49 protein-coding genes, 3 tRNA genes and 1 pseudogene (1 of these 53 running past the window's edge) are annotated in these 57,671 nt (G+C 59.8%); 16 read left to right on the forward strand and 37 right to left on the reverse strand.

What is annotated here, in order from left to right:
- Position 1: 1 nt before the first annotated feature.
- From VC352_RS23645 to VC352_RS23660, 4 genes are all read right to left on the reverse strand, one after another.
- Positions 2–77 (reverse strand) — tRNA-Glu (locus VC352_RS23645).
- 60 nt (positions 78–137) lie between these two features.
- Positions 138–213, reverse strand: a tRNA-Ala gene (locus VC352_RS23650).
- Positions 214–356: 143 nt separating this feature from the next.
- On the reverse strand, positions 357–1,838 hold the full coding sequence (gene gltX, locus VC352_RS23655) for a glutamate--tRNA ligase (protein ID WP_322981948.1): 1,482 nt from the start codon (positions 1,836–1,838) through the stop codon (positions 357–359).
- Between the two features lie 34 nt (positions 1,839–1,872).
- A complete protein-coding gene (locus VC352_RS23660) occupies positions 1,873–2,793 on the reverse strand; it encodes a LysR family transcriptional regulator (RefSeq protein WP_322981949.1) in 921 nt (306 codons plus the stop codon).
- A gap of 106 nt (positions 2,794–2,899) precedes the next feature.
- Between VC352_RS23660 and VC352_RS23665 the strand changes: the two genes are divergently transcribed.
- A complete protein-coding gene (locus VC352_RS23665) occupies positions 2,900–3,949 on the forward strand; it encodes an HlyD family secretion protein (protein ID WP_322981950.1) in 1,050 nt (349 codons plus the stop codon).
- A 49-nt stretch (positions 3,950–3,998) separates the two neighbouring features.
- Positions 3,999–5,492, forward strand: coding sequence for an MDR family MFS transporter (locus tag VC352_RS23670; RefSeq protein ID WP_322982003.1), 1,494 nt, complete (start codon positions 3,999–4,001; stop codon positions 5,490–5,492).
- 288 nt (positions 5,493–5,780) lie between these two features.
- On the opposite strand, the gene uvrB is transcribed toward VC352_RS23670, so the two are convergent.
- Entirely contained in the window at positions 5,781–7,796 is a 2,016-nt protein-coding gene (gene uvrB, locus VC352_RS23675) for an excinuclease ABC subunit UvrB (RefSeq protein WP_322981951.1), read from the reverse strand.
- 246 nt (positions 7,797–8,042) lie between these two features.
- On the opposite strand from uvrB, the gene VC352_RS23680 reads away from it, so the two are divergent.
- Both VC352_RS23680 and VC352_RS23685 read left to right on the forward strand, forming a co-directional pair.
- Positions 8,043–9,239, forward strand: coding sequence for an amino acid aminotransferase (locus tag VC352_RS23680; protein WP_322981952.1), 1,197 nt, complete (start codon positions 8,043–8,045; stop codon positions 9,237–9,239).
- Positions 9,240–9,549: 310 nt separating this feature from the next.
- A tRNA-Asn gene (locus VC352_RS23685) sits at positions 9,550–9,625 on the forward strand.
- A 414-nt stretch (positions 9,626–10,039) separates the two neighbouring features.
- Here the strand turns inward: VC352_RS23685 and VC352_RS23690 are convergent.
- From VC352_RS23690 to ihfB, 14 genes are all read right to left on the reverse strand, one after another.
- Positions 10,040–10,363 carry a helix-hairpin-helix domain-containing protein gene (locus VC352_RS23690; RefSeq protein ID WP_322981953.1) on the reverse strand — a complete coding sequence of 108 codons (324 nt, stop codon included), beginning with the start codon at positions 10,361–10,363 and terminating at the stop codon, positions 10,040–10,042.
- Between the two features lie 89 nt (positions 10,364–10,452).
- Positions 10,453–12,450 carry a nucleoside-diphosphate sugar epimerase/dehydratase gene (locus tag VC352_RS23695; protein WP_322981954.1) on the reverse strand — a complete coding sequence of 666 codons (1,998 nt, stop codon included), beginning with the start codon at positions 12,448–12,450 and terminating at the stop codon, positions 10,453–10,455.
- A gap of 186 nt (positions 12,451–12,636) precedes the next feature.
- Positions 12,637–13,818 (reverse strand): DegT/DnrJ/EryC1/StrS aminotransferase family protein, encoded by a 1,182-nt coding sequence (locus VC352_RS23700; RefSeq protein WP_322981955.1) that lies wholly within the window; start codon positions 13,816–13,818, stop codon positions 12,637–12,639.
- 111 nt (positions 13,819–13,929) lie between these two features.
- Positions 13,930–14,565, reverse strand: coding sequence for a NeuD/PglB/VioB family sugar acetyltransferase (locus VC352_RS23705; protein WP_322981956.1), 636 nt, complete (start codon positions 14,563–14,565; stop codon positions 13,930–13,932).
- Entirely contained in the window at positions 14,562–15,158 is a 597-nt protein-coding gene (locus VC352_RS23710) for a sugar transferase (RefSeq protein ID WP_322981957.1), read from the reverse strand. The genes VC352_RS23705 and VC352_RS23710 overlap by 4 nt, the downstream gene beginning before the upstream one ends.
- On the reverse strand, positions 15,155–16,375 hold the full coding sequence (locus VC352_RS23715) for a glycosyltransferase family 4 protein (RefSeq protein ID WP_322981958.1): 1,221 nt from the start codon (positions 16,373–16,375) through the stop codon (positions 15,155–15,157). The genes VC352_RS23710 and VC352_RS23715 overlap by 4 nt, the downstream gene beginning before the upstream one ends.
- Entirely contained in the window at positions 16,372–18,207 is a 1,836-nt protein-coding gene (locus VC352_RS23720; protein ID WP_322981959.1) for a heparinase II/III-family protein, read from the reverse strand. The genes VC352_RS23715 and VC352_RS23720 overlap by 4 nt, the downstream gene beginning before the upstream one ends.
- Positions 18,204–20,339: a bi-domain-containing oxidoreductase gene (locus VC352_RS23725; RefSeq protein WP_322981960.1), complete on the reverse strand. Its 2,136-nt coding sequence runs from the start codon at positions 20,337–20,339 to the stop codon at positions 18,204–18,206. Before VC352_RS23725 ends, VC352_RS23720 begins: the two co-directional genes overlap by 4 nt.
- A 2-nt stretch (positions 20,340–20,341) precedes the next feature.
- Positions 20,342–20,854, reverse strand: coding sequence for an acyltransferase (locus tag VC352_RS23730; RefSeq protein ID WP_322981961.1), 513 nt, complete (start codon positions 20,852–20,854; stop codon positions 20,342–20,344).
- Positions 20,855–20,863: 9 nt separating this feature from the next.
- The gene (locus tag VC352_RS23735; protein WP_322981962.1) at positions 20,864–22,099 is read right to left on the reverse strand and encodes a hypothetical protein; all 1,236 of its coding nucleotides are present in this window, start codon (positions 22,097–22,099) and stop codon (positions 20,864–20,866) included.
- A 231-nt stretch (positions 22,100–22,330) separates the two neighbouring features.
- Positions 22,331–23,593, reverse strand: coding sequence for a UDP-N-acetyl-D-mannosamine dehydrogenase (gene wecC, locus VC352_RS23740; RefSeq protein WP_322981963.1), 1,263 nt, complete (start codon positions 23,591–23,593; stop codon positions 22,331–22,333).
- Between the two features lie 46 nt (positions 23,594–23,639).
- Positions 23,640–24,764 carry a non-hydrolyzing UDP-N-acetylglucosamine 2-epimerase gene (wecB, locus tag VC352_RS23745; protein WP_322981964.1) on the reverse strand — a complete coding sequence of 375 codons (1,125 nt, stop codon included), beginning with the start codon at positions 24,762–24,764 and terminating at the stop codon, positions 23,640–23,642.
- Between the two features lie 43 nt (positions 24,765–24,807).
- Positions 24,808–26,259 (reverse strand): MBL fold metallo-hydrolase, encoded by a 1,452-nt coding sequence (locus tag VC352_RS23750; RefSeq protein WP_322981965.1) that lies wholly within the window; start codon positions 26,257–26,259, stop codon positions 24,808–24,810.
- A gap of 182 nt (positions 26,260–26,441) precedes the next feature.
- Positions 26,442–26,726 carry an integration host factor subunit beta gene (gene ihfB / locus VC352_RS23755; protein ID WP_003243558.1) on the reverse strand — a complete coding sequence of 95 codons (285 nt, stop codon included), beginning with the start codon at positions 26,724–26,726 and terminating at the stop codon, positions 26,442–26,444.
- Between the two features lie 448 nt (positions 26,727–27,174).
- On the opposite strand from ihfB, the pseudogene VC352_RS23760 reads away from it, so the two are divergent.
- Positions 27,175–27,618, forward strand: a pseudogene (locus VC352_RS23760) (REP-associated tyrosine transposase).
- 268 nt (positions 27,619–27,886) lie between these two features.
- Here the strand turns inward: VC352_RS23760 and rpsA are convergent.
- From rpsA to mtnA, 9 genes are all read right to left on the reverse strand, one after another.
- The gene (gene rpsA / locus VC352_RS23765; RefSeq protein ID WP_322981966.1) at positions 27,887–29,569 is read right to left on the reverse strand and encodes a 30S ribosomal protein S1; all 1,683 of its coding nucleotides are present in this window, start codon (positions 29,567–29,569) and stop codon (positions 27,887–27,889) included.
- Between the two features lie 149 nt (positions 29,570–29,718).
- Positions 29,719–30,384: a (d)CMP kinase gene (gene cmk, locus VC352_RS23770; protein ID WP_322981967.1), complete on the reverse strand. Its 666-nt coding sequence runs from the start codon at positions 30,382–30,384 to the stop codon at positions 29,719–29,721.
- Entirely contained in the window at positions 30,381–32,627 is a 2,247-nt protein-coding gene (locus VC352_RS23775; protein WP_322981968.1) for a bifunctional prephenate dehydrogenase/3-phosphoshikimate 1-carboxyvinyltransferase, read from the reverse strand. The genes cmk and VC352_RS23775 overlap by 4 nt, the downstream gene beginning before the upstream one ends.
- The gene (gene hisC, locus VC352_RS23780; protein ID WP_322981969.1) at positions 32,624–33,733 is read right to left on the reverse strand and encodes a histidinol-phosphate transaminase; all 1,110 of its coding nucleotides are present in this window, start codon (positions 33,731–33,733) and stop codon (positions 32,624–32,626) included. The genes VC352_RS23775 and hisC overlap by 4 nt, the downstream gene beginning before the upstream one ends.
- 72 nt (positions 33,734–33,805) lie before the next feature.
- Positions 33,806–34,384 carry an adenylyl-sulfate kinase gene (gene cysC / locus VC352_RS23785; RefSeq protein WP_322981970.1) on the reverse strand — a complete coding sequence of 193 codons (579 nt, stop codon included), beginning with the start codon at positions 34,382–34,384 and terminating at the stop codon, positions 33,806–33,808.
- A gap of 18 nt (positions 34,385–34,402) precedes the next feature.
- Positions 34,403–35,497 (reverse strand): prephenate dehydratase, encoded by a 1,095-nt coding sequence (pheA, locus tag VC352_RS23790; RefSeq protein WP_322981971.1) that lies wholly within the window; start codon positions 35,495–35,497, stop codon positions 34,403–34,405.
- Between the two features lies 1 nt (position 35,498).
- Complete coding sequence (gene serC, locus VC352_RS23795; RefSeq protein ID WP_322981972.1) at positions 35,499–36,584, reverse strand: 3-phosphoserine/phosphohydroxythreonine transaminase; 1,086 nt, start codon at positions 36,582–36,584, stop codon at positions 35,499–35,501.
- Positions 36,585–36,709: 125 nt separating this feature from the next.
- On the reverse strand, positions 36,710–39,478 hold the full coding sequence (gene gyrA / locus VC352_RS23800) for a DNA gyrase subunit A (RefSeq protein WP_322981973.1): 2,769 nt from the start codon (positions 39,476–39,478) through the stop codon (positions 36,710–36,712).
- 271 nt (positions 39,479–39,749) lie between these two features.
- A complete protein-coding gene (gene mtnA / locus VC352_RS23805) occupies positions 39,750–40,826 on the reverse strand; it encodes an S-methyl-5-thioribose-1-phosphate isomerase (RefSeq protein ID WP_322981974.1) in 1,077 nt (358 codons plus the stop codon).
- Between the two features lie 159 nt (positions 40,827–40,985).
- On the opposite strand from mtnA, the gene VC352_RS23810 reads away from it, so the two are divergent.
- The 5 genes from VC352_RS23810 (at position 40,986) to VC352_RS23830 (ending at position 45,800) form a co-directional block, all read left to right on the forward strand.
- Positions 40,986–42,329, forward strand: coding sequence for a TRZ/ATZ family hydrolase (locus VC352_RS23810; RefSeq protein ID WP_322981975.1), 1,344 nt, complete (start codon positions 40,986–40,988; stop codon positions 42,327–42,329).
- 131 nt (positions 42,330–42,460) lie between these two features.
- Positions 42,461–43,159 carry a bifunctional 2-polyprenyl-6-hydroxyphenol methylase/3-demethylubiquinol 3-O-methyltransferase UbiG gene (gene ubiG / locus VC352_RS23815; RefSeq protein ID WP_322981976.1) on the forward strand — a complete coding sequence of 233 codons (699 nt, stop codon included), beginning with the start codon at positions 42,461–42,463 and terminating at the stop codon, positions 43,157–43,159.
- Positions 43,159–43,830: an N-acetylmuramic acid 6-phosphate phosphatase MupP gene (mupP, locus tag VC352_RS23820; RefSeq protein ID WP_322981977.1), complete on the forward strand. Its 672-nt coding sequence runs from the start codon at positions 43,159–43,161 to the stop codon at positions 43,828–43,830. Before ubiG ends, mupP begins: the two co-directional genes overlap by 1 nt.
- An 86-nt stretch (positions 43,831–43,916) precedes the next feature.
- A complete protein-coding gene (locus VC352_RS23825; RefSeq protein ID WP_322981978.1) occupies positions 43,917–44,657 on the forward strand; it encodes a YciK family oxidoreductase in 741 nt (246 codons plus the stop codon).
- A 216-nt stretch (positions 44,658–44,873) separates the two neighbouring features.
- Positions 44,874–45,800 (forward strand): GGDEF domain-containing protein, encoded by a 927-nt coding sequence (locus VC352_RS23830; protein ID WP_322981979.1) that lies wholly within the window; start codon positions 44,874–44,876, stop codon positions 45,798–45,800.
- Between the two features lie 78 nt (positions 45,801–45,878).
- Here the strand turns inward: VC352_RS23830 and rluB are convergent, their stop codons facing one another.
- From rluB to VC352_RS23865, 7 genes are all read right to left on the reverse strand, one after another.
- Positions 45,879–47,033 (reverse strand): 23S rRNA pseudouridine(2605) synthase RluB, encoded by a 1,155-nt coding sequence (rluB, locus tag VC352_RS23835; RefSeq protein ID WP_322981980.1) that lies wholly within the window; start codon positions 47,031–47,033, stop codon positions 45,879–45,881.
- 119 nt (positions 47,034–47,152) lie between these two features.
- On the reverse strand, positions 47,153–47,341 hold the full coding sequence (locus VC352_RS23840) for a DUF1289 domain-containing protein (RefSeq protein ID WP_322981981.1): 189 nt from the start codon (positions 47,339–47,341) through the stop codon (positions 47,153–47,155).
- A gap of 92 nt (positions 47,342–47,433) precedes the next feature.
- A complete protein-coding gene (gene scpB / locus VC352_RS23845; RefSeq protein WP_322981982.1) occupies positions 47,434–48,222 on the reverse strand; it encodes an SMC-Scp complex subunit ScpB in 789 nt (262 codons plus the stop codon).
- The gene (locus VC352_RS23850) at positions 48,219–48,917 is read right to left on the reverse strand and encodes a ScpA family protein (protein ID WP_322982004.1); all 699 of its coding nucleotides are present in this window, start codon (positions 48,915–48,917) and stop codon (positions 48,219–48,221) included. Before VC352_RS23850 ends, scpB begins: the two co-directional genes overlap by 4 nt.
- Positions 48,918–49,050: 133 nt before the next feature.
- Positions 49,051–50,265, reverse strand: coding sequence for a tryptophan--tRNA ligase (locus VC352_RS23855; RefSeq protein WP_322981983.1), 1,215 nt, complete (start codon positions 50,263–50,265; stop codon positions 49,051–49,053).
- 44 nt (positions 50,266–50,309) lie between these two features.
- A complete protein-coding gene (locus VC352_RS23860; protein WP_322981984.1) occupies positions 50,310–50,939 on the reverse strand; it encodes an L-threonylcarbamoyladenylate synthase in 630 nt (209 codons plus the stop codon).
- A gap of 13 nt (positions 50,940–50,952) precedes the next feature.
- A complete protein-coding gene (locus VC352_RS23865; RefSeq protein ID WP_322981985.1) occupies positions 50,953–51,819 on the reverse strand; it encodes a PHP domain-containing protein in 867 nt (288 codons plus the stop codon).
- Between the two features lie 119 nt (positions 51,820–51,938).
- On the opposite strand from VC352_RS23865, the gene VC352_RS23870 reads away from it, so the two are divergent.
- The 5 genes from VC352_RS23870 to VC352_RS23890 all read left to right on the forward strand — a co-directional run bounded on the left by VC352_RS23870 (position 51,939) and on the right by VC352_RS23890 (position 55,278).
- Positions 51,939–52,238: a YciI family protein gene (locus VC352_RS23870; protein WP_322981986.1), complete on the forward strand. Its 300-nt coding sequence runs from the start codon at positions 51,939–51,941 to the stop codon at positions 52,236–52,238.
- A gap of 29 nt (positions 52,239–52,267) precedes the next feature.
- On the forward strand, positions 52,268–52,651 hold the full coding sequence (locus tag VC352_RS23875; protein WP_322981987.1) for a translation initiation factor 2 (IF-2, GTPase): 384 nt from the start codon (positions 52,268–52,270) through the stop codon (positions 52,649–52,651).
- Positions 52,652–52,656: 5 nt separating this feature from the next.
- Complete coding sequence (locus VC352_RS23880) at positions 52,657–53,334, forward strand: response regulator transcription factor (RefSeq protein WP_322981988.1); 678 nt, start codon at positions 52,657–52,659, stop codon at positions 53,332–53,334.
- A gap of 135 nt (positions 53,335–53,469) precedes the next feature.
- On the forward strand, positions 53,470–53,877 hold the full coding sequence (locus VC352_RS23885; RefSeq protein ID WP_322981989.1) for a Spy/CpxP family protein refolding chaperone: 408 nt from the start codon (positions 53,470–53,472) through the stop codon (positions 53,875–53,877).
- Between the two features lie 72 nt (positions 53,878–53,949).
- Complete coding sequence (locus VC352_RS23890; RefSeq protein ID WP_322981990.1) at positions 53,950–55,278, forward strand: HAMP domain-containing sensor histidine kinase; 1,329 nt, start codon at positions 53,950–53,952, stop codon at positions 55,276–55,278.
- 9 nt (positions 55,279–55,287) lie between these two features.
- Here VC352_RS23890 and VC352_RS23895 read toward each other — a convergent pair whose 3' ends face one another.
- Positions 55,288–55,848: a nitroreductase family protein gene (locus VC352_RS23895; RefSeq protein WP_322981991.1), complete on the reverse strand. Its 561-nt coding sequence runs from the start codon at positions 55,846–55,848 to the stop codon at positions 55,288–55,290.
- A 107-nt stretch (positions 55,849–55,955) separates the two neighbouring features.
- Positions 55,956–56,327, reverse strand: coding sequence for a YkgJ family cysteine cluster protein (locus tag VC352_RS23900; RefSeq protein ID WP_322981992.1), 372 nt, complete (start codon positions 56,325–56,327; stop codon positions 55,956–55,958).
- Positions 56,328–56,515: 188 nt separating this feature from the next.
- Between VC352_RS23900 and VC352_RS23905 the strand changes: the two genes are divergently transcribed.
- Positions 56,516–57,671, forward strand: partial view of a TrkH family potassium uptake protein gene (locus VC352_RS23905; RefSeq protein ID WP_322981993.1) — the 5' portion only. The gene runs 299 nt beyond the window's last position; 1,156 of the gene's 1,455 nt are visible here — the first part of the coding sequence; its start codon is at positions 56,516–56,518; its stop codon lies beyond the right edge, outside the window.

A 57,671-nucleotide genomic window follows, 5' to 3' on the forward strand; every position in this document is an offset into this window, starting at 1 on the left:
GTGGCGTCCCCTAGGGGACTCGAACCCCTGTTACCGCCGTGAAAGGGCGGTGTCCTAGGCCACTAGACGAAGGGGACGCAAGACCCTTATCGCGAACCGACTCACATCGATTCTGGCACTCCCTAAGGAGTCGAGATTGGTGGAGCTAAACGGGATCGAACCGTTGACCTCTTGCATGCCATGCAAGCGCTCTCCCAGCTGAGCTATAGCCCCATCTCGAGGACGGGGCGCATGTTAAGAGCGCCCCGATTGCCTGTCAACAATATTTTTCCTGCAGGCCTAAATTTTTTGCCACTAGAACAATTACTTAGAGTCCACAGGGGGTAAAAGCCCCTCCCACAGCGGCACGCCTCAACTCAGTTGATGGCCGCCAGCAGCTTCTCCCACTCCTTGGTCTCTTTCTTCGAGGTACCACCAAGCAGCTCCAGCGCCTGGCGCAAGCGGAAGCGGGTCAGATCCGGGCCGAGGATTTCCATGGCATCGAGCACCGACACCGAGCTGGCCTGACCAGTGATCGCAGCGAACATCAATGGCATGGCGTCACGCAGCTTCAGCTCCAGATGCTCGACCACGGCCTGGATGCAGCCAGTGATACGGTCTTTCTCCCACTGGCGCAGCGCTTCGAGCTTCCACAGGATCAGTTGCATCAACTGGCGTACCTGATCGGCCGAGAGCTTCTTGTGCTCGAACAGCTTGGCATCCAGGTTCAGCCCGCCGGAGAAGAAGAAGCCGGCCAGCGGCGCGATCTGGCTGAAGGTTTCCACCCTGCCCTGCACGTGCGGCGCGATCTTCATCAGGTACTCGGGGTTGAGCGCCCATTTCTGTACTTCGGCGGCGAAGGTCTCCACCGGCAGCTCACGCAGCCATTGGCCATTGAGCCAGGACAGCTTCTCCAGATCGAAGATCGGCCCGCCCAGCGACACACGATTAATGTCGAAGTGTTCGATCATCTCGGCCAGGGAGAACTTCTCGCGCTCGTCCGGCATCGACCAACCCATGCGCCCCAGGTAGTTGAGCATGGCTTGCGGCAGATAGCCCATGCGCTCGTAGAAGGTGATGCTGGTGGGGTTCTTGCGCTTGGACAGCTTGCTCTTGTCCGGGTTACGCAGCAGCGGCATGTAGCACAGCGCCGGCTGTTCCCAACCGAAGTATTCGTAGAGCTTGATCAGCTTGGGCGCCGACGGCAGCCATTCCTCGCCGCGCAGCACATGGGTGATGCCCATCAGGTGGTCATCGACCACGTTGGCCAGGAAATAGGTGGGCAGGCCATCGGCCTTCATCAGCACCTGCATGTCCATGCGATCCCACGGGATCTCGACATCGCCACGCAGCATGTCCGGCACCACGCAGACGCCTTCGCTCGGCACCTTCATCCGTACCACGTGCGATTCACCCGCGGCAATGCGGCGCTGCGCCTCGGCCGGATCAAGGTGCATGCAGTGGCCGTCGTAACGCGGGGTTTCCTTGTTGGCCATCTGCTGCGCACGCACTTCATCGAGGCGCTCGGCAGAGCAGAAGCACGGGAAGGCGTGGCCCTTGGCGACCAGCTCGTCCGAGTATTTCTTGTAGATCTCGCCGCGCTCGCTCTGACGGTACGGGCCATGCGGGCCGCCGACGTCCGGGCCCTCGTCCCATTCGATCCCCAGCCAGCGCAGCGCGTCGAAGATCTGCTGCTCGGACTCGCGAGTCGAACGCAACTGATCGGTGTCTTCGATACGCAGGATGAACTGGCCACCATGCTGGCGAGCGAAGCACAGGTTGAACAGTGCGATGTAGGCGGTGCCGACATGGGGGTCGCCGGTCGGCGATGGCGCGATACGAGTACGAACGGTGGTCATGAATGCTCTCGGATGGAAGACACGAGGTGTTGAATCAAGCGAGCGATGTTAGCAGGCTGACGGCCCCAGGCTCCAGCAACCCGCCGCGGTTGATCGGCAAGCTGGCGATGAGGAAGTCGAGAAAGGCCTTGACCTTCATCGCCTGGAAACGCCGCGACGGGTAAATGGCATACACCTCGCCCACCGGCAGACGCGCCTCGGGCAGCAACTCGACCAGACGCCCACTACGCACGGCATCTTCGCTGATCATCACCGGCAAACCGGCAATACCGGCTCCAGCGACCGCTGCCTCACGGGCAAAGGTAATGTTGTTGCAGGTCAGCACCCGTTGGCAGGGCACACTCTCGTCCAGCAGCGGCCAATAGCGCGGCGCATCGTGCTGCAACAGGATTGCCCGATGCCCTTCCAGCTCTGCCACGTTGCGCGGCGCTCCATGGGCGGCCAGGTAAGCCGGGCTGGCACAAAGGCGACGGCCACTCTCGAACAGCTTGCGCGCGATCAGGGTGGAATCCTGCGGCTGGCAGACCAGAATGGCGATGTCCACGCCCTCCTCCAGCGGATCCACCTGACGCGAGGTGATTTCCACTTCCGCATTGATCTGCGGGTACTGGCGCATGAACTCGCCCAGCACGCGCCCGAGAAACAACTGACCAAACTCGATCGGCGCAGTAATCCGCAGCAACCCTGATGGTTCGCGCTGCAGCTGCATGACCGCCTGCTCGGCCTCAGCGAAGTCGAGCATGATCTGCCGACAACGCTCGTAGTAGGCCTGGCCCACCTCGGTCAGGCGCAGCTTGCGCGTGGTGCGATTGAGCAGGCGCACACCCAGGCGCTCCTCGAGCAGGGCAATGCGCCGGCTGACAGTGGATTTCTGCATCCCCAGATTGGTCGCCGCCTGAGTAAAGCTGTGGCACTCCACCACCCGGGTAAAGATCAACGCGTCATCCAGCCCCATGATTGTTCCTCATAAGCAACAAAGCATGCGAAGTCTAGCCTCTACTAGCAGGAAGGGAACACTGTTAGATTCGCTTACATTTTTCCGACGCGTATTGAGCCCCAGCATGCCCGCAAAACTGCAACGCCGACTCCTTGTTTTCATCGTCATCCTGGCCCTGGTCGCTGGCACCCTGCTTGCCCAGTGGCTGCTGGTCGGCCGGTATCACGAGAGCACCGACAATGCTTATGTCCAAGGGGAAATAACGCGCATCTCCAGCCAGTTGAACGCACGCATCGCCAAGGTGCTGGTGCGCGACAACCAGCATGTCGAGGCTGGCGAGGTGCTGGTTGTGCTGGAAGACGCGGATTTCCGCCTGGCTCGCCAACGCGCCCTCGCCGCCCTGGATACCCACCAGGCAGAACGCACCCAGGCACAGAGCAAACTCGACCAACAGGCCAGCCTGATTGCCGCCAGCCAGGCCGATGTCAACGCCAGCCAGGCCACCTTGGAGCGCGCTCAGATAGACCTGGGCCGCGCCCAGACCCTACGCAAGCCAGGGTATGTCTCCGAGGAGCGCGTCACGACACTGGCTGCCGATAACCGCGTCGCCCGCTCTCAACTGGCCAAGGCCCATGCCGATCTGCAGGCACAGCGGCAACAGGTCGCCAGCCTCGAAGCCGAAATCAAGCGCCTCGACGCCCAGATCCTCTCGGCCCAGGCCGATCTGGATCAGGCCGACCTCAACCTTTCGCGCACGCAGATCCATGCCCCGATCAGCGGCATGGTCGGCCAGCGCTCGGCCCGCGAAGGCCAGGTGGTGCAGAGCGGCGCATACCTTTTGTCAGTGGTGCCCGATCAGGACATCTGGATTCAGGCCAACTTTAAGGAAACCCAGATCGGCCGCATGCGTCCTGGGCAGAAGGCCGAACTGCTGTTCGACAGCTACCCCGATACACCCATCGAAGGCCGCATCGACAGCCTGTTCGCTGCTTCCGGCGCGCAGTTCAGCCTGCTGCCGCCGGACAACGCCACCGGCAACTTCACCAAGGTGGTGCAGCGCATCCCGGTCAAACTGACCTTCGCCGCCGACAACCCGCTACGCGGCCTGATCCGCCCCGGCATGTCAGTGGAAGTGACCGTCGATCTGCGCGGCGACGGCAGCCATGGCGGGTGATGCGCTGATCCGCGCGACGGCGGAACCCAGCCGCCGCGACTGGATCGCCGTGATGAGCGCCATGCTCGGCGCCTTCATGGCGGTGCTGGACATCCAGATCACCAACTCCTCGCTGAAGGACATCCAGGGCGCGCTGTCCGCCACCCTGGAGGAAGGCTCATGGATCTCCACCTCCTACCTGGTGGCCGAGATCATCATGATCCCGCTGACGGCCTGGCTGGTGCAGCTGCTGTCGGCACGACGCCTGGCCGTCTGGGTCTCGGTGGGATTCCTGATCGCCTCGCTGCTGTGCTCCATGGCCTGGAGCCTGGAGAGCATGATCGTGTTCCGCGCCCTGCAGGGCTTCACCGGCGGCGCGCTGATCCCGCTGGCGTTCACCATGACGCTGATCAAGCTACCCGAGCATCACCGCGCCAAGGGCATGGCCCTGTTCGCCATCACCGCCACCTTCGCCCCTTCCATCGGGCCGACGCTGGGCGGCTGGCTGACCGAGAACTGGGGCTGGGAGTACATCTTCTACATCAACGTGCCGCCCGGCCTATTGATGATCGCCGGCCTGCTCTACGGCCTGGAGAAAAAGGCGCCGCACTGGGAACTGCTGAAGACCACCGACTACGCCGGCATCGTCACCCTGGGCCTCGGCCTGGGCTGCCTGCAGGTGTTCCTCGAGGAAGGCCACCGCAAGGACTGGCTGGAGTCGCAACTGATCGTCAGCCTGGGCAGCGTTGCGCTGGTGAGCCTGATCCTGTTCGTCATCCTGCAAATCTCCCGCCCCAATCCACTGATCAACCTGGGCGTGCTGCGCGAGCGCAACTTTGGCCTCGCCAGCATTTCCAGCCTGGGGCTTGGCGTCGGCCTGTACGGTTCGATCTACGTGCTGCCGCTGTACCTGGCGCAGATCCAGGGCTACAACGCCATGCAGATCGGCGAAGTGATCATGTGGATGGGCGTACCACAGCTGTTCCTGATTCCACTGGTGCCCAAGCTGATGAAGATCATCTCGCCGAAATGGCTGTGTGCTCTGGGCTTCGCCCTGTTCGGCGCGGCGAGCTTCTTCTCCGGCGTGCTCAACCCGGACTTCGCCGGCCCGCAGTTCAACCATATCCAGATCGTCCGCGCGCTCGGCCAGCCACTGGTGATGGTCACCTTGTCGCTGATCGCCACGGCCTACATCCTGCCGCAGGATGCCGGCTCGGCCTCGAGCCTGTTCAACATCCTGCGCAACCTGGGTGGCGCCATCGGCATCGCCCTGCTCGCCACCCTGCTGGATGCCCGCGCCAAGGTCTATTTCGACTACCTGCGTGAATCCATCGTGCCGACCAATGCGCAGGTCGATGAACGCCTGCAGTTGCTTACCCAGACTCTGGGTAGCGAACAGGCGGCGCTGGCCAAGCTCAGCGAAATCGTCCACCAGCAGGCGATCATCATGGCCTACAACGATGCCTTCCATTTCATTGGCATCGCCCTGGGCGTGAGCATGCTGGCGATTCTGCTGACGCGGACATTGCCGCAGAACATGGCGGGCGGTGGCGCGGCGCATTGAGGCCCGCCGACACCGCCCACCCTGTAGGAGCGGTGCCCCGCCGCGAAGCTTTCGCCAGAACACCACAAAGCCAAAAGCTTCGCCCCGAGGCGGGGCTCCTACACAAACCCCGCAGGCTCCACCACCCTGTAGGAGCGGCGCCCCGCCGCGAAGCATTCACCAGAACACCGCAAAGCCAAAGGCCTCGCCCCGAGGCGGGGCTCCTACACAGATGCAGCAGGCGCCACCAGAGCTGTGGGAGGGGCTTCAGCCGCGACTGTCGCCGCTACGACCACATTCCTTGACGCATCACACCTGCAACAACCTATCCCGCAGCTTCTGGATCTCGTCACGCAACTGCGCCGCGGCCTCGAACTCCAGATCGCGCGCCAGGGCATACATCTTCTCTTCCAGCTGACGAATACGCTTGGTGATCTCGCTCGGCGAGCGCAGCTCGTTCTCGTAACGCGCGCTCTCCTCCGCCGCCTTGGCCATGCCCTTGCGCTTGTTGCTGCGCGCCCCCGGCACCACGGCGCCTTCGAGGATGTCCTTGACGTCCTTCTGCACGCCCTTGGGCACGATGCCGTTGGCCTCGTTGAAAGCGATCTGCTTGTCACGGCGTCGCTCGGTCTCACCAATGGCACGTTGCATCGAGCCGGTCATGTTGTCGGCGTAAAGGATCGCCTTGCCATTGAGGTTACGCGCCGCCCGGCCGATGGTCTGGATCAGCGAGCGCTCGCTGCGCAGGAAGCCCTCCTTGTCTGCATCGAGAATCGCCACCAGCGACACCTCGGGCATGTCCAGCCCCTCACGCAGCAGGTTGATGCCCACCAGCACGTCGAAGGCGCCGAGACGCAGATCACGGATGATCTCCACCCGCTCCACGGTATCGATATCCGAGTGCAGGTAGCGCACCTTGACGTCATGGTCGCCCAGATAATCGGTCAAATCCTCGGCCATGCGCTTGGTCAGCGTGGTGACCAGCACACGATCGCCCGTGGCCACGCGCAAACGGATCTCCGAGAGCAGATCGTCGACCTGCGTGCGCGCCGGGCGCACCTCGATTTCCGGATCGACCAAACCAGTGGGCCGCACCACCTGCTCCACCACGCGCCCGGCGTGCTCACCCTCGTAAGGCCCCGGCGTAGCAGAAACGAAAATGGTCTGCGGGCAGGCTGACTCCCACTCCTCGAAACGCATCGGTCGGTTGTCCAGCGCCGACGGCAGGCGGAAACCATATTCCACCAGGGTTTCCTTGCGCGAACGGTCGCCCTTGTACATGGCGCCGACCTGCGGCACCGAGACGTGGGACTCGTCGATCACCAGCAGCGCTTCGTCCGGCAGATAGTCGTACAGGGTAGGCGGCGGCGCGCCGGCCGGGCGACCCGACAGGTAGCGCGAGTAGTTCTCGATGCCGTTGCAGTAGCCCAGCTCCAGAATCATCTCCAGATCGAAGCGTGTACGCTGCTCCAGGCGCTGTGCTTCCACCAGCTTGTTGGCGCCGCGCAGGTATTCCAGGCGCTGCTGCAGCTCGACCTTGATGTGCTCCACCGCCTCCAGCAGCGTTTCACGCGGGGTGACGTAGTGGCTCTTGGGATAGAAGGTGAAGCGCGGCAGCTTCTGGATCACCTCGCCGGTCAGCGGGTCGAAGGCGCTTATGCTCTCTACCTCGTCGTCGAACAACTCGACACGAATGGCTTCGAGATCCGATTCCGCCGGAAAAACGTCGATCACATCACCACGCACGCGGAAGGTGGCACGGGCGAAATCCATGTCATTGCGCGTGTACTGCAACTCGGCCAGACGGCGCAGCAGCGCGCGCTGATCCATCTTGTCGCCACGGTCGAGGTGCAGCACCATTTTCAGGTACTCCTCGGGGCTGCCCAGGCCGTAGATCGACGAAACGGTGCAGACCACGATCACGTCCTTGCGCTCAATCAGCGCCTTGGTCGCCGACAGACGCATCTGCTCGATATGGTCGTTGATCGACGCATCCTTCTCGATGAAGGTGTCGGACGACGGCACATAGGCTTCCGGCTGGTAGTAGTCGTAGTAGGAGACGAAATACTCCACCGCATTGTTCGGGAAGAAAGACTTGAACTCGCCGTACAGCTGCGCCGCCAGGGTCTTGTTCGGTGCCAGCACCAACGTCGGACGCTGCACCTGGGCGATCACGTTGGCGATGGAAAAGGTCTTGCCCGAGCCCGTCACGCCGAGCAGGGTCTGGTGCGAAAGCCCCGCCTCCAACCCCTCGACCATCTGCCGGATCGCCTCGGGCTGATCGCCGGCAGGTTTGAAGCGGGTCACCAACTGAAACTCGGACATGCAGCACCTCGACAAATGGCTGTGACGCATCCCTTCGGACTGCGTCAAAAGCCATGAATTGCGGGGCGATCTGGCGATCACGCCAAGTAGAGTCGAATTACCTGGCAAAAGGCCTTAATTCAGGGCTTTGCGCTGTCGCCCCCTGGATTCAGGGTCGTTATACTAACGCCCCGTTTACGCGCCCCCTAGCGCTTTTGTCGGGGACGCCTGGCCTCCCACCCCTCACCTCGAGCTGCCGCACCCATCATGAGTCTCTTCTCTGCCGTCGAAATGGCTCCGCGCGATCCCATCCTGGGCCTCAACGAAGCATTCAACGCCGACACCCGCACAACCAAGGTCAACCTTGGCGTGGGCGTCTACTACAACGAGGAAGGGCGAATTCCGCTGCTGCGCGCCGTCGCAGCCGCCGAAAAGGCACGCATCGAGGCGCACGCGCCACGTGGCTACCTGCCAATCGAGGGCATCGCCGCCTATGACAAAGCCGTGCAGGAACTGCTGTTCGGCAAGGGCGCAGCCCTGATCGAAGAAGGCCGCGTGATCACCACCCAGGCCCTGGGCGGTACGGGCGCCCTGAAGATCGGTGCCGACTTCATCAAACGCCTGCTGCCGGACGCCACCGTCGCCATCAGCGACCCAAGCTGGGAAAACCACCGCGCCCTGTTCGAGGCCGCCGGTTTCCCGGTGCAGAACTACCGCTACTACGACCCGTTCAGCAACGGCGTGAACCGTGGCGGCATGCTCGAAGACCTGCGCAACCTGCCAGCCCGCTCCGTCGTTGTGTTGCACGCCTGCTGCCACAACCCGACTGGCGTCGACCTGCAACTGGAAGACTGGAAAACCGTGCTGGACGTACTGCGCGAGCGCGAGCACGTGCCCTTCCTCGACATCGCCTACCAGGGCTTCGGTGACGGCATCGAACAGGACGCCGAAGCCGTGCGCCTGTTCGCCGAGTCGGGCCTGGAGTTCTTCGTCTCCAGCTCCTTCTCCAAGTCGTTCTCGCTGTACGGCGAGCGCGTCGGCGCCCTGTCGCTGGTCACCAGCAGCCGCGAAGAGTCGACTCGCGTCCTGTCGCAGCTCAAGCGCGTGATCCGTACCAACTACTCCAACCCGCCGACCCATGGTGCCACCGTGGTCGCCAGCGTACTCAACAGCCCTGAGCTGCGCGCCATGTGGGAAGCCGAACTGGGCGAAATGCGCGACCGCATCCGCAGCATGCGCCTGGCCATGGTTGAGCAACTGGCAGCACTGGGCGCCAAGCGCGACTTCGGCTTCGTCGCCGAGCAGCGCGGCATGTTCTCCTACTCCGGCCTGACCGTGGAGCAGGTCGAGCGCCTCAAGGAAGAGTTTGGCATCTACGCCGTCGGCACCGGCCGCATCTGCGTGGCTGCGCTGAACAACGGCAACCTGGACAGTGTTACTCGCGCGATTCACGCCGTACTGTAAGCCTTGGTGATAAACAAAAACGCCGGCTTATGAGCCGGCGTTTTTGTATGCATCAAATAGCTGTAGGAGCGGCGCCGCGCCGCGAAGCATCCTCCAGAACACCGCAAAACCAACAGCTTCGCCCCGAGGCGGGGCTCCTACCGAATACTGCGCCCCCAGCATTGTAGGAGCGGCCCCGCCGCGAACTGCCGCTGTCACGACTAAAGCCCCTATCACAACTTAGACGCTGGGCATGCTGAATCACTGCCATTGCAAAATCACCACAAAGTGTTGACTTCTCTTTTTTAATCAGTAACATACGCGCCGTTGTTCCGCGATAGCTCAGTCGGTAGAGCAAATGACTGTTAATCATTGGGTCCCTGGTTCGAGTCCAGGTCGCGGAGCCAAATTCAAGAACCCAGCCCAGTGCTGGGTTTTTTATTGCCTGTGGACTCTCACCAGGGACTACGTCCCAGGTTATTCGCTTCGCTCACCCCTCCGGGGCCGCGCTGAAGCGCGTTCAGCTACGCTGTCGAGTCCAGGTCGCGGAGCCAAATTCAAAAGCCCAGCCTAACCGCTGGGTTTTTTATTGCCTGCGGACTCTCACCAGGGACTGCGTCCCAGGTTATCAACTTCCTGAAGGAGCCCGCTGCACCTGTAGGAGCCGCGCCCCGCGGCGAACAGCGGCAAGGTCAATCCCCCCAAAGCTTCGCCCCGAGACGGGGCCTCCTAGACCAAGCGCAAATCGAGCGACTCAACACACGCCAGCAAAAACGAAAAAGGCCGGTCAACAACCGGCTAGACAGAAACGCCAACAAGCGTCAGTTAACACTCAGCTTGTGGCGGTTCTTCTCCAACGTGGCTTCGCCAATTCCCTTTACTTCCAGCAACTCATCGATCGAAGCGAAATTACCGTGCTCTTCACGGTATGCCACGATAGCCTGAGCCTTGGTCGCACCAATCCCCGCCAACTCCCGTTGCAGGGTTGCCGCGTCGGCAGTATTCAGATTGATCACAGCAGCCTGTGCCATCTCGACAGCAGCAGGCTTAGCACTTTCAGTTTTCGGAGTTTCGGCCGCGAAAGCAGCCAGCGAGAGGGAAGCGAGAACAACTAACAGCAGAGAGGAAAGACGAGCTTTCAGCATGGGAAACACTCCTTTGTTAATGAGAAGCAAGGCAGTCATGGCCTCGCTTTTCAAGCTAGACGCTATCCCCAGGCTGTCAAATCGGCTTATCAACGCTCCCGGTTTCTAAGGTGAATCCAGTCGACGATCTCACCCTCCGGCACATACCCATGAACGATTTCGCGCAACAGCACACGCACTCGCGCATAGTCATCACCATTAACCGCATCCAATAGCGCCTGTAAACGCCCCTTGAGTTCCTCCCAGGGCAACATGTCCTCTTCGGCACGCATGATCATCGGATGCTCGGTGGTTTTGACATCCTCGCCAATCAACAGCTCTTCATAAAGCTTCTCACCTGGGCGCAAGCCGGTGAACTCGATGGCGATATCACCGTGAGGATTACGCTCATCTCGCACACTCAGGCCAGACAGACGAATCATCTTCTCCGCAAGATCAGCGATCTTCACCGGCTCACCCATATCGAGCACGAAGACATCGCCACCCAGCCCTAGCGAGCCAGCCTGAATGACGAGCTGCGCGGCCTCAGGGATCGTCATGAAATAGCGCGTGATATTCGGATGCGTCACCGTCACCGGCCCGCCCCGCTTGATCTGCTCCCGGAACAACGGAATCACCGATCCGGAAGATCCGAGCACATTGCCGAAGCGCACCATGGTGAAACGAGTCTTGTTGACCTGAAGAACGCCCGAACCATCCCCAAAAAGCAAAGGCGCAGATTCACGACTCAACGCCTGCAGCACCATCTCCGCCAGGCGCTTGGTACTGCCCATGACATTAGTGGGCCTTACCGCCTTGTCGGTAGAGATCAGAACAAAATTGGCAACACCCGCCTTTATCGAGGCTTGTGCCGTGTTGAGGGTGCCAACCAGATTATTGAGCACGCCCTCGGCGACGTTATGTTCGACCATCGGCACGTGTTTGTAGGCAGCCGCGTGATAAACGGTGTTGACCCGCCAGGTCTGCAGAATGTCGAGCAAGCGCTCGGCATTACGGATGGTTCCCAGAATTGGCACCAGCTTGATCGGCAGCGACTCCCGCTCAAGACGCTGCTGCAATTCGCCATGGATACTGTAGAGGTTGAATTCGCTGTGCTCGAACAACAGCAGAGTACGCGCACCGCTCGCCAAGATCTGCCGACACAACTCCGAACCGATGGAACCACCAGCGCCAGTCACCAGAACCACCTGATTCTTGATGCAGCGCTCGAACAAATCTTGACGAGGTGGCACCGCATCCCGCCCAAGAAGGTCAGCAATATCGACCTCCTGAATGTCCTCGACCTTCACCCGCCCGCTAGCCAGATCGGTGAAGCCCGGCACACTGCGAACATGCAGAGCATAAGACTCCAACGCCTCAAGAATTTCCCGTCTGCGCGCACGCGAGATGGAGGGCATTGCCAGAAGAATCTCATCCGCTCCTGTCTCGTCGATCATCTGCTGGATATGCTTGGGGGTATAAACCCGCAGCCCGGCGATGACACGATTGGCAACCCCCGCATCGTCGTCCACGAAGGCCACCGGGCGCATCGTCTTGCTCAGGCGCAAAGCTGCCAATAACTGATTACCTGCAGTGCCGGCGCCATAAATAGCCACCCGCGCCACACCGTTTTCAGCATCGCCATGCAAGCTGAGCGGATCCAGCCAGTTGCCGATGAAAAACTGACGCATCGCCAGGCGCAGCCCCCCCAGCAACAAGAGACTGAGCCACCAATAATTGAAAACCATTGAACGCGGCACAACCGCTGTGGGGCCTATGTACCAATAGACGGCAAGCGCCAAAACCAGCGCCGAGAGAGAGACCGCTTTGGCAATGGTCAGCAGTGCATCACTGCCCACATAACGCATCACCGCACGATACATACCCATCCGAATGAAGATCGGCAGGGCAATCAACGGCGCCGCGATGAACAACCAGCCATGCCCGTCGAAAGGCTTGGCAGCGAAAAAGTCGCCAAGGCGCACCATAAAAGACAACCACAGAGCCAACCAGATCAGGACGATATCAGCGCCGACTTGTAAAACACGCTTCGAATGCCGTGACAGCCCAATCAGGCGTACACGCAAACCATCAGCTGTCTTTAGCATCCAACCTCTTCCTGAACGAACAAATTACCCTACCTCGCAGCATGCAGGGGAAGTAACAAGCTTTCCAGCGTGGCATGCCCTACTTCTGATACATGGCTCTTCAGAACATGTCCCTGCCCGGCCTTAACAGAACGGCCGATCAATAAAGAAACTCCAGAAATCTTACGACTCAAAACCTTAGCAAACTCAAGAATGCTCCGTCGCAAGATGCATAACCGTCGAGAGAACGGCGCAAGTTTTATCCAGCTCGTCGAGCGTCAGTGTCGGATGCACCAGAAACATCAGGCTCTCCTCACCAAGGCGTCGCGCAACAGGCAGAGGAGATTCCGGTCGCCAGCCCGTGCCATCGAACGCCTTTTCCAGATAAACCTCAGAACACGACCCAGAAAAGCATGGCACGCCTCGCGCAGAGATCTCATTCAGGATGCGGTCACGCGTCCAACCCTCGCGCAACTTGTCAGACTCAACGAATACGTAGCACTTATAAGCCGCATGCGTGATGTGCTCAGGAATCTCTGGAACCCTTAACCCCACCAAGCTTCGGGCGCACGACCATATTTTCTGGGCATTCTCGACGCGACGCGACTGCCACTCGGCCATCCGGCGCAACTGTATACGCCCTATAACAGCCTGCATTTCCAGCATTCGCCAGTTGGTTCCGAAGCTCTCGTGCAGCCATCTGAAGCCCGGCGCGTGCTGACGCTCATAGACAGCTTCCCAGCTTTTGCCATGATCCTTGTATGACCACATACGCGACCACAACTCGCGATCATTGGTCGTGACCATGCCCCCCTCACCGCCGGTCGTCATGATCTTGTCCTGACAGAATGACCAGGCACCGACATGCCCAATGGAGCCTACAGCGCGTCCGTTGTACTGAGCGCCATGAGCTTGCGCACAGTCCTCGATCACCTTGAGATCATGCTGAGCCGCAAGCGCCATGATCGGATCCATATCGCATGGCCAGCCTGCCAAATGCACACAGATGACAGCCTTAGTGCGGGGAGTCAGTACAGCTGCAATTGTTTTGGCGGTGATATTCTGTGTATCGACGTCAACATCAGCGAAAATCGGTACGGCACCGGCATTCACAATTGATGACACAGACGCGAGGAAGGTGCGCGAAGTGACGATCACCTCGTCCCCCATGCCAACGTCCAGAGCCTTGAGTGCCACATCCAGAGCAACGGTACCGTTAGCCAAGGCAACAGCATGACAGACCCCCGACCAGGCAGCAAACTCCCTCTCGAACTCACGGCACTCCTGCCCGGTCCAATAATTGACCTTATTGGAAAGAATCACATCGCGAACGGCATTGGCCTCTTCTTCAGAAAAGGAGGGCCAAGGTGCAAAAGGAGTATTCAGCACAGCATGAACTCTTCAGTATTTAACTCGAAAGTTTGGAGTAAATAGCATGGTAGCGGCTTGCATACAAAAAGCTGTTGATGCGAAAACAAGATACAACACGACATAATCATGCTAACCGGCGCTTCTATCGGATAAGGGTCTGGCGGGTATACCAACAACAGTTAGGCAACTAGCAACATCAGAAACCACCACAGCACCAGCACCGACTGTCACCTCGCAGCCTATGCAGACAAGCTGTCGGACACTAGAACCGATACCGATCCAACTTAAATCACCCACCTTGACGCCGCCTGCCAGGCGGGCACCTGGGCTGACATGAACCCCGGCACCGAGTACACAATCATGATCGACACTACACCCTGTGTTGAGAATGGCACCTAGACCAACATGCGCGTCGGCATTAACAACAACACCAGCAAAGGCCACCACACCTTTACCGAGAACCGCACGCCGACTGATCGTCGCGGCTGGATGCAACACATTGCAGAGGTTAGCCCCCGCAGCCTCCAACTCAAGCAGCTTGCTGTAGCGAATAACATTGTTGCCGATAGCCACGACTACTCCGTCGTAAGCTTCGAGCATGCTCTTGAGCATTGCCGTATCACCGACGACTTGCCACGCACCATTGCTACCCAACTGTGGCCAGGCATCGTCAAAAAAATCTACAACCTGCCAACCACAACACTCGGCAGCATCAGCTACGACCTTGCCATGGCCACTTGCGCCAAGGATCGCCAGCCTGCTCATTCATTTTTCCCTGTGAACTTCGCCATCGTTGCCTCACCATCGGCATTGATCCCGTCACGCACCAGAACCTTTTTGATGGTCAAAAAGATAATCTTCAGATCAAGCCAGAAAGATTGATTATCCACATACCAGACGTCCAGCTTGAACTTATCTTCCCAGCTCAGAGCGTTTCTGCCATTGATCTGCGCCCAGCCGGTGATACCAGGACGCAACTCATGGCGGCGGTACTGCTCGGGACTGTAGAGCGGCAAATACTCCATCAACAGCGGGCGCGGGCCTACGAGACTCATATCCCCCTTTAGCACATTCCACAGCTCGGGGAGTTCGTCGAGACTACTGGAACGCAGAAAACTGCCGAAAGGAGTCATACGCTCACTATCCGGTAATGGATTACCGGCTTCATCCACCGCATCACGCATGGTACGGAACTTGATCATCTCGAAGGGTTTACCCTTCAAACCAGGACGTACCTGACGGAACAGCACAGGCGAACCAAGCCGGCAGCGAACCTGCCAGGCAACCACAGCAATAATCGGAGCCAACAAAATCAGAGCGCAGCCAGAGGCGACAATATCGAAAAGACGCTTGATCACCGCTTAACCTCCGACTCAAGCCAATCTACAAATCGATTGGCCAACAGATCGCGATCAAACTCCCGCACAGCCAGCTCGCGACCTTTTCGCCCCATTTCCTTGATCGCTGACTTATCTTGTACAGCCTGTTCCAGCGCATCCGCGAAAACTGATGGGTCATCTGGCGCGATCGCAAAGCCGCAGCCATTGTCACGAATCATCCCTGCTAACCAGCCCGGATAATTATTAAGAACCGGGACACCGGCTGCGATGTAATCAAAAAATTTATTCGGCGAAGTACCGAAATAGAAGGCAGGCACATTGGCCAAAATCTGCAAACCAATATCCGCGCTTGCCATCAAGCCGGCTAGACGTACCTTGTTGACCGGCTCATGAAAGATCACACAACCCAGATCTTCATCGCTGACCCGCGCTTGCAAAGCCGGCTTCAGCTTGCCACTGCCGATCAAGAGCAGCTTGATGTCATCACGCCCACGCCGCTTGAGCTCAGCTGCCGCATCGAGCACAGCGTCGAGACCATTGGCTACACCATGTGTACCTGCAAAGACAGCCAGCAGATCACTTGCCTTTACCGGCTCTGGCCTCCATGGCTCAACATCAGCAGCAAAGATCCCAAGGTCACAACCATTGGGAATCAGAGCAATACGATCACGTGCCACCCCACGCTTCGCAATACCGTCCACTATGCCAGGGGACAAACCTATCAATCTGTGTGCTGAGCGATAGCTGGCCCACTCCAGTATCGACATAGCCCACAGCACCAAGGGATTACGGATTACGCCCATCGCCTTAGGTAACTCAGGCCACAGGTCGCGAACCTCGAATATAAATGGCTTGCCCCGTAACCATCGGGCGAAAATGCCGGGAATGCCGGCAGTTAGAGGAGTCGTAGTCGCAAAAACCAAATCGTAGCGCTCGGTAAGCGCTAACCCGATACTCCGCATAGCGAAAGTAAAGAAGGTCATGGCCCTTTTCAAAAAGCCATCGCTATTCGAATATGCCAGATCGAACTCGATAATGTCGATGCCATCGACATGGCCACGTCGCTTACCGCCCACAAAAGACTGTACCAGCCCCGTATCACCGCCACCATAACTTCCACACACCATCGTTACTTGATGGCCTCGTGCAATCAAACGCCGAGCCATCTCATAAGAGCGGATACCTACTGCGCCCTTAGGAGTCGAAAAGTGCTGATGAAAATACAAAACCTTCATAAGGCCCAGCGATACTCCGTAATTAGCGAACCGGGTTGATGCACTTCAACCTCCAGCACTGGTATGGGTTCTTTATCCAGGTAATATCGAGACTCCCACCCCGTAACCAGTTCAAAACGAACAACTGGCACAGAAGATTCCACCGTAAGCATGTGATCTCCATTGAACAAGCTGGAGCCCTCAATTCGCCAATGACCTGGCTCAAGCCGCCAACGCAGCACAGCCTTACTTGTGAAGCCCTCGACCTTATCGATCACTTTCAACGCCGTATCCGAGAGACAAGCAGCACGTTGATGCTGAATTTTACGTCGGGCTTTATATGCAACGCCAAAGCGAGTGACGCCATCCTTTTCAGAAATTGGCTCGATATATGAGGTTCTCAGCCAATCACCGAAAAGAAAACGGCTCAACCGAGGCATCTGATCATGATCATCGAACTGAACGGTATTGTGGCTGGCCGTACCGGGAAAATAGCTGAGCCACTGGGCATCCGTGTTGTAGCTATAGGTTCCGGCATCACGTAACAGGTTGCGCTCACCTAACCACAGGTCAAGATGCAGCGCATCAGATTGGCTGGGGCGGAATCGAAAACGTGGATAACGCAGCATCGCTAAAGCAGAGCCGCAGCGTAACACTGCAAAGCCGCCATCATCGAACAGCCGACTGACAGGTTTCCGAGCCAAGGCCAGAGGCGACTCCAGCCCCAACCATCGCAACGGTAGATCCCAAGAGCCTTCATCCGGATAGGCACGTGCATTTACAAAAAGCACAGTGGCCATCTGTACGGACGGCCGATAGTCACGATAGTCGGTATCAGTCAACTGCAACAAACGCGCACCATCATTAGCCCCCAAATTAGGTCCATCGCCATTTAGGGGATTGATCATGGCACGTAACCATTCACTCGCTGCTAAGGCGCGCGCAGTCCACTCGGAGGAAAAAGCAGGCAAACACAGACGCCGACGCCATACCTCGACCATACACAAGGTATCGAGCACCATCCGATGATAGTTCAAGGAATACTGACTAAAACTGCCATCATCACCGATAAGGCGCGCTGCACGATTTTCCAGCCATTTGCGGCCAAGACAGAACCAGCGCTTCCCCTCTGGGATACCCTGTTTCATCAGCCAGCTCCCACCTATGTACAAGGCTGCAGCTTCAGATGTGCCGTGGTTGTTATCCTGAGCTATCGCATAGCTAAGCGTCGGCTCAATGCGCTGTAGATGCAACTGCACAAGGCTCAATAAAGCAGGCGCTGGCACTTCGACCTGCTCCAGAATCAAAGCAGCAAAGGCCAAATGCATTACTCGAATGGATGCTTCCTGGCCACACTTCCAATTCGGCCCCTTATAAGGCGGATTATGCTCACACCAATCTGCCAACCATTTGTCGAGACGGTCGACTGATGATACTTGGCCTACCCGCGCGCGCTGTGCGAAAGCCAGCACCCAATCAAACCGAGAAGTCTCCCAGATCGACTTGATATCGCCCACGCCAGCATCGAAATCCGGAATTTGCCACCAATCGAGATGAGACTCAGCAAAGCGCCCCCCTGTAAGCGGATTGCAGTGCCAGTCAGGAGTAGTACCGTGCAGATCAAACGTCCAGCGACCGAACAGTTGCCCGCTTGACTGCCAACTCTGCACGGAAGGTAAATCCATGGAGACGCACGGCGCCAGACTAAAGAATCCATCCTGCGGAGCGACAGCACGCAGCCGACGAAGTGGGTTCAAACCCAGCTTGATACCTACGCGATAGCCGATCGCTCGCGCCAGGTTAAGCACACCCAGCGCAAACGCGGTCTTTACTTTTGTCTTGAAAACACTCATTGACTACGCAACAGTTGCGCCACCTCGATAGTGGCTTGCGCAACCTCGAAGATCTCGTCAACAGGAATGGCTGCTGAACCCTTTTCAATAGACTGCAAGAACGCTGCGGCACATGCGTTTTGACCTTTATCCTGCTTCCAGAGGTTGAGTCGACTAAATCCCCGCCAGCCAAACCCTTTAAGCTTGCGAAAGTTATCCAACTGCAGAACCTGACCGCCTGCAAAAACCTCGATACGCTCTTTCGGAAAACTGGGTGCGCCATTGGCCAGATACAAAATGGTACCGAAGGAGCCATCAGCAAAGCCCAGAGTAATAGAAGCCTTGTCTTCGGCGACATCTACGCCAGAAGCATCACCCATACGCCGCGCCTGAATGGAAACGATCTGGCTTCCAGCAAGAAAGCGCATCAGATCGATAAAGTGACACGCCTCACCAATGATACGCCCCCCCCCTACCACAGGGTCTTGCGTCCAATGATTAGCCGGTATCGCCCCCGCATTCATCGTCATGATGAACGATTTAGGCTCCCTTACTGCCTCAAGTAATGCCTTCATCTTTTGGACTTGCGGCGAGAAACGCCGATTGAAACCGACCATCAACTGCGGTACACAACCGGACTGTTGCTGGGCAGCATACGCCGCCTTAACCTCATCCAACTCTGGCTGCGTAATAGCTAAAGGCTTCTCGACAAAAACGTTCTTGCCTGCCTTCAAGGCATGGCAAACGAAGCGGGCGTGAGAGTCATGGCGAGTCACGATCGCCACAGTATTTATAATCGGGTTGGCCAACATGGCGTCGATATCAGTAGAGGCTTCAGCAAAACCTGCTCTCGCTCCATGAATGACACCATTGATACCACCCGCAGTGACAATGGTATGGAACTGCGCGCCTGCCACCTTGAAAGCAGGGATCAACATTCGCGACGCATAGTTACCAGCGCCGATAAATCCCATCACCGGACGCTGAGGGTGGAAATCAGCCGAAGCATGCAAAGTCACCTGACGAACAGCGCGCTCTGTAACATCTGAGCGATATTGCAAAAGGATGCCCAGACCGGCTTTGTCCTCGGTGAGCGCCTGGTAAGCCTGTTGAGCATCTTCGAAGGCAAAACGGTGAGTAATGAGCGGCTTCACGTTCAACTGACCGCTGGCCAGCATATCCAGCACAGCCTCGAAATTACGCTGCTCGGTCCAACGCACGAACCCGAGTGGATAGTCCTGCCCTTTTTCTTCGTAAGTCGGATCGTAACGGCCTGGACCATACGAGCAGGAAACCTGAAAAACCAGCTCCTTTTCGTAAAAGTCCGCTCGATTCAATTCAAGCCCCGTTACTCCAACCAAGATGATACGCCCGCGTTTACGGCTCATGCGTGCAGCTTGAGTAACGGGATCGCTGGACTTGGTCGAAGCGGTAATGATTACCCCATCGACTCCGCGACCGCGACTGAAAGCCAAGCCAGCAGCTACCGGATCTTCACCCTTGCCGGGATTACAAATATCAGCACCGAACTGACGGGCCAACTCGAGCTTGGATTCATCAAAATCGATAGCCAGGACTCTACAACCCTGAGCCCGCAATAGCTGGACCGTCAAAAGCCCAATCAAACCTACCCCAGTAACCACGAACGCTTCACCCAGGGTTGGCTGGGCTAAACGAATGCCTTGCAAGCCGATACTCGCAACAACGACAAAGGACGCCGACTCATCATCTACCTCATCAGGAATCCGCGCACAAAGATTCTTGGGCACCTTGACCACATCAGCATGTGGCCCATTTGAGACCACACGATCGCCAATTTTTAAGCCTTCAACGCCAGCGCCAACCTCAGCCACCACACCTACATTGCAATAGCCCAGCGGTAAAGGCTGCGCAAGCTTGGACTGGATAGCATCAATAGTGGTCATCAGTCCGTCGGTGCGTATCTTCTCCAGCACCATTTTGACTTTTTCTGGCTGCTGACGTGCCTTTTCGATATATGACGCTCTACCGAAACCCACCAACATACGCTCGGTGCCGGACGATATTAGCGAAACATTGCTATTAATAACTAAATGTGAACGAGACGCGGTGGGGGCCGGTGCAGTAGCAACAACAGTACCACCCTTCGCCATATCTTGAAGAATTTGCTTCATTTTTAAACTCTATCCTTAATTACTCTTGCAGGCACACCAGCAACGTAGGTGAACGAAGGTACATTCCGTGACACCACACTTCCGGCAGCCACCACAGCACCCTCGCCGATAGTAACACCGGGTAGAATTATGCAATTCGCACCTATCCAAACATCGTTTTCAATACAAACAGGAGATTTTTTATGTCCAGCATCAAATATTCTGCCAGGCAATGCAGGCACATTGTGATTAGAAGAAAGAATCTGACTTCTATAACCAATCAATACACGATCACCAATACTGACACCACCTTCGGTCGTAACCAGTACATCCTTCGCGAAATCAACATCATCACCAACTATAAAATTACGACCAGTAAAAATCCACACACCAGAATAATAGACAACCCTGCAACCAACTTTCGCACCCAGCAACCTCAAATAACTACTCTTTAAAATATTCAAAAACCTAAACCTAGGAAGACTAAAGACCAACCCCGAAAAAAACTCAAGAAAAACAACCAAGAAATACTTCACAAAACACCTCTACCAAAAAACTAAGAAGATCAAAAAAGAAATCAAGAGAAAGAAATAGAAACACAAACAAAACCTAAAAAACACCCCCAAGTCAAATTTTAAACCTAAATAAAAATATCCGAGCAACCCTGGAGACTTCAGAAAAAACAAAGACAACAAAAGCCCGTGCAACCCAAAGCAATAGTAAAAAATAGCCATAGAGACCACACCTATTAACGCACAGACAGAAAAATGGAGCGCCAGTACATCAAACAAGCCTCTCGACCGAAGCGCACCCTGCGAAAAAAAAGCCAAAGAATAAAGCGATGAAAGAAAAAACATTACAGGCACAAATCTGTAAAACTCTAAATATTGCGCACCAAGATAAAGACGAACAATGATCTCAGAGACAGGAATCAGCAAAATAGCCAACAAAGCACTTATAATAGAAATCACCAAGCCAAAATTAACAAACCCTTGCAGTCCATTTCCTCGACAAAGCTCTGAATACTTGTAAGAAACAAAAAATTGACTAAATATATTTGATTTAGCTGCGACGTCATAAATAGCGTTGTAAGCCGCAACGAATGCTCCCCCACCCTGAAAAGAAATAAAGAGCCTATCAGAAAAATCAATAATTAATCTTGAAATATTTTGCGGCACAGTCATCAGCAAATGTTGCGCGGCCACCCCCCCCGCCTTTGGCTTTGACAGAACAACCAAATTCCTACTAAAAATAAAAAAAAGAACACCCACAAGAACGTGCGAAAACATAAAAAGAAAAGCCGAACTCACAAAAATATTCAAATAACGAAAAACAATCAAAGATAAAACAAAAAAACAAAACCCAAAACTCCTAAGCAAGGACGCCCAACCAACAAATCCTTTTATCTCAAACGCAGCCCAATAAACCGAATAGAGCAAAAACAAAAAAACAGAAAAAGAGATATAAATAGCATCCAGATAACTTAAGTAGGAAGAAAGGAAAACAACAAAAAGACCAAAAAAAGAAAACAACAAAATAGATGAAAATTTAACAGAAAAAATCAAATATGAATATACATTAATACGCCCCTGACAAACAGCCAAATGGCGAACCATGACAGGCCTTACAAAATCGAAAGCCCCAAAAAAACCATTAAGAAATAGCAAAACCGTTATAAAAGCAAACTCTGATTCATCATACTGACGAGCCAATACTGGATAGCCAAATACACCAAAAAAAAGCATTAAAGCTAGTGAAAATACCATGATATATTTTTGCATCCGACCCCCCAAAAAAACCAAAACCGCTGCCGCCCCAGGTCAAACCTTAGATAAGTAAACTTAATAAAATTATTCAGAACCAACCTCAAGCAACAAGTACAAGAGGCAAACTAAAATCAGCCAGAAACTAAAAACCAATAGACACTACAAAAGTGACCATCATATAACACCGCACCCATGAACTTAACAAATCAGCCACAAAAATAAATACTTTCCAATCAACTCTCAACCTCACCAGAGCCCACGAGTATCAACGAAGAATTTATTGTTCAAAGTCGTGACTGAAACACTCTTGAATGACTTATGATCAACCAACAAAACCAAGACATCTGCCTCACCCCATACAGCTTCAACTGACTTCAGTTCGAACTTTTTACCCAATGCCTCTGGCAAAATTTCAATATTTGGCTCCACTACTAAAATGCGCCCCAGGTGTGAAGCAGCGATTTTTTCTGCAATGGCTAAGGCCGGACTCTCACGAAGATCATCAATATCCGGCTTAAACGCAAGCCCAAAACAACCTATCGTTACTTGCCGAGCTGTTTTGTCCGGATTCGCCAACAAATAATCCGCCACAGCCAATTTTATTTTTTCGACAACCCATTCAGGCTTACTGTCATTTACCTCGCGCGCTGTACGTATCAATTTCGCCTGTTCCGGCGTTTTGCTGACAATAAACCAGGGGTCAACCGCAATACAGTGCCCTCCCACCCCTGGGCCAGGCTGAAGAATATTGACGCGCGGGTGTCGATTGGCAAGACTTATCAACTCCCAGACGTTTATATCCAGCTTGTCACAAATGATTGAAAGCTCGTTGGCAAAGGCAATATTGACATCGCGAAAACTATTCTCGGTCAACTTGCACATTTCAGCAGTGCGCGAATTGGTGACGACGCATTCACCTTCGACGAAAATTTTGTACAGACTTACTGCTGCGGCAGAACATTTGGGCGTCATGCCACCGATCACACGGTCGTTTTGTACCAGTTCACGCAATACGTGACCTGGCAGAACACGCTCAGGGCAGTAAGCTATCCGGATGTCTGAACTTTCGCCATGGGTGATGGGAAAGCTCAAATCTGGGCGAGCCTCTGCCAACCAGCCGACCATCTGTTCGGTCGCCCCCACCGGAGAGGTCGACTCGAGAATGACCAGATCGCCCTTTTTGAGCACGGGCGCAATGGTCTTGGAGGCTGACTCGATATAGCTCAGGTCGGGCTCATGATCATTCTTGAACGGTGTCGGCACGGCAATCAAAAAAGCATCTGCCGGTTCGGCTATCGCTGTAGCACGAAGGTAGCCCTCCGTAACAGCGGCATGCACGATCATATCGAGCTCGGGCTCAACGATATGGATATCGCCACGGTTGATGGTATCGATTGCCTGGCGGTTTACGTCTACGCCAATAACTTTGCGCTTACGGGATGCAAATACTGCAGCAGTAGGTAGGCCAATGTAGCCCAAACCGATTACAGAAATAGTTTCAAAGTTCATCGTGTAATTCCAAGTTGCTGAACTGCATACGCGGTGGCTAGATAAGTCAAGGGATTGAAGACAATAGACCTTCAATGATTCTCTTACATGCCCGACCATCGCCATAAGGATTGTGTGCGACGCTCATGGATCGATACATCTCGCTATCGACCAATAGGCTATGCAACTCACGGACAATCACGTTGACGTCCGTACCAACCAAGCGCACCGTGCCAGCCGCAACGGCCTCAGGCCGCTCCGTAGTATCACGCATGACCAAAACGGGCTTGCCTAGTGAAGGTGCCTCTTCCTGTATACCGCCAGAGTCAGTCAAAATAATGTGAGCCTTGTTCATCAGATAGACAAAAGGCAGATAATCCAATGGCTCTATCAAATAAATATTTTTAACATTCGACAAAAGTCGCCGCACAGGCTCGCGCACATTAGGATTCAAATGCACGGGATAGACAATATCTACCTCAGGGTGCATCTGCGCTATTTCGCGTAGCGCCTTACAAATACGCTCGAAGCCTTCACCGAAACTCTCTCGTCGATGCCCCGTAACGAGAATAAGCGGCCTCTCGGCATCAAGAAACGCTGCTGGCTCGGATGCTTTGGCCCTTAGCGAGGGATCTTCTTTAAGGCGCTCCACAACATCCAGCAGTGCATCGATGACGGTATTGCCCGTGACCAAAATTTTTGAACTCTCTACACCTTCACGCAGTAAGTTATCGCGCGAAGTCTCGGTGGGAGCAAAATGCAAGTTGGCCAATGCGCCTGTCAGCTTGCGATTTGCTTCTTCAGGCCAAGGGGAGTAAATGTCGCCTGTTCGCAGTCCGGCTTCTACATGAGCAACAGGAATTTGTTGATAATATGCCGCGAGTGTCGTGGCAAACGTCGTCGCTGTATCACCATGAACCAGAATCACATCAGGCTTGTAATCGCAAAGAATTTTCTTCATACCTTGCAGAATAGCCGTAGTGACATCGGTCAGATCCTGCCCAGGCTTCATGATGTTCAAGTCATAATCTGGGTCTATCTGAAAAAGACTTAGTACCTGATCAAGCATTTCGCGGTGTTGGCCAGTGACACAAAGCTTTGCCTCAAAACGCTCATCGGTACGGAGCGCTATGTGCAAAGGAGCCATCTTGATCGCCTCTGGACGTGTACCAAAAACACAGAGGGTTTTCATCTAATTTTTCCTAAACATTCTACATTTTCAATGAGCGCACTTTTCATAACGGTATATTCACCTTGAGCGCATGCCCCTCTTTGTTGCGGAGTGCATTTAGGGATTGAGCGAGCGTTTGTTTAGCCTGCCCATCACCATGCACAACCCGCACCTCTGACGGCCAGTGGCGCATGCGCGTAATGAAGCGGATCAGTCCTGCCTGGTCTGCGTGAGCTGAATAGCCGCTCATACTGTGCACCTGAGCCCGAATGTCATAACGCTGGCCATCCAGCTCCACGTAGCCGCCACACGGGCCGAAGCGCTGAATCTGACGCCCGGGCGTACCTTCGGCCTGGTAACCGACAAACAGAATGTCGTGCCGTGGATCGGCGAGCATCGCCTTGAGGTAGTTGACGATACGCCCACTGGAACACATACCGTTACCCGCAATAACGATTGCCGGCTGAGCGGTCTGAGCGAGGCGGTTGACTATGGCCAGATGCGCCTTGTGCGAGTCGACCGTGAGCAGATTGCGGAAGCTCAGGGGGTTACGCCCTTTTTTCAGGCGCGACTGGGCCTCTGCATCCCAGAATCGATCCAGCTCGCGGTAAACCAGGGTAAAGCGACTGGCAAGCGGTGAATCCAGGATGATCGGCAGGTTCGACCAGTCAAGCGCCGCATTCTTAACCTTGCCGGCGCGAGTTGGTTTAAGGGCTGCCGCTACTCGGCGATGGATGATGTCCTCCAGCTCGTAGAGCAGCTCCTGGGTACGCCCGATGCTGAAGGCAGGTATCAATACGGTGCCCTGGTTACTCAGGGCATGCTGTAAAACCTGTTCGAGGCGCTGCCTCCGAGTATGACGGTCTTCATGCAGTCGATCACCGTAGGTGCTCTCGATGACCAGAACGTCAGCTTTGTAAGGCGAGCGCGGCGCAGGGAGAATCGGCGCATGGGGCGCCCCTAGATCACCGGAGAAGACAATGCGCTTGTTCTCGCCTGCCGGGTATTTCACGTCGAACTCGACATAGGCCGAGCCCAGAATATGGCCGGCACGCTGCAAGCGAACCCTGACCTGCACATGGGGTGCCTCGACCAGGGTAAACCAGGTTTTGTATGGCAACGCGACGATGCGCTGCTCGACCAGCTTGAGGTAGCGCTCGACCTGTTTCTGATCCCGACTTACGCCCAGCTTGAAGGCATCTTCAAGGACGATGGGCAACAGTTTTGCCGAAGGCTCGCTACAGAGGATCGGCCCCTGGAAGCCCGCTGCGAGCAGATAGGGAATACGCCCCACATGATCGATATGCACATGAGTGGCGATCAGGGCCTTGATGCCCGCCAGGGGAAAGTCGATGGCCAGACGCCCTGCTCCGACACGCCCCTCCGCGGAGGTCTCGCCCCCCTGAAAGAGGCCGCAGTCGATGAGAAAGCTCAGCTCCGGCGCCACCAGCAGTTGATGGCATGAGCCTGTCACGCCCGATATGGCGCCATGATGAAGAATATCGGGGTATGACACGAGCTAGTCCCTTTGCACTAAAAACTGAAGGGGCTCAGCCCTGAGAATGGATATCGCCTTTATCCGCACATCGGGCTCACCAATAGTGGCGATGCAAGAAATCAGAGAGGCCGCACATTTTGCATGCCATAGGGTTTGTCAGGCAAGTCCGTCAGTTGGGTGACGCCAATAATACCGAGCGATTACTCGTCTTCATTAACGCGGTCACGCAGCTCCTTACCCGGCTTGAAGTGCGGCACGAACTTGCCATCCAGGCGTACCGACTGGCCAGTCTTCGGGTTACGCCCTACGCGAGGGGCGCGGTAGTGCAGCGAGAAGCTGCCGAAGCCGCGAATCTCGATACGATCCCCCGTGGCTAATGCCTGGGACATTTGCTCCAGCATGGTCTTGATGGCCAGCTCGACATCCTTGGAGGAGAGCTGACCCTGGTGAGTGACGATTCTTTCGATCAACTCCGACTTGGTCATGGTTTTCCCTTCTTTTTCAAGCGGCTAGAAGACTCGACGAATTGGTTGTAGCACGCTGATCAGGTTTTGAACAGCCTAAAAAACAAGGTGTTAGCGAGTTTTGGGGTTAGTTGTGACGACGGGAGCTTTGAATGGGAGGCTAACCCTGAGACAAGGCTTTTCAGGACTCGAGCCCGGGGTTGCGGGATGACCGCTATTCGCGGCGGGGCGCCACTACTACATAGGACTACTTCGCTTGATGCATTCGTGTAGGAGCCCCGCCTCGGGGCGAAGCTCTTGGGACTGTGTTTGGTATTGCAGGATGGCTGCCATTCGCGGCGGGGCGCCGCTCCTACATAGGACTGCTTCGCTTGGTGCATTCGTGTAGGAGCTCCGCCTCGGGGCGAAGCTTTTGCCAGGCCCAGACTCGTCTATGCTGGGCTGACACGCTCTTGCGGAAGGGAATCCGATGACAGAGAAGCGCTATGCCTCAGACAGGCTTCGAAAAGGGCGCTGGTCATGCAGCGGGCAAATCTATCTTGTCACTGCCGTAACCAAGAACCGCATACCGGTCTTTGCTGATTTCTCAGCGGCGCGTTAGCTCATACAAGTCATCCGCAAAGATGAATTGCTAGGCTCCTAGCAAACCCTGTGCTTTGTCGTAATGCCAGATCACTTGCATTGGCTGCTGCCATTACAGGATGAAACCTTGCCCCGAATGGTGGGCAGAGTTAAATCAATATCCGCCAAACACTTGGGCCAGCCGATATGGCAGAAAGGATTTCATGACCATGCCTTGCGACGGGAAGAGGATGTTCGGAATGTAGCCTGTTATGTGGTGGCAAATCCCTTAAGAGCCGGACTTGTGGAGCGGGTCGGCGATTATTCGCACTGGGATGCGCTGTGGATTTAAGCACAACGAGCATCGCGGCATGGGTCAAGCTGGCATTGCGAGATGACTGCCGTTCGCGGCGGGGCGCCGCTCCTACATAGGACTACTTCGCTTGGTGCATTCGTGTAGGAGCACCGCCTCGGGGCGAAGCTTTTGGGGCTGTGTTTGGTATTGCAGGATGGCTGCCATTCGCGGCGGGGCGCCGCTCCTACAAGGACGGTGTCGTTGGGGGGATGCGGAAATAAAAAAGGCGACCCGAAGGTCGCCTTTTTTGAGGAACTAACCGAACTTAGTTCTGGTTTTCCATCTGAGCACGGATCAGATCACCAATGGTGGTCGGGCCGGTGCTTTCAACGTCTTGCTTGTTACGCAGTTCCTTCATCGCGTCTTTCTCGTCCTCGACGTCTTTCGACTTGATGGACAGGCTGATAACGCGGGACTTGCGGTCGACACTGATGATCTTGGCTTCTACTTCGTCGCCTTCTTTCAGCACGTTGCGCGCGTCTTCAACGCGGTCACGGCTGATTTCGGAGGCTTTCAGAGTCGCTTCGATATCGTTGCCCAGGTCGATGATGGCGCCTTTGGCGTCGACTTCCTTGACGGTGCCGCGCACGATGCTGCCCTTGTCGTTCAGGGAAACGTAGTTGCTGAACGGATCATCTTCCAGTTGCTTGATGCCCAGGGAGATGCGCTCGCGCTCCGGGTCAACCGACAGGATGACGGTTTCCAGCTCGTCGCCCTTCTTGAAGCGACGCACGGCTTCTTCGCCGGCTTCGTTCCAGGAGATGTCGGACAGGTGAACCAGGCCGTCGATGCCGCCGTCCAGACCAATGAAGATACCGAAATCGGTAATCGACTTGATGGTGCCGGAGATCTTGTCACCCTTGTTGAACTGACCGGAGAAGTCTTCCCACGGGTTGGTCTTGCACTGCTTGATACCCAGGGAGATACGACGACGCTCTTCGTCGATATCCAGAACCATGACTTCCACTTCGTCGCCGACGTTGACGACTTTCGACGGGTGGATGTTCTTGTTGGTCCAGTCCATTTCGGAAACGTGCACCAGACCTTCAACGCCTTCTTCCAGCTCAGCGAAGCAGCCGTAGTCGGTCAGGTTGGTGACGCGCGCCATGACGCGGGTGTTTTCCGGGTAACGAGCCTTGATGGCAACCCACGGATCTTCGCCCAGCTGCTTCAGACCCAGGGAAACGCGGTTGCGCTCGCGGTCGTACTTCAGAACCTTGACGTCGATCTCGTCGCCAACATTGACGATCTCGGACGGGTGCTTGATGCGCTTCCAAGCCATGTCGGTGATGTGCAGCAGGCCGTCTACGCCGCCCAGGTCAACGAACGCACCGTAGTCGGTGAGGTTCTTGACGATACCTTTGACTTGCTGGCCTTCCTGCAGGGATTCCAGCAGAGCTTCGCGCTCGGCGCTGTTCTCGGCTTCCAGGACGCTGCGACGGGAAACGACAACGTTGTTGCGCTTCTGATCGAGCTTGATGACCTTGAATTCCAGCTCTTTGCCTTCCAGGTGAGTGGTATCACGCACCGGACGGACGTCAACCAGGGAACCCGGCAGGAACGCGCGGATGCCGTTGACGTCAACGGTGAAGCCGCCTTTGACCTTACCGTTGATAACGCCCTTGACCACTTCTTCAGCGTTGAACGCAGCTTCCAGAACCAGCCAGGATTCAGCGCGCTTGGCTTTCTCGCGGGACAGCTTGGTTTCACCGAAGCCATCTTCAACCGCGTCCAGCGCGACGTGGACTTCGTCACCGACCTTGATGGTCAGCTCGCCTTGTTCGTTGAAGAACTGGTCGAGCGGGATGACGCCCTCGGACTTCAGGCCGGCGTGGACGGTAACCCAGTCACCGTCGATGTCGACCACGATGCCGGTGATGATGGCGCCCGGCTGCATGTCGAGGGATTTCAGGCTTTCTTCAAAAAGTTCTGCAAAGCTTTCGCTCATGTTGATTCCTGTTGATCAAGGGCGGGGATTCGCCCAAACCACATTCCAGACCATGTGGGTTCGTTCATGTAAAAAGAGGCCTACGGGACAAGGACTGGTCTCCCGCATGCCTCCTTGCGGACTTTTCGATTTAGAGCAACCGAAAGTCCTTAGCCGGCGAGATCGCGATCAGCGACCTCGCTCAGAATTCGTTCAAGCACCTGCTCGATGGAAAGCTCGGTGGAATCCAGCACAATTGCGTCGACTGCCGGCTTCAGCGGAGCCACCGCGCGCTGGGTATCGCGCTCGTCGCGCGCCCGAATCTCGTCGAGAAGACTCGCGAGATTAACATCATCGCCCTTGGCCTTCAACTGCAGGTAACGCCGACGAGCTCGTTCGTCGGCGCTGGCGGTGAGGAATACCTTGAGCGGCGCATCGACGAACACCACCGTACCCATGTCACGGCCATCGGCCACCAGGCCGGGCATCTCCTGAAAAGCGCGCTGACGCTGCAGCAGCGCTTCACGCACCGCCGGCAGCGAAGCCACCATCGACGCGCCCGCTCCCACCTGCTCATTGCGAATGGCGTCGGTCACCTCCTCACCTTCGAGGATGATGCGCTTGTCGACGAACTGTACGTCCAGATGAGCCGCCAGTTGCTTGAGCGCTTCTTCGTTGGTCAGGTCTATGCCGTGATTGCCGGCGGCGAACGCCAGCAGACGATACAAGGCACCGGAGTCGAGCAGGTTCCAGCCCAGCTGCTTGGCCAGCAACGCACAAATGGTGCCCTTGCCGGATCCGCTCGGCCCGTCGACGGTGATGACTGGAGCACTCATGCCTTGCCCTCTTCCGCCACGCGGATGCCCACCTGAGCGGCCAGGCCGAGGAAGTTGGGGAAGGAGGTGGCGACGTTGGCGCAATCGTGGATGCGAATCGGCGCGCCGGCACGCAGCGAGGCGACACTGAAGGACATCGCGATACGGTGATCACCATGGGCCCAGACCTCGCCCCCGCCCATCGCACCGCCTTCGATGACGATACCGTCCGGAGTCGGCTCGGCCTTGACGCCGAGCGTCTGCAGGCCATCGGCCATGACCTGGATACGATCGGACTCCTTGACTCGCAGCTCCTCGGCGCCACGCAGCACGGTACGCCCCTCTGCACAGGCAGCGGCGACGAACAGCACCGGGAACTCGTCGATGGCCAGCGGCACCAGATTCTCGGGAATTTCGATGCCCTTGAGCTTGGCGGCACGCACGCGAATGTCAGCCACCGGCTCGCCGCCCACTTCGCGCTGGTTTTCCAGGGTGATGTCGCCCCCCATCAGCTTGAGGATGTCGATCACGCCGGTACGGGTCGGGTTGATGCCCACATGTTCCAGCACCAGCTCGGAGCCTTCGGCGATGCTGGCGGCGACGAGGAAGAAAGCCGCCGAGGAGATGTCAGCAGGCACCTCGATGCGCGTGGCGCTGAGCGCATGACCGGATTCGACGCTGGCAGTGCTGCCTTCGACGTTTACCGGGTAGCCGAAGCCGCGCAGCATGCGCTCGGTGTGGTCGCGGGTCGGCGCCGGCTCGGTCACCGAGGTTTTGCCAGCAGCGTACAGCCCCGCCAGCAGCAGGCAGGATTTGACCTGGGCGCTGGCCATGGGCATTTCATAGCTCATGCCAGTCAGGCGCTGGCCGCCTTTGATGTTCAGCGGCGGACGACCTTCAGGGCCAGTCTCGATCACCGCACCCATTTCACGCAGCGGCTTGGCCACGCGATTCATCGGGCGCTTGGACAGCGAGGCATCGCCGGTCAGCGTGGTATCGAACGGCTGCGCAGCCAGCAGGCCGGACAGCAGGCGCATGGAGGTGCCCGAATTGCCCATGTACAGCGGGCCAGCCGGCGCCTTGAGGCCATGCAGGCCGACACCATGCACGGTCACGCGGCCATGGTGCGGGCCTTCGATGACCACGCCCATGTCACGGAACGCCTGAATGGTCGCCAGCGCGTCTTCGCCTTCGAGGAAACCTTCGACTTCGGTGGTGCCGTTGGCCAGCGAGCCCAGCATGATCGAACGGTGCGAAATGGACTTGTCGCCCGGTACGCGAATACGCCCGCTCAGGCTACCACCGGGATTGGCCAGGAAAATCAGATCGGTCGAATGCATAGCGTCCACATAGGCCCTGCGGGCCAGAATTTTGCTGAAATGTTCGCGAGCTACCCGTGCTCGGGTGAATACCCCGAGCAGTTGGTGCCCATCCCCAGCGTCGACCGCGTCGCGCAGGGCGTCGAGGTCATCGCGAAAAACGTCGAGCGTGCGCAGCACGGCCTCGCGGTTGGCAAGAAAGATATCGTGCCACATCACCGGATCGCTGCCGGCGATCCGTGTGAAATCACGGAAGCCGCCAGCGGCATAACGGAATATCTCCAGATTCTCGCTGCGTTTGGCCAGCGAGTCGACCAGGGTGAAGGCCAGCAGATGCGGCAAGTGACTGGTGGCTGCAAGCACCTGGTCATGATGCTCCACCTCCATCGACTCGACATCCGCACCGAGCTCACGCCACAGGCCTTCCACCCGCGCCACAGCGGCTTCATCGCTGTGCTCGCAAGGAGTGAGGATGACCTTGTGGCGGCGGAACAGCTCGGCATTGGCGGCTTCAACCCCGCTTTGCTCGGAGCCGGCAATCGGGTGCCCCGGCACGAAGCGCACAGGCCGCCCGAAGAAGGCCTTGCGCGCCGCCCGCACGACATTGCCCTTGGCGCTGCCGACATCGGTGAGAATCGCTTGCCCCAGCTCCAGCTTGGCCAGCTCGGCCAGCAGTTTCTCCATCGCCAGAATCGGCACGGCCAGCTGAATCACGTCGGCACCCTGACAGGCAAGCGCCAGATCGCTCTCACAGCGATCGACGACGCCCAGCTCAACAGCCAGCTGGCGCGACTGTGGATCCAGATCGACCCCAACCACCTCCTCGAACAGCCCTCGCTCGCGCAGCCCCTTGGCAAAGGAGCCACCGATCAAACCCAGGCCGACCACCACCAGGCGGCCGATCTTAGGGGCATTCGATTGCACTGCCGTTACAGTCGCCGTCACGCCGACAGCACCTTGGCCAGCGCCTCGAGGAAGCGCGCATTCTCACGCGGCAAGCCAATCGACACACGCAGGAAGTTGGGCATGCCATAGCCCGCTACCGGACGAACGATGACGCCCTCACGCAGCAGCGCCTGGTTGATCGCAGCGGTATCACGGCCAAAGTCCACGGCAATGAAGTTGCCCTTGGAGGCAATCCAGCTCAGCCCCAGCGCACGCAAGCCATCCTGCAACTGCTGCATGCCGGCATCGTTCAGGCGACGACTTTCGGCCAGGTAGTCGGCATCGCCCAGCGCTGCACAGGCAGCAGCCAGGGCCAGGCTATTGACGTTGAAGGGCTGGCGGACACGGTTGAGCACGTCAGCGATGGCCGGCGAGCTGATCGCATAGCCGACGCGCAACGCTGCCAGGCCATAGGCCTTGGAGAAGGTGCGCGAGACCAGCAGATTGGGGAAGCGCGCCAGATAGTCCATGCCATCGGGCAGCTCGTCACCCTCGGCGTATTCGATATAGGCCTCGTCGAGCACCACCAGCACGCGCTCCGGAACCTTGGCGAGGAAGGCCTCCAGTGCATCCGGGCCGAACCAGGTACCGGTCGGGTTGTTGGGGTTGGCGATGAACACGACACGCGTGTCGTCATCGATGGCCGCCAGCATGGCCGGCAGATCATGGCCATATTCCTTGGCCGGCACGACCTTGCCGCGAGCCCCGACAGCCTGGGTAGCGATGGGATAGACGGCGAATGCGTATTCGCTGAACACCGCGTTGAGACCCGGCGCCAGATAGGCGCGCGCAACCAGATCGAGGATATCGTTGGAACCGTTACCCAGAGTCACTTGCGCGGTATTCACACCATAGCGCTCGGCCAGCGCCGCCTTGAGCACGAAGCCGTTGCCATCGGGATAGCGGGTCAGCTCATCCAGCTCGGCACGCACGGCGGCCAGCGCCTTGTCGCCCGGGCCCAGAGGGTTCTCGTTACTGGCCAGTTTGACGATACCGGCAGGATCGAGCCCGAGTTCACGAGCCAGCTCGTCGACCGGTTTGCCGGGTACGTAAGGGGACAGTTTCTGTACGCCCGGCTGAGCCAGGGCAAGGAAATCGCAACTCATGAACGGAGACTCATCTCTGAAGCAACTCGGTTGACGAAAGCACCGGCGGCAACCGGTGATGCAGGCGCCACTCTACAAGGCATGGTGGCTCCTGAGGTAATCGAGAATCTGCAGCACGGCCGCCTCGACCGCACACTGACTGGTGTCGATACGCAGCTCTGCAGCCTGCGGCGCCTCGAATGGCGAATCGATCCCGGTGAAATCAGGAATCAGCCCAGCGCGTGCACGACGATAAAGCCCCTTGGGGTCGCGCTGCTCGCAGACCGCCAGGGGCGTATCGACGAACACTTCGATGAATCGCCCAGGCACCCGCGCACGTACGGCATCACGGTCGGTACGAAACGGAGAAATGAAAGCGGCGATGACGATCAGGCCGGCATCGAGCATCAGCGCAGCGACCTCGCCCGCGCGACGGATGTTTTCCTGCCGAGCCGCCTCGGAAAAACCCAGATCGCGGTTGAGCCCCTGGCGCAGGCAATCGCCGTCGAGCAGATAGGTATGCCGGCCAGCAGCAAGCAGACTGCGCTCCAGCGCTTCGGCCAGAGTCGACTTGCCAGCGCCACTGAGCCCGGTGAACCAGATGACACAAGGCTCCTGGCACTTGATCGAGGCACGCTGGCCGCGATCGACGCGACCTTCGCCAGGCGCCATCTGCCGATCAGGCTCCACTCAAAGCACCGCCTTGGGATAGGAGCCCAGCACCTTAAGCGCCACGGCTTCCTGCGCCAGCTTCTCCAGCACGTCCTTGATCAGCGGATCGCGATGATGGCCGACGAAATCGATGAAGAACACGTAAGTCCATTTGCCACTGCGCGACGGACGGGTTTCGATACGGGTCAGGTCGATACCGTTGTTGTGGAACGGCACCAGCAACTCGTGCAATGCCCCCGGCTTGTTGCGCATGGAGACGATGATCGAGGTCTTGTCGTCGCCGGTCGGCGGCACTTCCTGGTTGCCGATGATGAGAAAGCGCGTGGAGTTGTCCGGGCGATCCTCGATCTTCTCGGCCAGCTTGGTCAGGCCGTACAGATTGGCCGCCATGTCACCGGCGATGGCCGCACTGTTCCACTCGCTCTTCACCCGCTTGGCCGCATCGGCGTTACTGGAGACCGCCACGCGCTCGACGTTCGGGTAGTGCGCGTCCAGCCACTTGCGGCACTGGGCCAGCGACTGGGCATGGGAGTAGATGCGGGTGATCTTGTCGGTCTGAGTGGTCTCGCCGACCAGCAGATGGTGGTGAATACGCAGCTCCACCTCACCACAGATGACCATGTCGTGCTCGAGGAAGCTGTCCAGCGTGTGGTTGATCGCGCCTTCGGTGGAATTCTCCACCGGCACCACGCCGAAATTCACCGCGCCGGCCGCCACCTCACGGAACACTTCGTCGATGGCGGCCATCGGCACGCTGATCACGGCGTGACCAAAGTGCTTCATCGCCGCCGCCTGACTGAAGGTGCCTTCCGGGCCGAGATAGGCCACCTTGAGCGGATTTTCCAGGGCCAGGCAGGAAGACATGATTTCACGGAACAGCCGCGCCATTTCCTCGTTGCCCAGCGGGCCCCGGTTGCGCTCCATCACGCGCTTGAGCACCTGAGCCTCGCGTTCAGGGCGGTAGAAGACCGGCGACTCGCCTTCCTTCAGCTCCTTCATCTTCACGCGGGCGACTTCTTCTGCGCAGCGCGCGCGGTCGCTGATCAGCTCGAGAATGCGCTCGTCGAGGTTGTCGATACGTACGCGCAGCGCTTGCAGTTCCTGCTCGGACATATCAGGCGTGCTCCTTCTCGAACTCGGCCATATAAGCCACCAGCGCCTCGACGGCATCCAGGCCAACGGCGTTGTAGATGGAAGCACGCATGCCACCTACCGAGCGATGGCCCTTGAGATTGAGCAGGCCGCGCTCGTCGGCACCGGCCAGGAAAGCCTTGTCCAGCTTATCGTCGGCCAGGCGGAACGGCACGTTCATCCAGGAGCGCGCATTGTGAGCAATGGGGTTGCTGTAGAAGTCGCTGTCGTCGATGGCCTTGTACAGCAGATCCTTCTTGGCGCGGTTGATACGTTCCATCGCCTCGACGCCGCCCTGCTCCTTCAGCCACTGGAAGACCAGGCCGGAGAGGTACCAGGAATAGGTCGCCGGGGTGTTGTACATCGAGCCGTTATCGGCGGAGATCTTGTAGTCGAGCATGGTCGGGCAGGCGCTGCGGGCGCGACCGAGCAGATCTTCGCGAACGATCACCACCACCAGGCCGCTGGGGCCGATGTTCTTCTGCGCGCCGGCGTAGATCAGGCCGAACTGCGACACGTCGATGGGGCGCGAGAGGATGTCCGAGGACATGTCCACCACCAGCGGGGTATCGCCGGTCTGCGGCACCCAGTCGAACTGCAGACCGCCGATGGTCTCGTTGCTGCAGTAGTGCACGTAAGCGGCGTTCTTCGACAGTTGCCAGTCGTTCTGCCCGGGAATGGCGAAGTAGTCGTGCGCCTTGGCACTGGCAGCCACATTGATGGTGCCATAGCGACGCGCTTCTTCGATGGCCTTCTTCGACCAGATGCCGGTCTCGACATAGTCGGCGACGCCGTCTTCCGGCAGCAGGTTCAGCGGAATCTCGGCGAACTGCTGGCTGGCACCGCCCTGCAGGAACAGCACCTTGTAGTCATTGGGCACAGCGAGCAGATCGCGCAGATCCTGCTCGGCCTGGCTGGCGATGGCCACGTACTCATCGCTGCGATGGCTCATCTCCATCACCGAGAGGCCCTTGCCTTGCCAGTCGAGCATCTCGGCCTGGGCACGTTGCAGTACAGCGGTCGGCAGCGCGGCCGGGCCGGCGCAGAAGTTAAAAGCTCGCTTGCTCACGTCTGTCTCTCTCAGATTCACAGAACGCCACCACCAGGCGATGGCATGTCCAAACTGTCTGCCGTGCCGTGGGAGAGGCTTTAGCGGCGACTGTCGCCGCCCGGCCCCTCCCACAAAGCCCGACTTTATTCCTCGCTGCCTTCCTCGACGTCGGCGATCGGTGCGTCGGCGCTTTCGGCGACTTCAGCGCCCTCTTCGCCTTCGACCAGTTCGTCCTCTTCCACCGGGGTCGGCTCCTGCACACGCTCCAGGCCAACCAGAGTCTCGTCCTTGGCCAGCTTGATCAGGGTCACGCCCTGGGTGTTACGGCCAGAGCTGGAGACTTCGTCGACACGGGTACGCACCAAGGTGCCCTGGTCGGAAATCAGCATGATTTCCTCGCCGTCCTGCACCTGGATGGCACCAACCAGTTTGCCGTTACGCTCGCTGGTGACCATGGCGATCACGCCCTGGCCGCCACGACCACGACGCGGGAACTTGCCCAGACCGGTGCGCTTGCCGAAGCCGCGCTCGGAAGCCGTGAGGATCTGCGCACCGGACTCCGGGATCAGCATGGAGATCAGCTGCTGATCCTTGCCCAGACGCATGCCACGCACACCGCGCGCGGTCCGGCCCATGGTGCGCACCTTGCTCTCGGCGAAGCGCAGCACCTTGCCGGCGTCGGAGAACAACATGACTTCCTTGGCACCATCAGTGATGGCGGCGGCAATCAGGGTGTCACCCTCTTCCAGCTTCAGGGCAATCAGACCGGCGCTGCGCGGACGGCTGAACTGCACCAGCGGGGTTTTCTTCACGGTACCGAAGGCGGTGGCCATGAAGATGAAGGCACCGGTCGGCTCGGCGACCAACTCGGGGGTTTCACCCTCGACTTCTTCGACTTCCTCGGCTTCGACCACTTCGACAGCTTCGCCCTCGATCACCACGCCTTCGTCATCCAGGTCTTCGTCGGCGCCAGCGCTCTGCTGCAGCGCTTCGAGGTCGATCTGCAGCATCGCGGTGATGCGCTCGCCCTCGTCCAGCGGCAGCAGGTTGACCAGCGGACGACCACGCGCAGCACGCGAGGCCTCGGGAATTTCGAAGGTACGCAGCCAGTACACCTTGCCCTTGCTGGAGAACAGCAGCAGGGTGGCGTGGCTGTTGGCCACCAGCAGGTGCTCGACGTAGTCCTCGTCTTTCACGCCAGTGGCGGACTTGCCCTTGCCGCCGCGACGCTGCGCCTCATAGGCGGCCAGCGGCTGGCTCTTGGCATAGCCACCATGGGAAATGGTGACGACACGCTCTTCTTCGGTGATCAGGTCGGCGATGGTCAGATCCTGACGCGAAGCGATGATCTCGGTACGGCGCTTGTCGCCGAACTCGGCCTTGACCTTCTCCAGCTCCTCGCGGATGACTTCCATCAGGCGCTCGGGGTTGGTCAGGATGCGGATCAGCTCGCCGATCAGCGTGAGAATTTCCTGGTATTCGGCCAGCAGCTTCTCGTGCTCCAGACCGGTCAGGCGGTGCAGGCGCAGCTCGAGGATGGCCTGAGCCTGTTCCGGCGACAGGTAGTACTTGCCGTCACGCAGGCCGTATTGCTCATCCAGCCCGTCCGGGCGGCAGGAGTCGGCACCGGCGCGCTCGACCATAGCTTCCACCGCGCTGGATTCCCAGGCAGTGGCGAGCAGACGCTCCTTGGCCTCGGCCGGGGTCGGCGAAGCCTTGATCAGCTCGATCACCGGGTCGATGTTGGACAGCGCAACCGCCTGGCCTTCGAGGATATGGCCACGCTCGCGCGCCTTGCGCAGCTCGTAGACGGTACGGCGGGTCACCACTTCGCGGCGGTGACGGATGAACACCTCGAGCATGTCCTTGAGGTTCATGGTCTTCGGCTGACCGTCGACCAGCGCCACGACGTTGATGCCGAACACGCTCTGCATCTGGGTCTGGGCGTAGAGGTTGTTGAGCACGACCTCCGGCACTTCGCCACGGCGCAGCTCGATCACCACGCGCATGCCGTCCTTGTCGGATTCGTCACGCAGCTCGGTGATGCCCTCGATCTTCTTCTCTTTGACCAGCTCGGCGATCTTCTCGATCAGACGCGCCTTGTTCAGCTGGTACGGCAGCTCGGTCACCACCAGTTGCTGGCGACCGCCAACCTTGTCAATGTCCTCGACCTCGACCCGGGCGCGTACATAGATGCGCCCACGGCCGGTGCGATAGGCCTCGATGATGCCGGCACGACCATTGATGATGCCCGCGGTGGGGAAGTCCGGACCGGGGATGTACTGCATCAGCTCATCGACGGTCAGCTCGGCGTTGTCCATCAGCGCCAGGCAGCCATCGATCACTTCGGTGAGGTTGTGCGGCGGGATGTTGGTGGCCATGCCCACGGCGATACCGCTGGAACCGTTGACCAGCAGGTTCGGCACCTTGGTCGGCATGACCGCCGGGATCTGCTCGGTGCCGTCGTAGTTGGGCACCCAGTCGACGGTTTCCTTTTCCAGATCGGCCAGCAGCTCGTGGGCCAGCTTGGTCATGCGCACTTCGGTGTATCGCATGGCTGCAGCGTTGTCGCCGTCCACCGAACCGAAGTTGCCCTGGCCGTCCACAAGCAGGTAGCGCAGGGAGAAGTCCTGCGCCATACGTACGATGGTGTCGTACACCGCCGTGTCGCCGTGCGGGTGATATTTACCGATCACGTCACCGACCACACGGGCGGATTTCTTGTAGGGCTTGTTCCAGTCGTTGCCCAGCTCGCTCATGGCGTAGAGCACACGACGGTGGACCGGCTTCAAGCCATCGCGCGCATCCGGCAGCGCACGCCCGACGATCACGCTCATTGCGTAGTCGAGGTAGGACTGTTTCAGCTCGTCTTCGATATTGACCGGGAGGATTTCTTTGGCCAGTTCGCCCATGAGAAGCCTGGTTCCTTTTTCTGGTGAAACTCCGCGCCATTCTTCCTGAACGCTACGGAGTTCGTCGCCCTGGCGACTGGCCATGACGACTCACGATAAATCAACGGGTTATGCCACATCAGGAGGCGCCGAAGGCCACTGCAGGCAGGCCCCGTGAAAACTGCCGGAGATTACCACAAAGCGTGCTACACACCTACCCCGCAGCCAGCTGTGCGCCAGCGCAGGAAGGCCCGGTGATGGCCGAATGCGCAACCGCTGACGCCCCTGTGAATCAATGCAAACGCTTGCGACACATCAGTTGCGCCATCTTTTCCATGTCCGGCCGCTCGACCACGCCCTTTTCGGTGACGATGTAGTCGATCAGATCCGCAGGCGTCACGTCGAATACCGGGTTGGTCACCGGCACATCCGCCGCGACACGCTGCCCGGCCACGACACGCAGCTCATCGCCACCACGCTCCTCGAGCAGAATGTCCTCACCGCTTTCCAGGGCCATGTCGATGGTCGAGCTGGGTGCCACCACCATGAAGCGCACGCCATGGTGCATGGCGTTGACGGCGAGCTGGTAGGTGCCGATCTTGTTGGCTACGTCACCATTGGCAGTGATGCGATCGGCACCGACTATCACCCAGGAAATGCCCTTGACCTTCATCAGGTGCGCCGCAGCCGCATCCACATTGAGACTGACCGGCACGCCGTCGGCCGCCAGCTCCCAGGCCGTCAGCCGCGCGCCCTGCAGCCAGGGCCGCGTCTCGTCGACATAGACCTGCTCGACCAACCCCTCAAGATGCGCCGCACGGATCACCCCGAGCGCGGTACCAAAGCCGCCGGTCGCCAGCGCCCCGGCATTGCAATGAGTCATCAGCACCTGCTCATTGCCCTGGTGCTTGCGAATCAGCTCCATACCCAACTGCGCCATGGTCAGATTGGCTTCGCGATCACTGGCATGAATGCCAACGGCCTCAGCCTCCAACTGCACCAACACCGTAGCGTCGCTTTTCAGGCGCTGCAGGCGCTCACGCATGCGCTGCAGCGCCCAGAACAGATTGACCGCCGTCGGCCGCGAAGCCGCCAGTTGCTCGAAGTCCGCTTCCAGTGCCGCGCGCCAGTCACCGCCGGCAGCCAGGCGCTGCCGCGCCCCCAACACCACGCCAAAAGCGGCAGCGATACCAATGGCAGGCGCACCGCGCACCACCATGTCGCGAATCGCCGCAGCGACTGCGTCTGCCGACTCCATCCGCAACCACACCTGCTCATGAGGCAACAGGCGCTGATCCAGCAGATAAAGCGCGCCCTCACGCCAATCGATTGCCTGAATCTTCTCTGCCGCCAGCAATTGCTCGCGCATGCCCTACCTCACTCTTGGCAACCGAAAACCGCCGAGTATACCCAGCCTGACCGCGACTCTGGCAGCGCCGGCATCCAGGCCGCGCTTCAAGCACCGGACGTTCCTCTATAAACTGGCGGCCCGCTGCCATGCCCTAATCGCCCACGGACGTCTCACTCCATGCCCACCACCGAACTCGATCTGCTGCTTCTGCCCACCTGGCTGGTTCCCGTGGAGCCGGCAGGTGTGGTGCTGCGCGACCACGGCCTGGGCATCCGTGACGGCCAGATCGTGCTGATCGCGCCACGCGCCGAAGCACTGCGCCACAAGGCGCGAGAAGTCCGCGAACTGGCGGATTGCCTGCTGGCGCCCGGCCTGGTCAATGCTCACGGCCATGCTGCCATGACGCTGCTGCGCGGCATCGCCGACGACCTGCCGCTGATGACCTGGCTGCGCGAACACATCTGGCCCGCCGAGGGCAAATGGGTCGATGACGCCTTCGTACGTGACGGCACCAACCTAGCGATTGCCGAGCAGATCAAGGGCGGCATCACCTGCTTCTCCGACATGTACTTCTACCCGCAGGTCGCCACCGAGTGCGTACACAACGCCGGCGCACGGGCGCAGATCACTATTCCAGTGCTGAATTTCCCGGTGCCGGGCGCCCGCGATGCCGCCGAGGCGCTGCGCAAGGGCCTGCAACTGTTCGACGACCTCAAGCAGCACCCGCGCATCCGTATCGCCTTCGGCCCACACGCGCCCTATACGGTCAGCGACGACAAGCTCGAAGAAATCCGCATGCTCGCCGACGAACTGGACGCCGGCATTCATATGCACGTGCACGAGACAGCGCAGGAAGTCGCCGACGCCCTGGCCGAGCACGGCGAACGCCCGCTGGCTCGACTGGCCCGCCTGGGCCTGCTCGGCCCGCGTTTTCAGGCCGTGCACATGACCCAGATCGATGACGACGACCTCGCTCTGCTGGTCGAGCACAACTGCAGCGTGATCCACTGCCCGGAATCCAACCTCAAGCTGGCCAGCGGCTTCTGCCCGGTCGAACGCCTGTGGCAGGCCGGCGTCAACGTTGCCATCGGCACCGACGGCGCCGCCAGCAACAACGACCTCGACCTGCTCGGTGAAACCCGCACGGCAGCCCTGCTGGCCAAAGCTGTGGCGGGCTCGGCGACCGCCCTGGATGCCCATAGCGCCTTGCGCATGGCCACCCTCAATGGCGCCCGCGCCCTCGGCTTGGAGAACCAGATCGGCTCGCTGGAAACGGGCAAGCTTGCCGACCTGGTCGCCTTCGACCTGTCCGGTCTGGCTCAGCAACCGGTGTATGACCCGGTCTCACAACTGATCTACGCCAGCGGCCGCGACTGCGTGAAGCATGTCTGGGTCGGTGGCAAGCAACTGCTGGATGATGGCCGCCTGACACGCATGGACGAGCAGGAACTGATCGATACGGCCAAGCACTGGGGACGCCAGATCGCCCAAGGCAGCCGCGAGGCAAGCCGACAGGATTGAAACCGCCCAGCCAGAATCTCGAAACACCTGCGACAAACTGACATACATTGAACGAATCCGGCTCGCCCCAACTGACGCCTTAAACTGGCAACATGACGGGCCAGGCTTTCCACGCTTTGAAAGAGATGCTTATGAGCAACGTCGACCGCGCCGAAATCGCCAAATTCGAAGCCCTGGCCCACCGCTGGTGGGATCGGGAGAGCGAATTCAAACCCCTTCACGACATCAACCCGCTGCGCGTCAACTGGATCGACGAACGTGTCGCTCTGGCTGGCAAGCGCGTACTCGACGTTGGCTGCGGCGGCGGCATCCTCAGCGAAGCCATGGCCCAGCGCGGCGCCACCGTCACCGGCATCGACATGGGCGAAGCGCCGCTGTCGGTCGCCCAACTGCACCAACTGGAGTCGGGCGTCGAGGTCGAGTACCGACAGATCACCGCCGAAGCGCTGGCCGACGAGATGCCTGGCCAGTTCGACGTGGTCACCTGCCTGGAGATGCTCGAACACGTCCCCGATCCGTCTTCGGTGATCCGCGCCTGCCACAAGCTGGTCAAGCCCGGTGGCCAGGTGTTCTTCTCCACCATCAACCGCAACCCCAAGGCCTACCTGTTCGCGGTGATCGGTGCCGAATACATCCTGCGCCTGCTGCCGCGCGGCACCCACGACTTCAAGAAGTTCATCCGCCCCTCCGAACTGGGCGCCTGGAGCCGCGCAGCCGGTCTCGAGGTCAAGGACATCATCGGCCTGACCTACAATCCGCTGACCAAGCATTACAAGCTGGCCGCCGATGTCGACGTCAACTACATGATCCAGACCCTGAGAAAAGACTGATGCCCCTGAGAGCGGTTCTCTTCGACATGGACGGCACCCTGCTCGACTCGGCGCCGGACTTCATCGCCATCACCCAGGCCATGCGCAGCGCGCGCGACCTGCCGCCGCTGCCGGACAAGATCATCCGTGATCAGGTTTCCGGTGGTGCGCGCGCCATGGTGGCCTGCGCCTTCGACGAAGAGCCCGACTCGCCCGCCTTCGAAGCCCTGCGCCAGGAGTTCCTGGAACGCTACCAGGCACACTGCGCCGTGCTCACCCGCCCGTTCGACGGCATCGAAACCCTGCTCGCCGACATCGAACACGGCCGCCTGCTGTGGGGCGTGGCCACCAACAAGCCGCTGCGCTACGCCGAGCCGATCATGGCGGGCCTGGGCCTGGCCGAGCGCTGCGCGGTGCTGGTCTGCCCGGATCACGTGGCGCAGAGCAAACCGGCGCCGGACATGCTGCTGCTCGCCTGCCAGCAGATCGGCGTGCGCCCCGAGGACGTTCTGTTCGTCGGCGACGATGCGCGTGACATCGAATCCGGGCGCGCCGCTGGCTGCCGCACCGCAGCCGTGACCTACGGCTATATCCACCCCGAAGACAACCCACGCAACTGGGGCGCCGACGTGGTCGTGGATCACCCGCAGGAATTACGCGCCGTACTCGATCGCGCCCTTTGCGGCTGCTGATCACGTTGGGCGGGTGAAACCCGCCATTTCTTCCTTTGGCGGGTTTCACCCGCCCTACCCCCAAGAGCTCTGCGAAGGATCCCCACATGTTCGACTACACCGCCCGCCCAGACCTGCTCAAGGATCGCGTCATCCTGATCACCGGTGCCGGCCGCGGTATCGGCGCCGCCGCCGCCAAGAGCTTCGCGGCCCACGGCGCGACCGTGCTGCTGCTGGGCAAGACCGAAGCCAATCTGAGCCAGGTCTACGACGAAATCGAGGCGGCCGGCCACCCACAGCCAGTGGTGATTCCGTTCAACCTGGAAACCGCCCTGCCGCATCAGTACGACGAACTGGCGGTACTGATCGAGAACGAGTTCGGCCGCCTCGACGGCCTGCTGCACAACGCCTCGATCCTTGGCCCGCGCACGCCGCTGGAACAGCTCTCCGGCGACAACTTCATGCGCGTGATGCACGTCAACGTCAACGCCATGTTCATGCTCAGCAGCACGCTGCTACCGCTGCTGAAACTGTCGCCGGATGCCTCGGTGGTCTTCACCTCCAGCAGCGTCGGCCGCAAGGGCCGCGCCTACTGGGGCGCCTACGCGGTGTCCAAGTTCGCCACCGAAGGCCTGATGCAGGTGATGGCCGACGAACTCGACGGCATCAGTAACGTCCGCGCCAACAGCGTCAACCCAGGCGCCACCCGCACCTCGATGCGCGCCCAGGCTTACCCGGGCGAGAACCCGGCAACCCGCCCCGAGCCGGCCAGCATCATGCCGGTATACCTCTATCTGATGGGCCCGGACAGCCAGGGCGTCAACGGCCAGGCGCTCGACGCGCAGTAACCGCGCGCGGCCTCAGCGGCTGCGACGGAAATCCGCCGCAGCCGGCATCAGATTGCCACCACTGGCGTCAGGCAACCGGCAAATACTTGCCTCCATGCCCCGCAAATAAAACCTAAGCCAATGAATTAAAAGCATTTTTAAAGCCTACGAAACAGATGGCACGGAATTCGCTCTAACCTCCTCGTCGCCGCATCATTGCGCCAGAGGTTCAGACAAATGGTTCCCCCCAGCCGTACCAACACCATCGATTTCGACGCAGCCAAACTGCAGCGCCTGGGTTTTGCTGACACCCGCAGCCTGCCGGTCAAGCCCACCACGCTGATCGAACTGCGTCACCAACTGAGCCTGCAACTCCAGACCAGCCTGGAGATCGAGCGCATCCTCGAACTGTTCTTCCGCGAAGTGCAGCGCCTGGTTCCTCTGGACTCGCTGACCTTCCAGCATTCGGCACATGATCTGCGCCTGGAACTCGGCGAACGTGCGCCGCACTCGGCTGGCTACCGCCTCAGCCATGAAGGCGAATACCTCGGCGAGCTGACCTTCCGCCGCCGGCAACGCTTCGATGAAGAGGAACTGGCCCAGCTGGAATCTCTGCTGGCCTGCCTGCTGTTTCCGCTGCGCAATGCCCTGCTCTACCGCACCGCCCTGCTCAGCGCGTTGCGCGATCCGCTGACCGATACCGGCAATCGCATTGCCATGGATCAGGTGCTGCAACGCGAAGTCGACGTGGCTCGCCGCAACCTGCAACCGCTGTCGCTGCTGATGCTCGACATCGATCACTTCAAGCTGATCAACGACAACCATGGCCACGCCCTCGGCGATGAGGTGCTCAAGGCGGTAGCCCAGACGCTGAAAAGCCTGTTGCGCAATGTCGACATGGTGTTCCGTTATGGCGGCGAAGAGTTCCTCATCATTCTCTCCAACACCGGTCGCGAGGCCGCAGCCCTGGTTGGCGAGCGCCTGCGCTTTGCCGTGATGGAACTGCAGTGCCTGAACGCCGGGCAGCCCATCGAGGTATCGATCAGCCTCGGCTGCGCCAGCCTGCTGCCGGGCGAATCCAGCGAGAGCCTGCTGCGCCGGGCCGATAACGCGCTCTACGTGGCCAAGCGTGAAGGCCGCAATCGCCTGACCATGGCGGGCTGATCGCCGCCATCCACCGCAAAAACGACAACGCCCCGCGCAGCTGGCTGCGCGGGGCGTTGTTTTTTGCCTGAAGCGAGATCAGCGCTTGCGGCCGAAGCCCGGGCGCTGGCCATCGCCTGCCGGGGTACGCTTGTCCGACCCTGCCGGCCGCGGTTTGCGCGCAGGCCGATCAGCCAGTTCGACTGCCGGGCGCGGCTGGCGCTTCTTCACATCACTCGGGCGCTCGGCCACTGGAGTGCTGCGATCACGCTGACCACGGCCCGCCGAGTCGGGGCGAGAGCCACGCGGCGCACGCTGCTCGCCATCCTGTTGACGCGGCGCTCTGGTTGGGCGGGCACCCTCGCCCGCTTCGTCCTGCGCCGGACGCAGCACGCGCTTGCCACGCGGTTCCAGCGGTTTGGCGGACTTGCGCTGCAGACGATCGAGCTTGTCGCGCGTCTTTTCCTTCATCGCCGGCAACGCCTGGGGCGCCAGGCCAACCTCGGCGCTGAGGATATCGATCTCGCGCTGTTCCATTTCCCGCCAGCGGCCCATGGTCAGGTTGGAGGTGAGGAATACCGGACCGAAGCGCACGCGCTTGAGGCGGCTGACGACGAGCCCCTGCGATTCCCACAGGCGGCGCACCTCACGATTACGCCCTTCCATCACCACGCAGTGATACCAGTGGTTGAAACCTTCGCCACCGGGCGCTTCCTTGATGTCGGTGAACTTGGCTGGGCCGTCCTCGAGCATCACGCCGCGCTTGAGGTTTTCCAGCATTTCCTCGGTCACCTCGCCCCGCACACGCACCGCATATTCGCGATCCATCTGGTAGGACGGGTGCATCAGGCGGTTGGCCAGCTCACCGTCGGTGGTGAACAGCAACAGGCCAGTCGTGTTGATGTCGAGGCGACCGATGTTGATCCAGCGGCCTTCTTTCGGGCGCGGCAGACGGTCGAACACGGTAGGACGGCCTTCCGGGTCGTCACGGGTGCAGATTTCACCGTCGGGCTTGTTGTAAATCAGCACGCGGCGAACGGAGCTGGCGACTTCCTCACGCTTGAGCAGACGACCATCGAGCACGATGGCATCGCTGATCTCCACGCGCTGGCCCAGGTCGGCCACGGCGCCGTTGACCTTGACCCGGCCTTCGCCGATCCAGGTTTCGATTTCCCGACGCGAGCCAAGGCCCATGCGCGCCAGAACCTTCTGCAGTTTTTCGCCAGCCGGACGCTGGACATCATGTTCGCTCATCTAAGGCACCTCCCGGTGTAAGGACGGATGATCAAAAGGGCGCGAATCATACGCGCTGCCGAGCGCTTAGGGTAGCCGAAGCTGGCGCGCATGCACGACAGATCGCGGTTTGCTTCAGCTCAGTTCCGGTATTTGCGCCGACCGGTGGCCTCCAGCGCCAGCAGACGCATGTCGGCTTGCGCCAGCAGCGCCAGGCGTTCCTGCTTGTCGAGGTGCTTCCAGGCCTTGATGTCCTGGCGGCTGCGCCCGCAGCCCAGGCAGATGTCCTGTTCGAATTCGCAGACCTTGATACAGGGTTTCTTGCTCACGACGCGTGTCCTCGCATGACGATTCGCCAGCCAGGATACGGATGCGTGCCTCGTAGCAGGATTGATCCTGTGCATGCGCCCGGTAAAGCGAATCAATGCAAGGTTTCGTCATCCTCGAGGTCGGCCAGGGGCGCATCAGCGGCCTCCTCTTCAACCAGACGCAGATCGTCGAAGTCGGTCTTGAGGCCCTCCTCCATGGAATCCAGCTCGGCCAGCAGACTGCGGAAACTGGTCTCCTCGCGTGGCTCGGCCGGCTCGCCCTCTTCCTGCAAGGCCAGATCGGCACGTGCCTGCAGGCCGGCCGGCACCTCGGCCTCGTCATCCAGCGCCAACTGCGGCTCGGGCTCCAGTTCGCGCAGCGCGGCCAGCGGTGGCAGCTCGTCGAGACTCTTGAGGTTGAAGTGGTCGAGAAACCCTTTGGTGGTGGCGAACATGGCCGGACGGCCAGGGACGTCGCGATAACCGACCACGCGAATCCACTCGCGTTCGAGCAGGGTCTTGGTGATGTTGCTGTTGACCGCCACACCGCGCACTTCCTCGATCTCACCACGGGTGATGGGTTGGCGGTAGGCGATCAACGCCAGAGTCTCCAATAATGCACGCGAATAGCGCTGCGGGCGCTCTTCCCACAGGCGGCCGACCCAGGGAGCAAAGCGCTCACGCACCTGCAGACGGTAACCGGAAGCCACTTCCTTCAACTCGAATGCCCGCCCCGCGCAGGATTTGCGCAGCACCTCGAGCGCCGCCTTGAACTGCGCCGGCTCCGGCCGTTCGGCTTCCTCGAACAGCTCGTACAACCGCTCCAGCGACTGCGGCTTGCCGGAAGCCAGGAGGAAAGCTTCGAGCAACTGGGCCAGGTCTTTCGGATCGCTCAGGTTCATTCGGCACGGGCTCTGACGTGGATGGCGGCAAAGGGCTCATTCTGCACCAGCTCGACCAGGGATTCCTTGATCAATTCGAGCACCGCCATGAAGGTCACCACCACGCCGAGGCGCCCTTCCTCAATGGCGAACAGCTCGACGAAGGGCACGAAGCCACCGCCCTTGAGGCGTTCGAGCACCTCGCTCATGCGCTCGCGGGTCGACAGCGCCTCACGGGTGACCTGGTGGCTCTCGAACATATCGGCGCGGCGCAGCACCTCGGCCATCGACACCAGCAGTTCCTCCAGGCTGACATCCGGCAGCAGCTTGCGCGCTCGCGCCTCAGGCGCATCGAGGCGCGGCACATGCACGTCACGCCCGACCCGTGGCAACTCGTCGAGGTCTTCGGCGGCAGCCTTGAAGCGCTCGTACTCCTGCAGACGACGGATCAGCTCGGCACGCGGATCGTCCTCTTCTTCCTCGGCCTCGCTGGAACGCGGCAGGAGCATGCGTGACTTGATCTCGGCCAACATGGCGGCCATCACCAGGTACTCGGCGGCCAGTTCCAGACGTACCGAGTGCATGAGCTCGACGTAGCCCATGTACTGCTTGGTGATCTCAGCCACGGGGATGTCGAGGATGTCGATGTTCTGCTTGCGGATCAGGTACAGCAGCAGGTCGAGCGGCCCCTCGAAGGCTTCGAGAAACACCTCCAGGGCATCCGGCGGGATATACAGATCCAGCGGCAGCTCGGTGACCGCCTCACCGTATACGAGAGCAAACGGCAGTTCCTGCTGGGCGCCGGCCTGCTCGTCGGGGGTCGTGGTATCGCTCATCGCACGGGCTCCATCAGTGGCGGTTGAGGCCCATGGCCAGGCGCACTTCGCTCAGGGTATCGCGCGCTTCGTCGCGGGCCCGCTCGGCGCCCTCGGCGAGGATGCTGCGTACCAGCTCGGGGCTGCCTTCGTAGTCGATGGCGCGCTGCTGCAACGGCGCCAACTCGCCCTGGATCGAGCTACACAGTGCGCTCTTGCAGTCCAGGCAACCGATCGAGGCGTTGCGGCAGCCTTCCAGCGCCCAGTGCATGCGCTCGTCACTGGAGTACAGACGATGCAGCGACCACACCGGGCAGCGCTGTGGTTCGCCCGGATCGTCGCGATGCACGCGCGCCGGATCGGTGGGCATGCGCCGCAGTTTTTCCTCGATCACCTCGTCACTGTCACGCAGGTAGATGGCGTTACCCCGCGACTTCGCCATCTTCTGGCCGTCCAGCCCAGGCACCCGGTCGGCATCGGCCAGCAAGGCATGGGGTTCACTCAGGATCAGCTTGCCGGCGCCCTGCAGGTAGCCGAACAGCCGTTCTTGGTCGCCCAAGGTCAGCGTGTTCTGCTCCTTGAGCAGGGCCCGCGCGGTTTCCAGCGCCTCACCGTCGCCCTGCTCCTGAAACGCCTGGCGCAAATTGCTGTAAAGCTTGCCGACCTTCTTGCCCAGTTTGCCGACAGCGGCCTGGGCCTTGATTTCGAAGTCTGCCTCACGGCCGTAGAGGTGATTGAAACGGCGCGCCACCTCACGAGCGAACTCGACGTGCGGCAACTGATCCGCGCCCACCGGCACCACACCGGCGCGATAGAGCAGGATGTCCGCCGCCTGCAACAACGGATAACCGAGAAAGCCGTAGGTGGAGAGATCCTTGCCAGCCTGCTGGGCGAGCTGTTCCTTGTAGGACGGCACGCGTTCGAGCCAGGCGAGCGGGCAGATCATCGACAGCAGCAGGTGCAGTTCGGCGTGCTCGGGTACGTGCGACTGCACGAACAGCGTCGCCGAACTAGGGCTGATGCCAGCGGCCAGCCAGTCGATGGCCATGTCCATGACATGCTGCTGGAGGTCGCCGCTCTCGGCGTATTCGGTGGTCAGGGCATGCCAGTCGACGATGCAGAAGAAACAGTCGTATTCGTGTTGCAGCCTGACCCAGTTCTTCAGCACACCGTGGTGATGACCGAGGTGAAGACGGCCGCTCGGGCGCATGCCGGACATGACGCGGCGCGCGGAGTCGATGGCACTCAAGAGGTTCTACCCTGAACGAGAAAAGTCCCGATTATAGCCAGCACTCAGTCGTCTTCGGCAAAAGGTGACGGATCGCCGCAGCCCACGCGAATGATCTCCGGCGTCTCACCGGACAGGTTGATCACCGTCGAGGCCTCCAGGCCGCCGAAGCCGCCGTCGATGATCAGATCCACGTGATGCTCCAGGGACTGGCGCATTTCGTAGGGGTCGGACAACGGCAGATCGTCCCCCGGCAGGATCAGACTGACGCTCATCAACGGCTCGCCCAGCTGTTCGAGCAGCGCCAGGGCGATGGGATGACTCGGCACGCGCAGACCGATGGTGCGGCGCTTGGGATGCAGGAGCATGCGCGGCACTTCGCGGGTGGCGTTGAGGATGAAGGTGTACGGGCCGGGCGTATGGATCTTCAACAGACGAAAAGCGGCGGTATCGACCTTGGCGAACAGGCCGAGCTGCGACAGATCACGGCAGACAAGGGTGAAGTTGTGCTTGTCGTCGAGCTGGCGCAGGCGACGAATGCGCTCGACCGCGTTCTTGTCACCGATGGCGCAACCCAGTGCGTACGAGGAGTCGGTCGGATAGACCACCACCCCACCGCCACGGATGATCTCCACGGCCTGCTTGATCAGGCGTGCCTGGGGGTTCTCCGGATGTATCTGGAAGAATTGGCTCACACTCGTTCCCTGTTCATGGGGTGACAGCGATAGGCTGTGCATGTTCGAAGCGCTTCCAGAGCGCCGTCAGATCGTCCGGCAAGGGACGGTAGAGACCCAGCTCGGACCAATCGCCAGGTGCGTGAAAATCGCTGCCCGCGCTGGCCATCAGACCGAATTCGCGCGCCAGTATCGCCAGGCCGCCGACCTGCTCGGCCGGCTGCATCCCGTTGACCACCTCCAGGGCATGCCCACCCGCCGCCGCGAAATGGGCAACCAGGCGTCGACGCTTACTACGAGTAAAGTCGTACTGCCAGGGATGCGCCAGGCTGATCCAGGCATCGGCGGCGCGCAGCGTATCGACCACGGACTCCAACTCCGGCCAGTGCTGCTTGACGTCGCCCAGCTTGCCCGCCCCCAGCCATTTGCGAAAGGCCTCGGCGCGGTCGCGCACATGCCCGGCACGCACCAGAAACTCGGCGAAATGCGGCCGCGCCGGCGCATTGCCGCTGTCGCCCAGCTCCTGCTGCACCGCCCGCGCACCGTCCAGCGCACCGGGCATGCCCTTGGCCGCCAGGCGCCGGTCGATCTCCTCGGCACGCTGCCAGCGCCCGTGATGCAGCGCCTCGATGGCCTGGCGAAGTGCCGGCGCATCGCGCTCGAAGGCGTAGCCCAGGACATGGATGGTCGCCCCACCCCAGGTACAGGACAGCTCGATACCGTTGACCAACTGTATGTCCAGCTCGGCCGCCGTGCGATGCGCCTCGTCGAGGCCTTCGAGGGTGTCATGGTCGGTCAGCGCCAGCAGACGAATGCCGCGCTGGTGCGCCCGGGCCACCAGCACGGCTGGGGCCAGGACACCATCGGAGGCGGTGCTGTGACAATGCAGATCGACGTTCATGGCGGCGCTTTCGTTGAGATTGATGTTTGTTATTATGCCGCCACATGCGCTCGCTGGCTCCCGCCATCGGGCAAAAAAGCACCCGCCAGGGTGCCAACGCCCCCGCCCTAAGGATCGAGATGCTCTACGCCATCATCGCTACCGACGTTGCAAACTCCCTGGACAACCGCCTGGCCACGCGCCCTGCGCACCTGGCACGGCTGGAGCAACTCAAGCAGGAAGGCCGCCTGGTGCTGGCTGGCCCGCACCCGGCCATCGACAGCAACGATCCCGGCCCGGCGGGCTTCAGTGGCAGCCTGATCGTGGCCGAATTCGATTCGCTGGAAGCGGCGCAGAGCTGGGCCGAGGCCGATCCTTACCGCGCCGCCGGCGTCTACGCCAGTGTGGTGGTCAAGCCTTTCAAGAAAGTCTTCCCCTGAACCGCGCCTCACGCTGACAAGGAACCACCATGCGTTCGATCCCGTTGAGCCTGCTGGCCGCCCTTCTGCTGGCCTGCAGCGCGGCACAGGCCGAAGAAACGCCGTCGGCGCCCGTGTCCAGCGACACGACGCACCTGCATGTGCAGATCAATGACCTGCAGCAGCGCCTGGCGCAAAGCGAGCAGATGCGCAGTGATCTGGAAAGTAACAGCAGCGCCTTGCAACAACGCCTGCGCCAGGAGAACCAGCGCCTGCGCCTGCAGCTCAAGGAAAGCCAGGCACAGATGCAACCCGGCTTGCTCAGCGAGGAACAGACCTGGTTCGCCATCGGCGGCGCCGTCAGCCTGATCTCGGTGCTGTTCGGCGCCCTCCTGCGTGGCCAGCGCAAGACGCGCCGCGAGTGGATCAACTGAACCTCATGAGCCGACTGCTGCTGATCGATGACGACCAGGAACTCTGCGAGCTGCTGAGCAGTTGGCTCACGCAGGAAGGCTTCCAGATCACCGCGTGCCATGACACCGCCGGTGCTCGCCGCGCCCTGGCGGCGCAGGCACCGGATGCGGTGGTGCTGGACGTGATGCTGCCCGACGGCAACGGCCTGGAGCTGCTCAAGCAGCTACGCAGCGAACATGCCGAGTTGCCGGTGCTGATGCTGTCTGCGCGCGGCGAGCCGCTGGATCGCATCCTCGGCCTGGAACTGGGCGCCGACGACTACCTGGCCAAACCCTGCGATCCGCGTGAACTCACTGCTCGTCTGCGTGCCGTACTGCGCCGCACCACACCGGCGCCGACCAGCAGTCAGCTCGAGCTGGGCGATCTGAGCTTCAGCCCGAATCGCGGTATCGTCGCCCTTGACGGCCATGACATTCCTCTCACCCTTTCCGAGAGCCGCCTGCTCGAAGCCTTGCTGCGTCAACCGGGCGAGCCGCTGGACAAACAGGTACTGGCGCAACTGGCGCTGGGGCGCAAGCTGACGCTCTACGATCGCAGCCTCGACATGCATGTCAGCAACCTGCGCAAGAAGCTCGGCCCACACCCGGACGGCCGTCCGCGCATCCTTGCCCTGCGCAGCCGTGGCTATTACTACGCGCCCTGAACGCCCGTCTGTTCTGTAAAGGCGTAGCCTCGGCGCCTTTACTCAGGCTTTACCCAGGCCTGACCGCCCTTGACCTTGACCGCCGCATACTGAGCCCATCCGGTAACGACCGGTTTCGAGACGAGGAGAATCACCATGCGCAAGACACTCACCGCCCTGCTGTTCGCCGCCACCCTGCCGACTCTGGCCATGGCCATGCCCGACGGCGGCCCGCGTCCGCATGAGCGCGGCCCGGAAATGTTCAAGGAGCTGAACCTGAGCAAGGAGCAGCGCCAGGAAGTTCGCAAGCTGATGGGCGACGAAATGAAGAGCCGCCATGACATCACCCGCCGTTATCTGGACAAGCTGCCGGAAGCGGAAAAACAGGCCATGAAGAAGGATCTCGACAAGGCCCGTGACGAGCATCACAAAGCCCTGCGCGCCCTGCTCAACCCCGAGCAGCAGAAAGCCTTCGACGAGCACCAGAAGAAGATGGAAGCCCGTCGCGCCGAGATGGAAGAATTCAAGGCCTGGAAAGCCGAGAAGGACAAGAAGGCCAGCTGATCACGCTGCAGCCAATCGAACTCACCGCCGCCGCGCTCCATGAGCCCGGCGGCTTCTGCATGAGGACACTCCGTGCGTTCACTGTTCTGGCGCATCCTCGCCACCTTCTGGCTAGCCATCGCTCTGGTTGCCGGGCTTTCCATGCTGCTGGGCCGGGCGCTGAACCAGGACGCCTGGATTCTCAGCCAGCATCCGGGCCTGGATGGCCTCGATCAACAGTGGGCCGAGCTTTACGAACAACGCGGCGAGCGCGCCGCCCAGCGTTTTCTCGAGGAACGCAAGCGCCAATACCGCATCGATACCCAGGTCATCGGCGAGAACGGCCTGCCTCTGGTCAAGGGCACCTTCCCGCCGCGCGCCGCCGCATTCGAACAGCGCAATCGCGATCGTCCGCTGCCCTGGCGCCAGTTGACCACCGAGTACAGCAGTGCGAACGGCGAAACCTATCTGTTCATCTACCGCATTCCCCACCCGGAACTGGCAGCCTGGCACCGCGACAGCCTGTTCTGGCCACTCAGCGCGCTGATCATCGCCCTGGTAGTGCTGACACTGTTCAGCCTACTGTTGACCCTGTCGATCACCCGCCCGCTGGATCGCCTGCGCGGTGCCGTGCACGATCTGGGGCAGACCACCTACCAGCAGAACAGCCTGGCCCGCCTGGCTACGCGACGCGACGAACTGGGCCTACTGGCCAAGGACTTCAACCGTATGGGCGAACGGCTGCAAGGGCTGATCGGCAGCCAGCGCCAGTTGCTGCGCGATGTCTCTCATGAACTGCGCTCGCCCCTGGCGCGCCTGCGCATCGCCCTGGCGTTGGCCGAACGTGCGGAGCCGGCGGAACGCGAGAAGCTCTGGCCACGCCTCAACCAGGAATGCGACCGACTGGAAGCGCTGATCAGCGAAATCCTCGAACTCGCGCGCCTGGATGCCGACCCTGGGGCAGCGCAACCCATCGAGATCGCGACCATCCTCGCCAAGCTGCAGGACGACGCCCGCCTCAGTGCACCACAGCAGCAGGTGCTGATCGAGAGCGATGAAGCCTTGCCGCTCCAGGGCTGGCCGGACATGTTAGAGCGCGCACTGGACAACCTGCTGCGCAACGCATTGCGCTTCAACCCAGGCGATCAGCCGATCGAGATCAGCGCGCAGCGTGTCGGCGCACGCTTGCACCTCAGCGTGCGCGACCATGGCCCTGGCGCTGCTGAGGAATACCTGCAGGAACTGGGCAAGCCGTTCTTTCGTGCGCCCGGACAGAGCAGCCCGGGGCATGGCCTGGGCCTGGCCATCGCCAGGCGTGCAGCGCAGCGCCACGGTGGTGAACTGCTGCTGAGCAATCACCCAAACGGCGGTTTCGTTGCCACGCTCGATCTACCCTGCGCAGCGCAGCCAAACCGAGCCTGATCTTACGGATCAGCCGTTCCAGACGCTGACGAAGTCCTCGACGGCCAGCTCTGGGGGCTGGCGCAATTCACGTTCAGGGGTACCGAGGTAAAGGTAGGCGACGATGCGCTCGTCGGCGCTCAGCCCCAGCCCCTGCGCGACATGCGCGTCATAAGCCATGTCGCCAGTACGCCAGACCGCGCCCAGACCTTGCGCATGGGCGGCGAGCAACATGCCGTGAGCCGCACAACCCGCGGCGAGCAGTTGTTCCGACTCCGGCACCTTGGCATGCGTCTGCAGCCGCGCGATCACCACCACCAGCAAGGGCGCGCGCAACGGCATGCCGCGCGCTTTGTTCAGCACTTCCGCCGATGCCTCGGCATTACCGGCGCTCAGCGCCTCGGCGAACAGCTCGCCCATGCGAACTCGCGCGTCGCCTTCAACGGTGAGAAAACGCCACGGGCGCAGCTGACCATGATCCGGAGCACGCAAAGCGGCGCGAAACAGTGCCTGGCGCTGCTCTGCCGTAGGAGCAGGCTCTACCAGACGAGGAACGGAAACACGGTTGAACAGGGCGTCGAGCGCGTCCATGGGCCACCTCCAGAATTCAGGAATGGCGCATTCTCAACGCTGCAAGCGAACGGCAGCAAGCCCTGCCTGTTACCACGAGGCCTGTAGCCTGTTGCCTGCAGCCACTTTCAGGCCACCCGATCCGGGGAAATCACCGGCTGTACCGGCGGCGTCAGGGGCGGCAAGCCGTGCGCCCGACGCGCATCGTCGCAGCGCGGGTTGTGCACACCGTTCTCCCAGGACGCCTCGAATTCCCGGCAACTGCTGGAGCGCTGTTCATACATGGTGCAGCGCACGCCGCAGCCGACATCACCCAGCAGTTGCGTGCAACGCGCCGGCTTGGCCTCGGTGCCCCGCATGGCGACGTAGTGAGGGCTGATCTGGATGACCTGCTCGTCCGGCACGCTACCGCCGGCCGATTGGCATTCGCCCCAGAAGAAGGACACACGAAAGAACGCGCAGCAGGCGCCGCACGTGAGACAGGGATTGCTTTCGGACATGACGAGAAGGCTCGGAAACCGGCGGACGCCGGTGGCTGGCGGCTATTCTATGCACGGCCATGACCTTGTAAAGCCCCCGCCTGCGCAGTCATCACCCGGTTTTTCCGGAGCGCCTTGATAGCGGTTTACAGGCAGCGGGCCACAGGTAGAATGGCGCCTTTTCCGTAACCCGCCAGAGCCCTTGCCCCATGGCCTTGCCGACGCTGCGTATCATCGGTTTCATCATCGGCATATTCCTGATCACTCTGGCACTTAGCATGGTCATTCCCATGCTGACTCTGCTGGTCTTCGAACACCCCGAAGACCTCAGCGCCTTCCTCTGGTCCAGCCTGATCACCCTGATCGTCGGTCTCGCCCTGGTCATTCCCGGGCGCCCGCAGAATGCGCAACTGCGCCCGCGCGACATGTACCTGCTGACCACCGCCAGTTGGAGCGTGGTGTGCTGCTTCGCCGCCCTGCCGATGACGCTGATCGCGCACATCAGCTACACCGACGCCTTCTTCGAGACCATGTCCGGTATCACCACCACCGGCTCGACCGTGCTGGTCGGCCTGGATCACATGTCCCCCGGTATCCTGATCTGGCGCTCGATGCTGCACTGGCTCGGCGGCATCGGCTTCATCGGCATGGCGGTGGCGATCCTGCCGCTGCTGCGCGTCGGTGGCATGCGCCTGTTCCAGACCGAGTCCTCGGACTGGGGCGAGAAGGTCATGCCGCGTTCGCACATGGCCGCCAAGTACCTGCTGCTGATCTATATCGCCTTGACCCTGCTCGGCTTCATCGCCTTCTGGATCGCCGGCATGACGCCCTTCGAGGCCATCAACCACTCGATGGCGGCGATTTCCACCGGCGGTTTCTCCACCTCCGACGCCTCGCTGGCGAACTGGCAACAACCGGCCGTGCATTGGGTCGCGGTGGTGCTGATGCTGCTCGGCGGCATGCCCTTCATGCTCTACGTCGCCTTCGTGCGGGGCAATCGCCATGCGCTGCTGCGCGATCATCAGGTACGCGGGTTTCTCGGTTTCCTGCTGCTGACCTGGCTGGTATTCGGCACCTGGCTGTGGCTCAACTCCGATTACGCCTGGCTCGACGCCTTCCGCATCGTCGCGGTGAACGTCACCTCGGTGGTCACCACGACCGGCTTCGCCCTGGGCGACTACACCACCTGGGGCAGTTTCTCCGTGCTGCTGTTCTTCTACCTGACCTTCGTCGGCGGTTGCTCGGGCTCAACCTCCGGCGGCCTGAAGATCTTCCGTTTCCAGGTCGCCTACGTGCTGCTGAAAGCCAACCTGATGCAGTTGGTGCACCCGCGCGCGGTGATCAAGCAGCAGTACAACAACCACA

This window comes from Pseudomonas sp. C11, from assembly GCF_034683865.1.
Classification (GTDB): domain Bacteria; phylum Pseudomonadota; class Gammaproteobacteria; order Pseudomonadales; family Pseudomonadaceae; genus Aquipseudomonas.

Coding starts and splice junctions, on each gene's coding strand:
- gltX (WP_322981948.1), bottom strand. CDS start 1,838: ATGACCACCGTTCGTACTCGTATCGCGCCATCGCCGACCGGCGACCCC.
- VC352_RS23660 (WP_322981949.1), bottom strand. CDS start 2,793: ATGGGGCTGGATGACGCGTTGATCTTTACCCGGGTGGTGGAGTGCCAC.
- VC352_RS23665 (WP_322981950.1), top strand. CDS start 2,900: ATGCCCGCAAAACTGCAACGCCGACTCCTTGTTTTCATCGTCATCCTG.
- uvrB (WP_322981951.1), bottom strand. CDS start 7,796: ATGTCCGAGTTTCAGTTGGTGACCCGCTTCAAACCTGCCGGCGATCAG.
- VC352_RS23680 (WP_322981952.1), top strand. CDS start 8,043: ATGAGTCTCTTCTCTGCCGTCGAAATGGCTCCGCGCGATCCCATCCTG.
- VC352_RS23690 (WP_322981953.1), bottom strand. CDS start 10,363: ATGCTGAAAGCTCGTCTTTCCTCTCTGCTGTTAGTTGTTCTCGCTTCC.
- VC352_RS23695 (WP_322981954.1), bottom strand. CDS start 12,450: ATGCTAAAGACAGCTGATGGTTTGCGTGTACGCCTGATTGGGCTGTCA.
- VC352_RS23705 (WP_322981956.1), bottom strand. CDS start 14,565: ATGAGCAGGCTGGCGATCCTTGGCGCAAGTGGCCATGGCAAGGTCGTA.
- VC352_RS23715 (WP_322981958.1), bottom strand. CDS start 16,375: ATGAAGGTTTTGTATTTTCATCAGCACTTTTCGACTCCTAAGGGCGCA.
- VC352_RS23720 (WP_322981959.1), bottom strand. CDS start 18,207: ATGAGTGTTTTCAAGACAAAAGTAAAGACCGCGTTTGCGCTGGGTGTG.
- VC352_RS23725 (WP_322981960.1), bottom strand. CDS start 20,339: ATGAAGCAAATTCTTCAAGATATGGCGAAGGGTGGTACTGTTGTTGCT.
- VC352_RS23735 (WP_322981962.1), bottom strand. CDS start 22,099: ATGCAAAAATATATCATGGTATTTTCACTAGCTTTAATGCTTTTTTTT.
- wecC (WP_322981963.1), bottom strand. CDS start 23,593: ATGAACTTTGAAACTATTTCTGTAATCGGTTTGGGCTACATTGGCCTA.
- wecB (WP_322981964.1), bottom strand. CDS start 24,764: ATGAAAACCCTCTGTGTTTTTGGTACACGTCCAGAGGCGATCAAGATG.
- ihfB (WP_003243558.1), bottom strand. CDS start 26,726: ATGACCAAGTCGGAGTTGATCGAAAGAATCGTCACTCACCAGGGTCAG.
- rpsA (WP_322981966.1), bottom strand. CDS start 29,569: ATGAGCGAAAGCTTTGCAGAACTTTTTGAAGAAAGCCTGAAATCCCTC.
- cmk (WP_322981967.1), bottom strand. CDS start 30,384: ATGAGTGCTCCAGTCATCACCGTCGACGGGCCGAGCGGATCCGGCAAG.
- hisC (WP_322981969.1), bottom strand. CDS start 33,733: ATGAGTTGCGATTTCCTTGCCCTGGCTCAGCCGGGCGTACAGAAACTG.
- cysC (WP_322981970.1), bottom strand. CDS start 34,384: ATGGCGCCTGGCGAAGGTCGCGTCGATCGCGGCCAGCGTGCCTCGATC.
- pheA (WP_322981971.1), bottom strand. CDS start 35,497: ATGTCCGAGCAGGAACTGCAAGCGCTGCGCGTACGTATCGACAACCTC.
- gyrA (WP_322981973.1), bottom strand. CDS start 39,478: ATGGGCGAACTGGCCAAAGAAATCCTCCCGGTCAATATCGAAGACGAG.
- mtnA (WP_322981974.1), bottom strand. CDS start 40,826: ATGCGCGAGCAATTGCTGGCGGCAGAGAAGATTCAGGCAATCGATTGG.
- VC352_RS23810 (WP_322981975.1), top strand. CDS start 40,986: ATGCCCACCACCGAACTCGATCTGCTGCTTCTGCCCACCTGGCTGGTT.
- ubiG (WP_322981976.1), top strand. CDS start 42,461: ATGAGCAACGTCGACCGCGCCGAAATCGCCAAATTCGAAGCCCTGGCC.
- mupP (WP_322981977.1), top strand. CDS start 43,159: ATGCCCCTGAGAGCGGTTCTCTTCGACATGGACGGCACCCTGCTCGAC.
- VC352_RS23825 (WP_322981978.1), top strand. CDS start 43,917: ATGTTCGACTACACCGCCCGCCCAGACCTGCTCAAGGATCGCGTCATC.
- VC352_RS23830 (WP_322981979.1), top strand. CDS start 44,874: ATGGTTCCCCCCAGCCGTACCAACACCATCGATTTCGACGCAGCCAAA.
- rluB (WP_322981980.1), bottom strand. CDS start 47,033: ATGAGCGAACATGATGTCCAGCGTCCGGCTGGCGAAAAACTGCAGAAG.
- scpB (WP_322981982.1), bottom strand. CDS start 48,222: ATGAACCTGAGCGATCCGAAAGACCTGGCCCAGTTGCTCGAAGCTTTC.
- VC352_RS23865 (WP_322981985.1), bottom strand. CDS start 51,819: ATGAACGTCGATCTGCATTGTCACAGCACCGCCTCCGATGGTGTCCTG.
- VC352_RS23870 (WP_322981986.1), top strand. CDS start 51,939: ATGCTCTACGCCATCATCGCTACCGACGTTGCAAACTCCCTGGACAAC.
- VC352_RS23875 (WP_322981987.1), top strand. CDS start 52,268: ATGCGTTCGATCCCGTTGAGCCTGCTGGCCGCCCTTCTGCTGGCCTGC.
- VC352_RS23880 (WP_322981988.1), top strand. CDS start 52,657: ATGAGCCGACTGCTGCTGATCGATGACGACCAGGAACTCTGCGAGCTG.
- VC352_RS23885 (WP_322981989.1), top strand. CDS start 53,470: ATGCGCAAGACACTCACCGCCCTGCTGTTCGCCGCCACCCTGCCGACT.
- VC352_RS23895 (WP_322981991.1), bottom strand. CDS start 55,848: ATGGACGCGCTCGACGCCCTGTTCAACCGTGTTTCCGTTCCTCGTCTG.
- VC352_RS23900 (WP_322981992.1), bottom strand. CDS start 56,327: ATGTCCGAAAGCAATCCCTGTCTCACGTGCGGCGCCTGCTGCGCGTTC.